Below are 57,671 nucleotides of genomic sequence, written 5' to 3' on the forward strand. Positions count from 1 at the left end.
ATCGACGCCGGCGATGCCACCGCGGCACTGGCAATGGCGCGCGAGGCGCTGCCGTTGATGCAACGCCAGGGCAATGTCGGCCGCGTGGCCGCCTGCCATGCGGTGTTGTTGCGGGCATTGACCGCGCTCAAGGCCGGCAGCCTCGGCATGGAGATCATCGCGGCCAGGGCAGCGGACGACCCCAATCTGCCGTTGGTGCGGCGCGCGCGACTGCTCGATGCCATCGCCCAGGCACTGGCAGCGGAGGGGCGGCATGCTGAGGCCTACCAGGAACTGCAGCGCGCCAACACGCTGCGCGCGCAGAGCCTGGATCGCCAGCGCGACACCGTGATGCTGCGCCTGCAGGCGCGTTATGAAGATGCGCGCCGCGGCGCGGAAACCGCCGAGCTGCGCCGCCGCAGCGAGACCGCGCAACTGGCATTGCAGGCCCGCGAAGCCGGTCAACGCGCCTTGTGGATTGCGTTATGCGCGGCATGCCTGCTATTGCTGGGCGCGCTGGTGGTGCTGGCCTTCGGTGCGCGCCACCGGCGACAACTCTCGCGGCTGGCGATGCGCGACGAACTCACCGGCCTGCCCAATCGCCGCGCCATTCGTGCCGAGGCGCAGCAGCAGGTCGAGCAATCGGTGCGCTCGCAGGTCCCGTGCATGCTGGCATTGATCGATCTGGACCACTTCAAGCTGATCAACGACATGCATGGCCACGCCGCCGGCGATGCCGTGCTCAAGGCGCTTGCCAGCGCCTCCAGGCTGGCGCTGCGCACGCAGGATCGGCTGGGCCGGCTGGGTGGCGAAGAGTTCCTGCTGGTGCTGCCGGGCTGCAGTGCAGAGGAGATTCCGGCGGTGTTCGCACGGCTGCGCAACGCGGTGGCCGCGATCGAGATCGCCGGCCTGCCCGCCGACCAGCCGGTGCGCTTCTGCATGGGCGCAGTGAGCGTCACTGCGGGGAGCGGCCTGGATGTGCTGCTGGGGCAGGCCGATCTTGCGCTGTACGCCGCCAAGACCGCCGGGCGCGATCAATGGGCGGTGGTTTGACTGCCGCATGCGCGGCTGCGCGGCGCCGGCTGCGACATCTGCGCGGGGCTGCGGCACAATCGTGCGGTGGCGCCGCCACGTTGCCTTCCGTCGATTGAGCGAACCGAGACCGCGTGCGAACCGATAGCCGCCTTTCCCGCATGCTGCATGTGCTGTTGCACATGGCCAGAAGCCAGCAGCCGATGACCTCCGAGCAGATCGCCGGCATGCTGTCGACCAATGCGGTGGTGGTGCGTCGGACCATGGCCGGCTTGCGTGCTGCCGGCTACGTGCAGTCGAGCAAGGGCCACAAGGGTGGCTGGCATATCGCATGCGACCTGACCCAGGTGACATTGCTGGACGTGCACCGTGCAGTGGGCGGCCCGCATCTGTTTGCGATCGGCGCCGATCACCCCAACCCGCAATGTGGCGTGGAGCGTGTGGTCAACGCAGCCATCGCCGACGCGCTGGCCGAGGCACAAACCGTGTTGCTGCAGCGCCTGGGCACGGTGACGCTGGCAACGCTGGCGGACGAGTTCGATGCGCTGTGCACGGCAGCCTCGCTGCCTGCCGGTCTGCCGACAGGCAAACGCAGGCGCTGACGCACACCAGCTGTTGCATACGCCGTTGTACATGGCGTGCAGCCGGGATGGCAGGCACGCGGTGTGCCCGCGCTTGCAGTCCCATGCGGCGCGTATGCATGCGCTTTGCGGCAGATGGTCGGCATCGATCGCAGACGGGGCGCGCTTAGCCTGGCGCAGTTGCCAGGACGCTGTCGTTCCCGACATTGCGTGTATGTTCGCACCCGCGCAGCACCGCCACGCCGCATTGTCCATTGCTTTCAGGCGATGACGCGAACCGAAGCCGATCACGGCAAGCGCGACAGCAGTCGGCGCATTAGCGCTGGGTCGCACACGCAATCCGTCAGCCATCGAGCAGGTAACCACGTCAGCACAGCGCGGTTGAATCGCCGGCCTTTTAATGTAACATCGAAAAGTACATAAAGCGGATTTCAACCGGGAGCGGACATGCAGCACGACGTGATCATCATTGGAGGCAGCTATGCCGGACTGTCGGCCGGGCTGCAGCTGGCGCGTGCCCGGCGCGCGGTCCTGGTGATCGATAGCGGCCAGCGCCGCAATCGCTTTGCCACCACCTCGCACGGGTTTCTCAGCCGCGACGGTGCATCACCTGCGCAGATTGCCGAGGCGGGACGCGCGCAGCTGCTGGCCTATCCGAGCGTGCAATGGTCCGACGGCCAGGTGACACGGCTACGCGGCGAGGCGGAAGCCTTCGAGGTGACGCTGGCCGATGGCTCCACGCATACCGCGCGTCGCCTTGTCCTGGCGATGGGGGTGGTCGATCGTCTGCCGGCACTGGCCGGCCTGGTAGAGCGCTGGGGCACGCAGGTGTTCGCCTGCCCGTATTGCCACGGCTATGAGCTGGGCCAGGGCCGCATCGGCGTGCTCGCCACCTCCGCCTTTGCGATGCATCAGGCGGCCATGCTGCCGGACTGGGGCACAACACAGCTGTTCTTGAACGACGCGGTGGTGCTGGACGAGGCGCAGCACGCGCAATTGCAGGCACGTGGCGTGCACGTGGTGGGCGGCGCAGTGGCGGCGCTGCAAGGCGATGGCGACGTGCTGGAGCTGGTGTTACGCGATGGGCAGGTCTGCGCGCTGGATGGCCTGTTCATCACCACCCAGACAGAGCTCAGTGCCTTGGTCGCACCGCTGGGCTGCAGCACCAGCGATGGGCCGCTGGGCCGTCATATCGCGGTGGATGCCATGCAGGCCACCTCGGTGCCGGGCATCGCTGCCTGCGGTGATGTGGCCAACCCGGCGGCATCGATCGCCTTTGCGGTTGCCAGCGGCGCAATGGCCGGCGTGGCAACGCATCGCTCGTTGATGTTCGGTCTGAGCAACTGAGCGGCGTGTTGCGATCGCCCCTGCAGACCATGTCGGCCTGCAGGGTTGATCGCGGCTGCGCTGCTTACTGGCTGACTTCCTGCATCGCAATCTTGTGCTGCTTGGAGTACGCGCGCTGCGCGGTATTCAGCGCTTCCATATCGGTGTTGAGCTGGGCGGACACGGTTTCCAGATCCTTGGCCAACGGCGCCAGCTCGGCGTTGCCGTAGCCGTTGGGCAGGGCGGCCACGCGTTCGAGCGCGGCCATCATCGCGTCGGCACTCTTGAGGTAGGCCGACAGCTTGCCGTCCAGGTCCTTGGCGTTGTCGGGCACGCCCGAGGCCACGGCGGTATTGGCCTGCGCGTTGGCGGCCAGTGCCTTGCGCTGGCTGCCCAGTGCGGTCTTGTAGCTGTCCAGCGGCTTGTGCGCGACGGCATCGGCCACCAGGCTCTGCCCGCGATCGCCCGACACCCACGGGTCGATGATGGTGACCGCGCCATTCCAGACCGAGATGTTGTGCAGCAGGTAGTCGCTGGAGGAGAGCTTTGAGGCGCCGGTGGTGGTACCGCCACCGCAGGAAGCCAGCAGCAGACTGAAAGAGACAAGCAGGAAGGTGGTGAACGTCTTCAAAGCGAAAGATCCTTGGTACGAGGCCGTTGTTGCCACTGCATGGCGAAGACGGCAAAAACCCCAAGGAAGCGCCCGGACAATCCATGTTGCATTGTTGCTGGCCATCTTCCCTGAGACGAATGCAGCGTGGAGCATTCCATTCACTCTGAGCGAGTGCGCTGCGCCATCAGTATAGCGGCCGCGCTCAGCCGGCAGGTGAGTGTCATGCGCTCGTTGCGCGACCACCAGGTGCTGCATGCGTGCGATGGATGGCCTCGGCCGGTTGCGCTGCGCGTACACTGCGCCGCCACCATCGAACCGATGCCTGCGTGAAAAAGAAGCGGCCCAAATCACCGCCACCTGCGCCAGCTCCCGCAGCGTCCCGGATCCACGAATGGATCATCGGCGGGGGAGCCGTTGTGGTGGCGATCGCCTGTTGCATGCGGCTGTGGCTGGTGCTGGAGGCGATCGTCACGGGGCGCTATATCAGCGTCATCCGCGGCCGGCCGACCAGGATCTTCTACGCGGATGCAGACCCGCAGCGGTTCTGGATCGCCGTCTGCTGGGATGCGTTGCTGACCAGTGTGCCGTTGGCGCTCATCGCCTGGTTCACCTACGTTGCCTGGACCACGTACCGACGCGGCAGGCGATGACCTGCGCGGTGGTTGCACAGCATGCGCAACTGCGGTGCCGCGCTGTCGACGACGACGCGGCTGCGCAGGCGTGCGGCAAGCCGCTGTTTGGTACTCAGCCGTCGGGTCACAAGGCCGTGGCAACCGTTTGCGCCGATCGACGCCTGCGCCTCATGCGGCCATCAGGGCTGTGTCTGCTTTTGCTTTTGCTTGCGTGATGGCGGCTGCGTCTCGCGCTTGGGCCAGGTGTCATAGCTGTAGACGAACTGCTTCTGATCGCCTCCCATGGTCGGGTCGCAGTGCCAGGAAGTGGCGACGCTGCCGGGTTCCAGCACGCCATCGACTTCGCGCACGGCCTGCGCTTCGAACGCGCAGATCGCCCCGTACAGCTTGATATCCCAGTCCGGCGCAGAGGTGGGGTGGGCATGTTGCACCAGCACGATGTCGCTGCCGTGGAAGTGGTGCACCTGGGCGCCGTGTTCGCGATTGATGCTGAAGTAGCACGGTGCGCCGATGCCCAGCGGGAGCACTTCGTCATCGCGCAGGATTGCGCACTTGCCGGCGTGTTCGCCCAGGTGAATCGTACGCCCGGCAAGGACCGCGGTGGTCACCGGATGGCGGGTGGTGACTTCGGACATGGGCTGCGGCGGCGACGACGTCTGCGGCGCGGTCTGCGCGTGTGCGCCGGTCATCACCAACAGCGCGGCGAGCAACCAGGTCGGAAAGCGGATGCGCATGCAACGTCCTTGTCGTGGGCGCTGCAGTATCGCAGATCCGTTTGCTGGTCAGGCGTGGCTGGCAAACCGGCTGCACTCCAGTCAGACGGAGGCGGCCAGCGCCCGGGTCGGCATCTGTCTGCTGCATTGCGGCTTCGCGTGCAGCGCCGACCTGCAGCTGGCCGCGACCGATCCGCGTGTTTTCAGTTGCCGCAAAAATCCTGCAATCAGCGCCGCGCCGGCAGCGTTGCCAGCACACCATCCAGCGCCAGTTGCGTGCTGAAGCCGGCCTTGCTCAGGCGTTTGCTCACTTCGTTGGGCACATCGCGCCCGCTGGTGAGCCGGTTGGGCGCGCCGGTGTAATGGAACAGGCGCCCGCCACGACGCAACACCCGCGCCAGCTGGTCGTAGAACAGCTGCGAATACAGCTCGCCGGCAATGCCGAAGCGCGGCGGGTCGTGCAGGATGGCATCGACCGAATCGTCTGCCAGCGTGGTGATGTGCTGCGAGATATCGGCGTGGGTCAGCTGCAGGCGTCCGCCGTAGGCGGCATCGTCCGGGTCCGGCGACCAGGGATTGAGCGTGCGCAACCACAGCACGTCGGCATTCTTTTCGAACGAGTGCAGCTGCGCCACCCCGGCCTCCAGGCAGCAGGCAGCAAAGTAGCCCAGCCCCCCGCAGGTATCCAGCACGATCTTGCCGCGCGGGTCGACCAGCGCCACCTTGCGGCGCGCATCGTCGAACGGCGACAGCTGCGCCGACGGCAGCATCTTGATGCCATCGATCTCGAAGGTGGGCGCACCCCATTCGGTGGGAACGAGCTTGATCAGCGCACCGCTGAAACGCGAGATCGGGGCGAAATCATCACCGTCCCAGAAGTACAGCGTGCGCTCCTTGAACTTGCCCGGATACGGGTAGCCCCTGCCGCGCCACTGCCAGGTCTGCGCATCCAGCTGCGCGGTGCCGGTACTGCGGCCCAGGTCCAGCGAGCCGGTCCATTGGGTCAGACCACTGCCGCGCGCGGCAAGCAGCGCCTGGGCATCGGAGGAAATGAGTAGTGGGCCGGAGTAGTGGGGCACGAGTCGCTGGTCTGGGTGGGCACGCGTCACGCGCGTTGCGGGTGCGAGGGATAGGCTGGCATCGTAACCGACCCCATCACGCATGCGCATCCAGCGCACCGCCGGCACGATGGCGCAGCCGCGCAGCGGCGCTTATCTGCAGCGACACGAGCCGCCGGGTCGTCTGCAACGGCGTGCTGGTGGCGATGCAGCAGCGTCGTACCCGGATGCATGCGCCGATTCCTCTGACGCACGCCGCACCGCATACTGCGCACTGCCCCCATCGACATGTTGTCCGATTGGCGCCAACCGAGGAGGATCGGCAATGCTGAAGGGTGTGTTGTTGGGGTTTGCCTGTTATGCGGCCTATTCGATCAGCGATGCGTTCGTGAAGCTGCTGGAAGGCACGCTGCCGGTCTATGAAGTGCTGTTTCTCGGTGCACTGCTGATGCTGGTGGCCGTGCCATTTTTGAAGAAGCCGGACGACCGGCTGCGCGAACTGGTAATGGCCAAGCAACCCAGCCTGTGGCTGTTGCGTGCGCTCACCGGTGCCATCGGCAACCTGACCTCGGTGATTGCGTTCACCACCTTGCCGATGGCCGAGGCGTTTGCGCTGATCTTCCTGATGCCGATCTTCGTCACCGTGCTGTCGGTGGTGTTTCTCAAGGAAGAGGTGCACTGGCGGCGCTGGTCGGCGGTGATCGTCGGCTTCATCGGCGTGTTAATCGTGCTGCGCCCGGGCTTTCGCCATCTCACCCACGGGCATGTTGCCGCGATCGTATGCGGCCTGGTCGGTGCGATTTCGGTCATCACGCTGCGCATGGCCGGGCATAGCGAAAAACGCCTGACCTTGTACGGCGCCGGGGTGATCGGCCCGTTGGTGATGGGCGGGATCATGATGTTGCCGACCTTTGTCTGGCCCACGCTGTATCAGTGGGGGCTGTTGGCCGGCTACGGCCTGCTTGCCGGCCTGGCGGCGATCTGTTTGATGTACGCCACGCGCATGGCGCCGGTGAGCGTGGTTGCGCCAACGCAATACAGCCAGATGCTGTGGGCGATCGCCTTCGGCTACCTGCTGTTCCATGACCACCTGGACTGGCCGATGGCGGTCGGCATCGCACTGATTCTGGGCGCGGGCCTGTTCACGCTGATCCGCGAGGAGCAGGTGTCGCGGTGGTGGCGGCGGACCAAGATTGTTTGAGGGCGGCGCTGTGCGCCGCGGGAATGGGGAGTCGGGAATGGGGAATCGGAACGGCGCTGCTTCGAACTGCTGCGCTGCGCTGGATGCTATTACGATTCCCGATTCCCGATTCCCGCTATGGCACAGTGGATTCCTTGCGCGGTGCGCGCCAGGTTTCAACGATGCGCGCATATTCGCCGCTGGCCTTGCTCAGGTGCAGCCACTGGTCGACGTACGCTTTCCAGGGCTGGTCGTTGCGCGGTAGCAGGAAGGCTTTTTCACCGTATTGCAGCGGCTGCTCCGGTGCGATTGCGCACAGGCCGGGCAGGCGTGCCTGCTGGTGGAGCGCTTCGGAGGCGTCGGTGATCATCACGTCCGCGCGCTGCTGCAGCAGCTCCTGGAAGATGGTGGTGTTGTCGGCGAACAGGCGCAGGTGCGCGCGCGGCAATTGTTGGCGCGCGAAGGCCTCGTTGGTGCCGCCGGGCGGTTCGATCACGCGCACCTCGGGGCGATTGAGTTGCGCGAGGCTGCGGTAACGCGCCTGGTCGGCGCAGCGCACCAGCGGAATCTTGCCGTCCACATCCAGCACCGCACTGAAATTGGCCTGGCGTTGCCGTTGCAAGGTGACCGAAATGCCGCCGACTGCGATATCGCAGCGATCGGCGAGCAGGTCGGGCATCAGTTGCGGCCAGCTGGTGCGGACGAACGCCAAGCGCGCGTCCAGGCTGCCGGCCAGCGACTGCGCCAGGGCGATATCACTGCCCTCGAACTGCCCGTCGGCACGCAGCAGCGAATAGGGGCGATAGTCGCCGGTGGTGCAGACCCGCAGCACGCCGGATTGCAGCACCGCATCCAGGCGTGAGGCAGGCTCGGGCGCGGCTGCGTGCGCAAGGCCGCAGCTGAGCAGGAACGCAAGGCAAATGCGATGGCGCATGGCGTGGCCTCGAAAAGATGCGGCCATGATAGTCGTGGCCGATGTGGTGCGGCCGACGTCAACGGCATGTCAGCACGATCCTGCCCGGGATCACGGTGCGGTAGCGCGGCGATGCGCACTGTCGATGCTTCATTCGAACCGATCGGAGTCACCCCATGCAGCTCAATCCACGCACTGCGCGTCCGATGACCACCGCCATTGCCGGGCTGTCGGCACACGGCACGCCCGATCCGGATACCAATGAAGACGAAATCCCGCTGGAAGAACAGACCCCGCAGCAAGGCGGTTTGCGCGAGGAGGTGGGCGATCTGGAAGAAGATGACGATCAGGCACTGCCCGGCCGCGTAGGCGGCGGGCTCGCGGGTGGTTGATGCGGGTGGGTAAACGCGGCTAACCGGGCAATTGGATTAGCCACCGGGTATGCGCGGCCGGCATTAAGATTCTTTCAGCACCGTCTGGAGGTTCCCAGGCCGGATGGTCGAGGGCGCGATGCCCTCGTCAAGGGAACTGCACATGCCCGGGTTCGAAGTACACCGGCTTGTTGCCGTCTTCCGGCAGCGCAGGAATCGTGTCCAGGATGGCCTTGCCACGGATATCGGTGATGCGAATGGACAAGGGCTGGTTGCCGAGCTGCTCGCCAAGGAAGTGGTTGTAATCCATCTTTTGCAGGCTCTTCCAGCTGCTGCCTTGTTTCACCTCAAACTTGACCACCGGGTAGGCGTGATTGCGCACCTGGATCGCCGCCCACCAGCGCGAGCTGCCTTCCTTGATGCGGTATTGCACGTTGCCGGTGGTGGGTGCGCGCACGATCTTCCAGCTGATCGGGATGCGCCCCTGCACGGTGTCGCCGATCGCAGCGAACGCGTTGGGCGATAGATCCACGCCGCCCGATGCGCCCTCCGGATACAGGTCGGTGACGTAGACCACGGTCTTGCCCTTGGACCCGGTCACTTCCAGGTAGGCGCCAGCCAATGCGGCCCTGACCCCGCCGAAGTTCATCTGGGTGGGGTTGAGCGCGGTGATGAAGGCATTGCTCGGAATCGGATCCAGCAAGACCGCACCGCCGGAATAGCCGGAGCTGGTGTAGGTCGCGGTGCCGGTGAAGGTACTGTTCCAGCCGGTGGCCTTGCTGGCATCCGCGGCAGCGGCGGTTTTTGCCGACGGCATGGCGGCGCTGGCGCTCGTCAGCCCCCAGGCCTGCTGCAGGACCTGCAGCTTGTCGGCGCGCGGGCTGCCATCACTGGCGAGCAGGCCACCGTTGTTGGCATTGCCCACCTCCCAGCTGCCGAGCACGGCACTGTGCATGCCGGTGTTGCTCAGATACCCGCTCAGTGCGTGTTGCCATGCCCGGTCGCGTGGATCGCCATCGCCCAGGCCGCCGCCCAGGCTGACCGGCAGCACCGCGTGATCGGCCGAGAATTGTCCGAAATCGCGCTGCCAGCTCGCCGGCAGGCTGCGCGGAAAGTCGGCCGCTGCAAACGCGTCCGCCGCGTCGCGATCCGGCCCGGCCAGCTTCGGCATCAGCAGCAGATGTGCGGGCGGAATGCGCAGCGGCACGCAGGCGAGCGGCTGCAGATTGCTGCCGGCGGCCTTGCGTGCGGAATCGCTGCAGAGCGCGTCGTTGCCCACGCCTTCCACGCCGATCACCCAGGCCGGCGCCTGCTTCAGCACTGCGGCCGCTGCTCGCGCGGCGATGCGGCTCCAGTCGGCGTCTGCCGCATTGCCCGCCCAGTTGGCGTTGCGGTAGCCGCTGCTGCCCAGGTCGATCCCGAGCATGCCAGCGGTGTTGCCGTAGCGGCGCGCAAGCAGGCCCAGGCCATCCATCCAGGCGTCGTGCTGCGTGCCCAGCTGTGGCGCCGCGTCATCGCAAGCGCCATCGGCGAAGGCGAGCAGCACCTGCATGCCGCGTTGGGTGCTGGCGCGCACCACGGCGTCCAGCAGTTGCAGGGAAGTGAGGCCAGCCAGCGCGGGGTCGCCGGCCACCTCGGCGGCGGCCACCGGTCTGGCTTGCAGGGTCGCTGCGCAGATCGGCACGCGCACGGTATTGATGTCCGATGCCTGCATCTGATCCAGCAGTTGCTGCAGCGTATTGCTGCGCAGTCCGGTGGCCACAAGCGCTGCGCGATCGAAGCCGGGCCAGGTCACGCCGCGTACCTGCAGCGCCTGGCCGCGCGCATCGGTGAGGTGTCCGCGTGTGTCGACCTGCACGGCCAGTACGGTCACGGGGGTCAGCAAGGCCAGGCCAAGCAGCAGATGAGCATGAGAGCGCATGGGAGTGTCCTGAGGGATGGCCCGCGCAGGAGACCAGCGATCGTCATCTGCGGTCCGTGCGCCGGGTCAAGGAAGCGGGCAGGAGTGTGGGAGCTGCGGCAGGCAAGCGGCCGCACTGGAATGGGGATCGCGGTTTGTGCGGGATGACGCGCCGCCGTTGTCGGCGGTGTGTGCTGATGCATCGCCGGCCAGCGGCGACCATGCTGCGTTGCGCTGGTGTACGACGTAACGGCAGGCATGGCGCGGACGTGGTCGAAAGGCTGTGCTCGTGCGCTGGCATTACATGTGCGTGCGCTGTGCGAGTAGACAGCGTTGCAACGCACCAGTGCCAGGCAGGGCGATGACTGCTCCGGCGATGCGTTGCGCGCATCCCCGGCGGCTACGGTTCCCGATGAACGCAGCGGCAGACGCACGGATATGCAGCGCACCACGATGGGGCAAGCCAATCACCCTTCGCCGGCGCACGCTGCGGCCTACCCGGCGCCGCAGCGCAAACCGCTGGTGCGCGCTGCCGCGATCTCGTATTTTTGACGGCTTGTTCACTTGCCGGTGCCGTGCCCCATGTCTGATCCGTCCGCGCCCGATCATCTGCAACGCAGTCTCTCCAATCGCCACCTGCAGCTGATCGCCATCGGTGGCGCGATCGGCACCGGGCTGTTCATGGGCTCGGGCAAGACGATCAGCCTGGCTGGCCCGTCGATCCTGTTCGTCTATCTGATCATCGGCGCGATGCTGTTCTTCGTGATGCGCGCGATGGGTGAGCTGCTGCTGTCCAACCTGGAGTACAAGTCCTTCATCGACTTCTCCACCGACCTGCTCGGGCCGTGGGCCGGGTTCTTCTGCGGGTGGACGTACTGGTTCTGCTGGATCATCACCGCCATCGCCGACGTCATCGCGATTGCCGCCTATGCGCAGTTCTGGTTTCCCGGCTTGGCGCCGTGGATCCCGGCCATCCTGTGCGTGCTGTTGCTGCTGAGCCTGAACCTGGTGACGGTCAGGTTGTTCGGCGAGATGGAGTTCTGGTTCGCGCTGATCAAGATCATCGCCATCTGCGCCTTGATCCTCACCGGCGCCGGGCTGGTGGCCTGGGGCTTCCGCTCGCCGTCGGGCAATGTGGCCTCGTTGTCGAACCTGTGGAACGACGGCGGCATGTTCCCGATGGGCATTGGCGGCTTCTTTGCCGGGTTCCAGATCGCGGTGTTCGCCTTCGTGGGCATCGAGCTGGTCGGCACCACCGCCGCAGAAACTGCCGATCCACGCCGCAACCTGCCCAAGGCGATCAACTCGATCCCGGTGCGCATTTTGATTTTCTATGTGCTGGCGCTGATCGCGATCATGGCGGTGACGCCTTGGCGGCAGGTGGTGGCCGACAAAAGCCCGTTCGTGGAGCTGTTCGTGCTGGCCGGCGTGCCGGCGGCCGCGAGCCTGATCAACTTCGTGGTGCTGACCTCGGCCACCTCGTCGGCCAACAGCGGCATCTTCTCCACCAGCCGCATGCTCTACGGCCTGGCCGAGGAGCAGCATGCGCCCAAGGGCTTTGCCAAGCTCTCGCGTGCAGCGGTGCCGGCACGTGGCCTGCTGTTCTCCTGCCTGTGCCTGTTGCTGGGCGCGATGCTGGTGTACCTGATCCCCAACCTGGTCACTGCGTTCACGCTGGTGACCACCTTGTCGGCGGTGCTCTTCATGTTCGTGTGGTCGCTGATCCTGTGCGCCTACATCGCGTACCGGCGCAAGCGGCCCGAGCAGCACGCGGCATCGGCGTTCAAGATGCCCGGTGGCGTGTTGATGTGCTACGTGTGCCTGGCATTCTTCGCCTTCGTCATCGTGCTGCTGACCTTGCAGGCCGACACGCGCCAGGCCTTGCTGGCCAGCCCGGTGTGGTTCCTGATCCTGGCGATCGGCTATGCGGTGAAGCGGCAGCAGACGCGCAGCGGCTGAGCGCGCGTACCAGCCAAGACATCCACCGAAGACCTCATCAAGGCCCCGCACCGCGGGGCCTTGGCGTTTGTGGCTGCACGGCGCTGCGATAAAGGCCACTGGCAGCTAAGCGCGTTTTGCGCGCGACGTTGACGCGGATCGGACGGAACGGGATGCTCGCCGCCATCCATCGCCACGGCCCATCGCATGATCACGACGCACCCGATTGCCGGAACGCAGCACACGCAAGGTTGCTGGGTCGACCTGTGCCAGGCCAGCGCGCAGGAACTGGCGCAGGCCGCAGACAAGGTGGGCTTTGCGCTGCCGGATCGCGCGGCCATCGGCGAGATCGAATTCTCCAGCCGGGTGCGGCGCCAGGGCGAGGTGCTGTTTCTCAACGTGCCGCGCTTTCAGGACGACGATGGCCCGACTGCGCCGCTGGGCTTTGCGTTGTCGCCGACCATGCTGGTGACCCTGCGCGAGCAGCACATGGGCTCGCTGGATGCGGTGGCCGCGCGTCTTGCGCATGAGCCCTGCCATAGCGCCGACGATCTGCTGCTGCGCATCTTCGACCAGTTGGTGGGGCGCCTGGCAGACCGGCTCGAATCGCTGGAAGCCGAGGTCACCGACACCACCCGGCAGGTGTTCGACAACCCGCACAAAACCAAGGGCCTGGAGCGCATGCTGCATCAGGTCGGGGGCATGGGCCGGCGTCTGGGTGGGCTGCACAATGCCGGGCAAGGCCTGCTGCGCCTGGTCACCTATCTGGATGGCGCCGCGCCGGACTGGTTTGGTGCCGATGCGGCCAAACGCATCGGCTTGCTGCACAAGGACCTGACCACCTTGAGCGAGTTCCAGCAGCACATGGACGACCGCATCGAGTTCCTGCTCGACAGCGTGCTGGGCATGATCAACATGGACCAGAACAACGTGATGAAGGTGATGGCGGTGGCCTCGGTGGTCGGCATTCCGCCCACCGTGCTGGTCGGCATCTGGGGCATGAACTTCGCCTACATGCCCGAGCTCAAGTGGCACGACGCGTATTACTGGGCGCTGGGCGTGATCGTGCTGAGCATGCTGGTGCCGCTGGCCTGGTTCCGCAAGCGCGGCTGGGTGTAATACATCAGAGCCGGAAACCGTAGGAGCGCACCTGGGCGCGATATGGCGTTACAGGGAAGGCCCTCGCGCCCAGGGGCGCTCCTACAGGGTGCCGTCAGCGCAATCATCTGTTGCCCACAGTTGCGTGACTACGCAATGCCAAGCTAGGGCAGCCCGGTAGCTGTGCAGCGCGCGGCAGACTGCAGGAAACCCGTAGGAGCGCACCAGGGCGCGATGCGGCGTTACCGGGACGACGCGGCGTTGCCGGGAAGGCCCTCGCGCCCAGGGGCGCTCCTACGGGGGTGCCGTCAACGCAATCATCCGTTGCCTACGGTTGCGTGACTACGCAATGCCAAGCTATGGCAGTGCGGTAGCTGTGCAGCGCGCGGCAGACTGCAGGAAACCCGTAGGAGCGCACCAGGGCGCGATGCGGCGTTACCGGGAAGGCCCTCGCGCCCAGGTGCGCTCCTACAGGGTGCCGTCAGCGCAATCATCTGTTGCCTACGGTGGCGTGACTACGTAATGCCAAGCTAGGGCAGCCCGGTAGCTGCGCAGCGCGCGGCAGACTGCAGGAAACCCGTAGGAGCGCACCAGGGCGCGATGCGGCGTTACCGGGAAGGCCCTCGCGCCCAGGGGCGCTCTTACAGGGGTGGGCTGGGATGCGCAGCTGTCACTGCGCACTGCGCCGTGACTGGAAAACTGCCCCGCTGCGTAGCGCGCAACCAGGCGATGCGCATTGTTGATTGCTGCCGGGGGCCCGGATCAGCCCTTGGCCTGGAAGCTGGCTTCTTCGTACGGCTGCACCACCACCCAGCCTTCGCCGGCAAAGCGCATCTGCAGGCTTTCGCCCGAGCCACGGCCGAACAGCGTGCCGATCGACACGTCAGTGACCAACTCGGGGGACAGCGTGCCCGACCAGGCCACGGTGGCATTGGGGTCGGTGAACACCGGGCCGCTGGCGGCGGTGACCGGCAGGGTCAGCGGCTCGTAGTGCGAGGTGATCGCCACGATGCCGTGGCCGCTCAGGCGCACGTTGAACAGGCCGCCGGACAGCATGCCGGCTACCTTGCGCATCATCGTGATCTTGTGCTCGACGCCGGATTCGAAGGCCAGCACGTCGTTGCCGTTGACGAAGATCGCCTCGCCATTCAAACGCAGCAAGGTCACCAGCTTGCCGAGGTCGGCCAGATACACCCGGCCCTGGCCTTCGGCCTTCATCAGCTGCATGCCTTCGCCGCTGACCGCCTTCTTCAGCAGGTTGCCCAGCCCCTGCTCTAGCAGCCCCTCGCGGGTGAACTTGACGTTGCCGGTGCGCGCGACCATGGCGCCGGCCTTGGACCACACCATGCCGTCGAGGCGCACTTCCAGCAGGTGCGGGTTTTCCAGTTCGAACGGATCGGGGCTGACGTCCTTTTCCTTGGAATGGGCGAGAAATTCGTTGAGCGTGCGTACGGCCATGGGTCCGTCCTGGAGGGTGAAAGAGTGCGCATGATACGCGGCAGGCTTGTATCTTCGAAGCGTACTGGTGTGCGCGTCGATGTTGCGGCGCACATGGCGCTCAGTCAGCGCGTCGCGCGCCATGACAGCTACAACCAGGCGACCCTCCATCAGGATCTATGCGTGGTGGCGAAGTGGTGCTGCAGCTTTTTGCAGCGTCATGGATGCGGGTTGGCATCGACGCACTGCACTGCGATGAAGAGATGACGCCGATACGCCACTGGTGCAGTGACTCTGTGCGCGCCACGTTCCGACGTATGCAATCCCAGCTGCGTTACACAGTTCGGCACGAAGGCACGTCGCAAATAAAACAACCGCTCGGCCTGCACCGTGCTTCTGAGATCGGCGTCGAATTCGCGGCATTGCTGCCGGGCTAGATTGCTCCTACAGAAAACGTCTTTACGTTGTTCAAGGAGTGGGGCGATGCACGTTGTTGGTGGCAATCGAGTAGAAGGGGGCTGGTCTGGAATGTCGCTGCGTGGTGGCGCGATCGCGTCGTTGTTGACGCTGGCCGCTGCTGCCACTGGCTTGTATAGCGCACCCGCGCAAGCGGCAGTGGGGCCGGGTGTGGTGAGCGGCGACACCATCGTGCACGATCCGTCGATGCTCAAGCTGAGCGATGGGCGTTACTACATCTATGCCACCACCGGCGTGGTCACCAGTACCGACCGCACCAAGTTCAGCAATGCGGGCGCGATCTTCAGCAGCATGCCGAGCTGGGTGCGCAGCTACAACCCGGACAACCAGCTATGGGCGCCGGATGTGTCCTTCCACGGTGGCAAGTATCTGATGTATTACACCGCCTCCAAGTTCGCCACCAACACCTCGGCGATTGCGCTTGCCAGCAGCAGCACCGGCAAGCCTGGCTCGTGGAAGGATCAAGGTATCGTCTACACCTCCAAGAGCAGCGACGACTACAACGCCATCGACGGCAATCTGGTGGTGGATGGCAATGGCAAATGGTGGTTGGCGTTTGGCTCGTTCTGGTCGGGGATCAAGCTGATCCAGCTCGATCCCGGCACCGGCAAGCAGCTGTCCGGCAACACGACGCGCTACAGCCTGGCGAGCCGGCCGTCCCCGGGCGCGGTGGAGGCGCCTTTCATCCAGCAGGCCAATGGCTGGTACTACCTGTTCGTGTCGTTCGATGCGTGCTGCAAGGGCGCCAGCAGCACCTACAAGATTGCGGTGGGACGTGCGCGCTCGGTGACCGGGCCGTACCTGGATCGCGCCGGGGTGGACATGCGCAACGGTGGCGGCACGGTGATCCAGTCCGGGTTGGGCAGCATGCATGGGCCAGGCGGGCAATCGGTGTTCCGCGATGGCGACGGCGACATCCTGGTCTACCACTACTACGACGACCGCGGCGACGCGCGCCTGGGCATCAACCGGCTGGGTTATGACGGCAGCGCATGGCCGGTGGTGCAGTAGCAGCAATCAATCGAACACGCAGTTGCGCTATGTAATGGCGCAGCGATCAGGCGATGCCTGATGCAGCGATCCGCCAGCGTTGCCGACTGCCAGAACCGCTAGACCGCCAGCCGCTGCCGAGCAGTGCCCGGCAGCCGCCGTCGCACACTTAGCGCGTGGTGGCTTCGGGCTTGCGCACGCGTTTGGCCGGCGCCGGCTTGCTCGCGGTGTCCGGATACAGGTTCAACAGCATCAAGGTGACGCCGTTGGTCCAGCCGAAGCCGTCCTGCAGCGCGTATTCGCCACCGCCACCGCCGGCGGCATCGGCTTCCAGGCCGTATTTTTCGACCAGCTTGTGCTCGCGCGCGAACAGCGCCTGCACCTGGGTGAGGAAGCGCTCGCCGATGGTGCGCGCCAGCGCGTCTTCGCCGTAACGGCGCAGGCCGTCCACCGCCACCCATTGCAGCGGTGCCCAGCCATTGGGCTCGTCCCATTGCTGGCCGGTCTTCACTGCGGTGGTGGCCAGGCCACCGGGGCGCAGCAGGCGCGCGCGCACGGTGCTGGCGGTGCGTTTGGCATGCGCGTCGGTCGCCAGGCCGGTGAACAGCGGATACAGCGCCGCGGCGGTGACCTGGTCGCTGAGCTTGCGGGTCTGCCAGTCGTAGTCGGCGTAGTAACCGGCCGCGTTCCACAGGTGCGCATCGATGGCCTGCTTCCGGCGCAGTGCCAGCGCCGCATAGTCCTGCGTGCATTCGGCGCCCGGCTGCGCGCAGGCCTGGGCCAGGGTGCGCTCCAGGTGATACAGCAGGCTGTTCAGGTCGATCGGCACGATGGCGGTGGTGCGGATGGTGCGCAGGTTCTGCCCATCGGCCAGCCAGCGGCTGGTGTAGTCCCAGCCGCTCTCGGCACCGGCGCGCAGGTCGCGGTAGACCTCGGCGGCCGGGCGGTCGCCGGCCTCGGCGGCGGTGCGGGTGTCGTGCAGCCAGGCTTCCGGGCGCGGGGTATCGCGCTCGTCCCAGTAGCGGTTGAGCAGGCTGCCGTCGGCCAGACGCACCACATGGCGCGCGGCCTGGCCGGGCTGCAGGTCTTCGCTGCCCTGCATCCAGTAGGCGTATTCCTTCTGCAGCTGCGGCAGATAGCGCTGGTAGACCGCTTCGCCTTCCACGCCAGCCTGCAGTTCCACCATGTAGGAGAAGAACGGCGGCTGCGAGCGGCTCAGGTAGTAGCTGCGGTTGCCGTTGGGGATATGCCCGTAGGTGTCGATCAGGTAGGCGAAGTTGTCCAGCATCTGGCGGCTGAGCGTGGTCTCGCCGCTCTTCACCAGGCCCAGCATGGTGAAGTAGGAATCCCAGTAATACACCTCGCGGAAGCGTCCGCCCGGCACCACGTACGGATGCGGCAGCGCCAGCAGGCTGCTGTAAGGCGGCACGTGGGTCTGGCTGCGCACCAGCTTGGGCCACAGCTCGTCGATGTGTTCGCGCAGCACGGTGTCCTGGCGGATCGCGTCGGTCTGCACCGGCGGCGACTCTTCGAAATTGGCGTCCACGAACTTGCGCAGGTCAAAGCCGGGGTGATCGTGCTGCGCCAGATAGTCGGCGTTGATCAGCGCCGGGTCGCGCAGCGGCAGGAAGTCGACGAAGTGCTTCTGGTCGTCGAACAGCTCGCCGCTCTGCACCGCCTGGAACAGCTCCGGGTAGGCCAGGTCGGGCGTGGGCGGTGTGGCCGCCGGTGCGTTGACGACCGGAGTGTCCATGGGCGCGGCGGTCAGCGTGCAGGGCGCCACGAACATGCTCAGCGACAGGCCAAGCAGCGACGTGCAGCACGGGGGCGCGGCAGAACTCATGGCATCTCCAGAACGGGCAGTGACGTGCGGCATGGTAAACGACCGAAGTGGCGGGCGGGGCCGGACGACGGTGTCGGCAGGCCGACAGGCTTCGCACGGAGACGACTGGATTCAGCAAGGTGATCCGACGCGGTGCTGCAGGTGGTTGCGCGGGTTGCGTTGCCGATTCAGGCCTATCGGCCCGGATTGAGGCAGCTTGAGCCGCGTGCGGACCGCGTCGGATTGCCGACATCGCTGCAAGATGCGCGCCACAGCGCGCGGCGGGCGGGCGGCACTGCCAGTGCACGGCAGCCGGCGCGCGTGGGGACTGGCCGGCGACAGCTCGGCCTTGCTCGCCTGACCGATTGCAGCGGCGTGGACGCACCGGTGGCACGCCGAACAAAGTCAGGCGGCTTGCTGTCCTTATGCGTCAGCCTCGGCGCGGGCGACCGGTCTGCAACAAACGCTGCAGCTGCAGCGCGTTGGGCACCGCCAGCCCGGCGGCAGTGTTGTCGAAGATCACCCAGCGCTCTGCCTGCGGATGCGTCGCGTCCTGCGCTGCGTTGCGCACCGCGTCGGCCAGTGTCTGCAGCGCACTGGCGTCGTAGCTGCTGTAGTAGATGCGCGGTGCGCCATGCCAGCGCCAGTACTGCGGGCCGGCTGTCGCACCCGGTGTGGCGGCGTCCGGCACCGGCGCCGGATCGACGGCGCAGCGTGCGATGCGGTGGCGCGCCAGCAGCGCCTGTGCCTGCGGGAGAAACCAGCTGGCATGACGCGGTTCGCAGACCACGCCGCCGTCCCAGCGCCGCCGCAGCATGGCGAAAAACCTGGCCGCCACCGGCGCATCGAACACAGCGCTGGGCGGCAGTTGCAGCAGCAGGCAGCCCAGTCGCTTGCCCAGCGCACCGGCCTGGGCGAGGAAGGCATCCAGCAACGGACCCACACCCTGCAGGCGTGCATCGTGGCTGATGCTGCGCGGCAGCTTGACCGAAAAGCGGAAATTCTCCGGCACGCTGTCGGCCCAGCGTGCGTAGGTACTGGCACGGTGCGGACGATGAAACGAGGAGTTGATCTCCACTGCATTAAAACGTGTGGCATAGCGTTGCAAGACGCTGGCACCATCGCCGAATGCGGCGCGGTCGGCGGCCGGGATCGACCAGCCTGCGCAGCCACAGCGCACGCGCGGCACGGCGATGGATGAACGAGCCTGCATGAGGTGTACGCAAGACGGGTGGGCAGCACTCTATGCATGCGCGCATGTCAGCGTTGCGTGTGCACTGCGCTCACGGCCGACTCACCGACGACTTCGATACTGGGCGCATGCCAGAAGGTCCTTCCCTTGTCATCCTGCGCGAACAGACCGAAGCATTTGTCGGCCGCAAGATCCTGCGCGTGTCCGGCAACAGCAAGCAGGACATCGCGCGGCTGGAGCAGCAAAAGGTGCTGGCGTTACGCAGCTGGGGCAAGCACTTCCTGATCGAGTGCGCGCAGTTCAGCGTGCGCATCCACTTTCTGTTGTTCGGCAGTTATCGCATCGACGAAGACAAGCCGAATGCGGTGCCGCGTCTGCGCCTGGAGTTTTCCAAAGGCCAGCGGTTGAATTTTTACGCCTGCTCGGTGCAGTTCATCGAGCGCCCGCTGGATGAGGTCTACGACTGGACGGCGGATGTCATGAACCCGCTCTGGGATGGCGCGCAGGCACGGCGCAAGTTGCGCGCCGCACCCTCCATGCTTGCCGCCGATGCATTGCTGGACCAGACCATCTTTGCCGGCGTCGGCAACATCATCAAGAACGAAGTGCTGCATCGCATCCGTGTGCATCCTGAAAGCACGGTGGGCGCATTGCCGGCGCGCAAGCTCGGCGAGCTGGTCACCCAGGCGCGCGATTACAGCTTCGACTTCTACACCTGGAAAAAGGCCTTCGTGCTGAAGAAGCATTACCAGGTGCATACCAAAACCAGCTGCCCGCGCGACGGCGCGCCGCTGCAGTATCGAAAGCACCTGGGCAAGGCCGGGCGGCGGGCGTTTTTCTGCGAGGTCTGCCAGCGGCTGTACCTCCCGGAGGATGGCTGAGCATGTGCGGCCCTCACCCTGGCCAGTCGGCATCGACCGGATGTAGGGCGAACGACCGCCGCACAGCCTGCAGGATCCATACCGCCGGGGCAGGGCAGTGCCCGTCGGCAAGCAGGGAGAGTCGACCGCCACGCTCGCTAATGTGAATGGCGGCTGGCGCCTGCGGCCCAGACAACGAATTTCAAACGCGCGCAAACGCCACGCCCGCTAGATTTGCGCGTCCTGCACCGGGTTCACGGTGCGGCGTGCGCATCTCTCATCTCATCGGTCTCCCGCATTGTGATTACCCGCAGGAAGGAAACGCTTGTCCCGCATGTCGCCGCTGTCGCATGCACGGGCGCCATCCTGTTCTTTCTTGCCTGTCTGTTGCTGTATATGCCGCCACCACGCGACATGGTGCGACACGACGACAGTTTGCAGGTGTATTTCGTGCCGCGCCCGGAGTTGACGCTGCCGGCGCCGGTGACACCGCCGCAGCAACGCGACCCCATACCGCGCGCTGCGCCGGCCGCGGCCTCATCCGCGCGCAGTGCGCCACCGCCGACACGTACCCCACCGCCGCAGCGGCAGGTGGCCGCCGCCAACGCGCCCGCTGGCGAATCGATGGCGGCCCAGCTCTACACCCGCGAAGGACGCTTGCGCATGCCGCGCGATGCGCAGGTCGACCCGATGGCGCAGGCCGGCGCCGCGGTGCCGCCGGGCATGGCCGACGAACGCGCGCAGGCCAAGGCGCGCAACGTGATGGAACGGGTCAATCCGGTGCAGTACCAGGACACGCGCTTTGCCAAGGACTGGAAGAGCGACGGCACGCTGGGCGATGTGGCGATGCAGGAAATGAATCGCGGCATGAAGAAATTCAACGACATGCTCAACGGGCCGCAGACGCAGGTGGCCAAGGCGCGACCACCGCCGGATGTGCGCTTCAACCCCGCCCTGGCGGGCAATCAGGCCGAGATGGGCAGCGAGGCGACCGGCGATGCCTACAAGGCCGCGCCGATCGCGCACGAGACACCGCCCGATCTCAAGGGCGAAGCCAGCCGCCGCATCCGCGAGGCGCTGGCCGCGCTGGAGCAGCGCAGCGCGCGTTGCGATGCGTCCAAACGCAAATCCCTGTTGTCGCCGGTACGCACGCACCTGGGTGATCTGGAGCGTGCCGAGCACGCCTTGAACAACGGCGCCGATCCGGTGATGGCCGCACAAATGCTGCCGCGCCAGGCCGACAGCGCCTACGATCTGGCCCGCCGCGCGCTGTGGTACGCCGACCGCCAGTTGAAGCAGTGTGCGATCGGATGAGTGGGGCAGTGAATGCGGTTGGGTGCAGCTGACCGGGAGTAGCGAGCAAACCTCTCTAAGGCTTTACCGATGGCGGCAACGTATCGGCCACATTCGCAGCGTTGACGCGTAATGGCGAGTGAGCCGAATGCACGGTGCCCTCACCGCTCGCTGGACCCGCAGTGAATCCGCCCATGGAGGCTCCTTGGCGGCATGCATGCCGCCAAGGGTCCCGCAACCGGCAAGGACACCGCATTAGAAAGTTGGTCGGTGGTCAGGTGATTGTTGCTCGGCTTGCGATGGGAAGATTTTTGGCCACACGACGATCCGAACAACGCGGATCAGGCACTGCTCTTACCGTGCACACCGACCATCCCGACAGGTCCTTGCCTGCTCACCGTCGCGGGACCTTACGCGGCATGGATGCCGCGTAAGAGCCTACACGGACGTACTTGCGGCGTGTCCTGCGATGGTGGGCGGGCAAGGGCCCTGCAGCCAAACCTGGCGTTGGCAACTGATTGGTTGAAGAAGTAAGGCAGTCTTCGTCAGATATCGGGAATAGAACCCCCCCCCCCGCCGGGGCGAGAAGGTACGGCTTTCGCGGCAAGCGCGCGTGCGCCTTGGAGCGCCCGCGACGCAGGCGCGGTTGGAGGCGCGCAGCGGGAGTTGTGAGGGCACGTCTATGAAACGGCCCATCCAGCCGGCAGCCGGACTGTCGCCCCGCGCTACATCAGGCGCTGGGCCCGTCCTGCGCCAGACTCTGGCGGTAACGGTCTTTCTCGACACTCAGCGCGACTTCCGCGCGCAGGAATACCTGCCCGATCGGCTCGTCGCCACGGGTTGCCTGTGCCTGGCCGATCAGCACCGTCAGCCCGTGCGCATGCTGCTGCTGGGCAATGTCGCGCAGGCGCTGCAGCTTCTGTTCGGCATTGGGATCGCGCAGTACCGCGATGAATTCGGCGCTGTCGGTCACGCGGTCCACGCTGTCGCCGTTGGCTTGCGCCTGCGCGGCCAGGGCCTGGTCGAGTTGTTGCAAGGCGCGACCCAGGAGCCGCTCGCTCTGTTTTTCAGCCAGCGCGGCCAGTTCCTGCACTTCCAGGATCACCAGGTAATAGCCGGTGTCGGCGGCGGCCGGAGCGGCAACCGGTGCCACCGGCTGCAGGATCGCCTCGCGCTCAAGCTGCAACTCGCGCTTGCGCTCGTCCAGCAGGCGCATGGTGACGCGTGCCAATGCCTGCAGCCCGGTGCGTTGAATGTCGGTGAGCGTGCGCGGCTCGGTGTCGAGCACACAGACGGTGCCCAATGCCACACCGTCGGAGGTAACCAGCGGCATGCCGGCATAGAAGCGCGCGCCGGTCTCGCCGGTGACCACAGAGACATCGGCAAAACGGCTGTCCTGGGTGAGGTCGCGCACTTCCATCAATTGCTCGGGGCTGCGGATGGCGTGATCGCACACGGCCTGGCTGCGGTCGGTCTGCTGCATGCCCAGGCCGAGCTGGGCCTTGAACCATTGGCGGTCGCGATCGACCAGCGACATCAGTGCGATCGGCGTGTTGCACAGCGAGGCCGCCACCTGCACCACGTCCTGGTAGGTGTCCTCGGGCAGGCTGTCGACGATGCGATAGCCGTCCAGGACCTGTTGGCGGGAGGCTTCGTCAGCCAGGGGCATTTGCTTCATCGAATAAGCCAGGCAAGCGCGAGCGAGAAAGATGTAACGATACCGGCACCGCCGATAACGCGGCGTGGATTTGCCATGCGCCCGAGCACGGCCTGCAGGGCGGATTCAGATCCGCATCCCCGCCGCGCTGCGCAGGCTAGGGGACATGCAACCGGCGGACTGAAGCGCCGGCGCGAGATTTCAAACCCGAGTGCGATGCCTGCGCATTGCACGCAGGCACCGGGGACTCATACGCACACGCACCATTGCGTACCGCGCATGTGGAAACGGCGCGGCTCGAAAGCCGCGCCGTCGGTGTGCGACTTTCCAGCCTCAGCGCTTGACCGGCTTGCCGTCCACGTCCAGCACCTGCACCTCACCGAGCTTGAGCGCACGCACCGGGGCTTCGATCTTCTTCAGGTCGCCCACGATCACCCAGGTCATCGCGTTGGGCGCGATGATTTCCTTGATGGCCTTCTGCGCGGCCGGCTGGTCGATCGCTTCCAGGCGCGGCTTGAGCGTCTGCACGTAATCGTCGGGGCGGTCGAACTGCACGATGCCTTCGATCGCACCCAGCACCGCGCCGGTGGTTTCGAAGCTGCCGGGCAGGGCGCGGATGCGCTGGTTCTTGATCTTCTCGATCTCGTCGGTGGTCAGCGGCTTGTCGCCGATGATCGCGGTGGCTTCCTTGAGGATCTCGTTGGCCGACTCGGCGGTCTTGTCGGTCTGCACCGGCGCGGAGAACATGTACGGCCGCTGGCCCTGCGCATCCAGCATGCGGGTCCCGGCACCGTAGGCCCAGCGCTTGTTCTCGCGCAGGTTCATGTTCAGGCGCGAGGTGAAGGTGCCGCCGAAGGCGCCATTGGCCACGCCGATCGCCAGGTTGTCCGGCGCCTTGGTGGACGGTGCGAGCAGGCCAGCCAGAATCACCGACTGCGGCGCATCCGGGCGGTTGATCAGGTACACGCGCGGCTTGGGCTGCGCGGCGACCTGGACCAGGTTCTTCTTCGGCAACGGCGTGGCAGGTGCCTTCCAGTCACCGAAGGCGGCATCCAGCTGCGGGATGATCTGCGCCAGCGTGGTGTCGCCGGCCACCAGGATGCGCAGGTTGTCCGGACGCAGCCACTGGCGGTGGAAGGCCTGCAGGTCCTGGGCGTTGAGGCTCTTGATCGCCGTCTCGGTGCCGCTGCCGGTGAGCGGGATGCCGTAGGGGTGGTTCTGGCCGAACAGCAAGGGCGGCAGCGCACGCAGCGCCAGGCTGTTGGGCTGGGTCTTTTCCTGCGCAATGCCGGCCAGCCACTGGCCGCGGATACGCTCGATGTCGGCGGCCTTGAAGGCCGGGTTGCGCACGATGTCGGAGAACAGCTGCAGCGACGGCTGCAGCTGGTCGTTGAGCGCATCCAGCGAGGCGCTGCAGCTGTCCAGATCGCAGCCGACCGCCGTGATGGCGCCCAGGCGCTGGCGACGCTGCGCCACTTCCACCGAATCCAGCGCGGCGGTGCTCTCGTTCATCAGCGCGGCGCTGAAGCTGGCGGTCCCGAGCTTGTTGCCCTGGTCGGCCGCATACCCGGCATCGAACAGCAGTTCCACCTGGGTGACCGGGATGGTGTGGCGCTCGGCCAGGATCACCTCGACGCCGTTCTTCAACTTGCCGCGCTGCAGCTGCGGGAAGCTCAGGTCGGGGAACTGGCTGGTCTGCGGCACGCCCTTGCTGCGGTCCAGCGAGGAGGCGGTGGTTTTGTACTTGCCGGCGGCCGGCAGCTTGGGCGCCGGCTTGCCGGGTTCTTCGCCACGCGCGACCACCGCCTTGTCTTCGGCGGCGGGGTCGAAGTCCTTGCCGGCCGGCAGCACGGTGAGCAGATAGTCGCCCTTGCCGAACCAGGTGGCCGCGGTCTGCTTGACGCTGTCCACGGTGGCGGCCTGGCCGCGCTGCAGATCCTGCTTGTAGGCGCCCGGGTCGCCGCGGTAGACCTGGCCCTCGGCCAGGATCACCGCCTTGCCACCGAAGCCGCCGACCTTTTCCAGCCCGCGCACGAAGCCGGCGCGGTAGGCCACCTGCGCGCGCTGCAGCTCGTCGGCAGTCGGGCCCTGGGCGATGAACTTCTTGAGCTCCTCGTCGATGATTGCCTCGACCTTGGCCGGGTCCACGCCGTCCTTCACGTCGGCCTGGATTTGCACCTGGCTGGACAGCGCGAACGGCTGGATCGCCGCCGACACGTCATCGACCAGATTGTCCTGGTAGACCAGGCGCTGATACAGCCGCGAGGTCTTGCCGCCGCCGAGCACGGTGGTGGCCAGGTCCAGCTGGATCGCCGCATCGCTGCCCAACTGCGGTGCGGCCCAGGTGCGGTAGATGCGCGGCTGCGAGACGTGGTCGTGCTGCACGCCACGCTTCTGCGCGGCCAGCGGGGTTACCCATGGCTGCTGGCGCGCCACCGGCTTGCCGGACGGGATGTCGCCGAAATACTGCAGCGCCTTGGCACGCGCCTGCGCCACGGTGATGTCGCCGGCCAGCACCAGGGTGGTGTTGGCGGCGCCGTAATTGTCGTTGAACCATTGTTTGACGTCGGCCAGCGAGGCCGCGTCCAGATCTTCCATCGAGCCGATGGTGTCGTGCTGGTACGGGTGGTTGGCCGGGAACAGGTTGGACAGGATGTTCTGGTCCACGCGGCCGTAGGGGCGGTTCTCACCCTGGCGCTTCTCGTTCTGCACCACACCGCGCTGGGTGTCGAGTTCTTCCTGGCCGATCGCGCCGAGCAGGTGGCCCATGCGGTCCGATTCCAGCCACAGCGCGGTGTCCAGCGCGGTGGTCGGCACGGTCTCGAAATAGTTGGTGCGGTCGAACCAGGTGGTGCCGTTCATGTCGGTGGTGCCGACCTTTTCCAGCGGCGCGAAGAAGCTGCCCTTGTTGTTCTCCGAGCCGGAGAACATCAGGTGCTCGAACAGGTGCGCAAAGCCGGTCTTGCCGGCCGGCTCGTCGCCGGAGCCGATGTGGTACCAGATGCTCACCGCCACCACCGGCGCCTTGTGGTCTTCGTGCACCACCACGGTCAGGCCGTTGGGCAGGGTGAAGCGGGTGTAGCCGATCTCGGGAATGGCACTGCTGGCCGCGGGCTTGGACAGGCTGGCCGGGGCGGCAGCGACGGCGGGAGCAACGGTACCGGCAGCGACGCCGAGCACACCGGCGATCAACAGGGACAGCGGACGCAGCATGTGACACTCCAGAGCAGGACAATCGGCCGAGGGTAGTGGCTGCCTGTCGGCGTCGCAAATGCTGTCCGGCAGGGGGGGCAGGTGCGGCTGCCGGCAGGACGGTGCGCGATGGGACGCCCGGGCCGGCGCTGGCCGGGGGGGCGTAGCAACCGCAACATGCCCCCGAGCGCGCCGCAGGTGGTTCCCATCCGGCACGGGCGTGATGGCGTGGCGGGTGCAGATGGCCGGTGTGCGCCACGCCCGGTGGGGCGACCGATTGCGCAGGCCCGGCACGTGCCCGGTCGTGTGTGGAGCCTTCCAACATCCCCATGCCGGCAGATCTGCGGGCGGGCTCGGCACCGGCACGCTGACCATCAGCAAGCAGGCCCGGCCGCACGCGCTCAAGTTGATCATCGCCTCGCCGTTACCTGGGGCGACCTACCTTGCCCAGACGTTGCCCGCCGATCACGCTATGACCCTTCTGTTGCCGCCCGTGCCGATTCCTGCCGACGACGCCCTGCGTGTGGAGGCGGTGCGTCGGTTGGGGGTGTTGGACACCGAGCCGGAAGCCGAATTCGACGATATCGCCTGGCTGGCCGCCCACATCACCGGCGCCCCGATGGCGCTGGTGTCGCTGCTGGACGCCGACCGCCAGTGGTTCAAGGCGCGTTGCGGCACCGATCTGGAAGGCACCCCGCGCAGCGCGTCGTTCTGCTCGTATGCGGTGATGGGGACCGAGCTGCTGGAGATCCCCGACGCCGAGGCCGACCCGCGCTTTGCGCTCAATCCGCTGGTCACTGCCGCACCGGGCATCCGCTCGTATGTGGGCGTGCCGCTGGTCGGCCGCGAAGGCTATGCCTACGGCACCTTGTGCACGCTCAGCACCCGCTCGCGCGTGCTCGACGAGAACCAGAAGCAAGGCCTGATCCGTCTGGCGCGCCAGGCCGTCAGTCAACTGGAGGCGCGTCGCGACCGGCTGGCCGCGCAAGCGCAGCGGCAGACCCTGAGCCGCTTGCTGGAGGCCATGCCCGACGGCGTGGTGTCCTGCGACAGCGACGGGCTGCTGCATGAATTCAACCACGCCGCCCGGCAATGGCACGGCACCGATCCGCGCCTGTTACCGCCGACGCAATGGGCGCAGCACTTCGATCTCTACAACGCCGACGGCAGTGCGCTGCTGCCCACCGAGGCCATCCCGCTGGTGCGCGCCTGGGCCGGCGAACACGTGCGCAATGCCGAGATGGTGATCCGCGCCACCGGCCAGCCGGCACGCAGCGTGCTGTGCAATGCAGACCCGGTGGTCAGCGATCAGGGCGCGGCATTGGGTGCGGTCTGCGTGATGCACGACATCACCCAGCTGCGCGATGCCTCGGCTGCGCTGGCGGGCGAGCGCGCACGCCTGCAGTCGCTGGTGGACGCCTCGCAGGATGTGGCGATCATCGCGTTCGATCCGAACGGGCGCATCAAATTGTTCAATCCCGGCGCCGAGCGCCTGCTCGGCTACACGGCGGACGAGGTGCTGGGCAGCTGCCCGGCGCAGTTCCATCTGCCGGCCGAGCTGGAGCGGCACATGGCCACGCTGGCGTTGTCGCCGCCGTCGTATCTCAAGCTGGCCGCCGCTGCCGCAGGCGACCTGCTCGAAGAAGAACTCTGGACCCTGGTGCGCAAGGACGGCGGGCTGCGGCGCGTACGGCTGTGCTTCAACATCATCCACGACGCGCAGCAGGGGGTGTCCGGCTATCTGGCAATGGCCATCGACGTCACCGCCGAGCTGCAGGCGCAGGCCGCCGCGCAGCTGGCGGCCGAGCACTTCCGCGGTGCGTTCGAAACTGCCCCGCAGGGCATGGCGATCGTCTCGCTGGATGGCGACTGGCGCGACGTCAACCCGTCGCTGTGCAGCATCCTGGGATACCCGCGCGAGCAGCTGTTGCGCACCACTTTCCAGACCATCACCCATCCGGACGATCTGGACATGGACCTGCGCCTGGTGCAGGAACTGATCGACGGCAAACGCGACAGTTACAGCCTGGCCAAGCGCTACATCAGCCAGCAGGGCGCGGTGATCTGGGCGCAGCTGTCGGTATCGCTGGTGCGCGACAGCAGCGGCGCGCCGGTGCATTTCGTCTCGCAGATCCAGGACGTCACCGAACGCCATGTCGCCGCCGAACGCCTGGCCGAAAGCGAAGCGCGGCTGCGCGCGATCAGCGACGCCACCCCCACCCTGGTGGGACATTACGATGCTGCGCAGCGTTGCCTGTTCGCCAACCAGGCGCATCGCGACTGGCTCGGCGTGGAGCCGGCCAGTCTGGTCGGCTGCGCGATCACCCAGGTACTGGGCGAGGACCTCGGTGCGGAGGCGCGCGCTGCGCTGGCGCAGGTGAGCGCCGGGCAGCGGGCCCACTTCGAACACGTTCTGCGTGGTGGCGCGACACCGCGCGATGTGGAAATCACCCTGGTGCCGGAAACGCAGGGCACAGCGGCGCAGGCGCAGGGTTTCTTCCTGATGGCGCAGGATGTCACCGCGCACAAGACCCTGCATCGGCTGATGCATGAGCGCGCGACCCGCGACGCTTTGACCGGCCTGCCCAATCGCCACGCCTGGTCCGAGGCGCTGCAGGTTGCGGTGACCCAGGCGCAACAGCAGCAGTGTGCGGTCGCGGTGATGTTCCTGGATCTGGACGGCTTCAAACGCATCAACGACGTCCACGGCCACCGCGCCGGCGACGCAGTACTGGTCGCCTTCGGCCGCTGCCTTCAGCAGGCGGCCGAAGGCCGCTATCTGGTGGCGCGCCTGGCCGGCGACGAATTCGTGGTGTTGCTGGACAACCTGCAGGATCCGCAGACCGAATGCGCCGCCGTGGCAGACCGGATCCGCGCCGCATCGGCAGCGGGTGCCATGTTCGGTGAGCAGCATCTGCCAATCCGGTCCAGCATCGGCGTCGCCTGGCAACACGGCCAGCAGGCCGACGCCGCCAGCCTGATGCACGCGGCAGACGAAGCGATGTACGCCGTCAAACGCGCCCGCCACGGCAGTGCCACCACCGGACGCGACGCCGCGCGCTGACGCAGCGCATGCAGCAACACGCCTTTCTCCCAACAGGAGAAGGCACCCGCAGGGCAAGCGAGGCTACGACTTACCCATAACCCCGCGTCAATCGCATCGATGATGTTCACCACCCGCGATGTTGAGACCCATTATCTCGGTCGTCTGGAGAGGTGATGCAGGGAATGGATGCATCGATTGCAGAGCGATGATCTGCGGCTCGGCTGCAAGGCCCTTGCCCACCCACCCTCGCAGGACACGCCGCAAGTACGTCCTTGTAGGCTCTTACGCGGCATCCATGCCGCGTAAGGTCCCGCGACGGTGGGCGGACAAGGACCCATCGAGATGGTCGGTGCGCATGACGCAAGCGATGTGCTGCAAGCGCTGTTCGGATAATTGCGCGTCCGGTCATTTTCCAAACGTAAGCCGGCGAGCTTTTCAAGAAAGCAGCCGACCAACTCTCTGGCGCGGTGTCCTTGCCGATTGCGGGACCCTTGGCGGCATGGATGCCGCCAAGGAGCCTCCATGGACGGATTCACGGCGTGTCCCGCGAGCGGTGAGGGCGCCGCGCGCTCGACGCACCGAGCGTTTGACTTAAGTATCTAATCACGCCTCAACGCCGCCGCGATTCGAAGCCTTGGTTGCTCTACGCATTGCGCTTCGACTGGCGTGGACAATACGGATAGTTCAGTTGCAGAGCGATGATCTGCGGCTTGGCTGCAAGGCCCTTGCCCGCGCACCCTCGCAGGACACGCCGCAAGTACATCCGTGTAGGCTCTTACGCGGCATCCATGCCGCGTAAGGTCCCGCGACGGTGGGTGGGCAAGGACCCATCGGGATAGTCGGTATGCATGGTTGTGAGCCGTGCACGTTGTGCGGCTGTCTGCTGATCTGCGGTCTGGTCAGCTTTTTTGGATTCGATGACGCGCTTGTTCTGTGCAGATGCGGCTTTCGGGGGCACCCTTACCCCAATCCCCGCTCCGCGCCCCAGCCTGCGGTTGCGTCACGCGCGCCAGTGGCGCGCATGCCGTGCTTTCGCGCTCGAAGGGGGAGGCGCTCTATATCCATCCATCAAGCCGCCTGCACCACCGAACGCCGTTGCGTCAGCGCAGCCTGCTGCGGCACCAACCGGAACACCGCCACTGCGCGGGTCAGATCCGCCGCCTGGTCTTCCATGCTGCGTGCCGCAGCGGTGGCTTCTTCCACCAGCGCTGCGTTCTGCTGGGTCATTTCATCCAGCTGCATCACCGTGGTACTGACCTGCTCGATACCGGCGCTTTGCTCGGTGCTGGCGGCGGTGATCTCGGCCATGATGTCGGTCACCCGCTGCACCGAGCTGACCACCTCGGTCATCGTGCTGCCGGCCTGTTGCACCAGGTCCGAGCCCTGCGCCACCTTTTCCACCGAATCGGAGATCAGCTGCTTGATCTCCTTGGCGGCGCCGGCCGAACGCTGCGCGAGTGCGCGCACTTCTGTGGCCACCACCGCAAATCCGCGGCCCTGTTCGCCGGCGCGTGCCGCTTCCACCGCCGCGTTCAAGGCCAGGATATTGGTCTGGAACGCGATGCCGTCGATCACCCCGATGATGTCGGAAATCCGTGCCGACGATTGCGTGATCGCCTGCATGGTGCTGACCACTTCCTGCACCACGCGGCCGCCGCTTTCGGCCACTTCGCCGGTGCCCTTGACCAGCTGATTGGCCTGGCGCGCGTTGTCGGCGTTCTGGCGCACGGTGGAGGTGAGTTCTTCCATCGACGCGGCGGTTTCTTCCAGGTTCGCCGCCTGGTGCTCGGTGCGCGTGGACAGGTCGGCATTGCCGCTGGCGATCTCGCCGGCGGCGGTGTTGATCATCTCGGCCGAGTGCTGGATGCCCTGCACGATGGTGGTCAGCTGGATCGCCGTGCGGTTGGCCGCATTGGCCAGACGGCCAAATGCGCCCTCGTAATGCGATTCCACCCGCTGCGACAGATCGCCATCGGCAATCGCGGCCATGATGCGGCCGACGTCGTCCAGGCCTGCATCGGCCTGCTGCATCAGGCGGTTCAGTGCCTGCACCATTTCGGCAAATGCGAACTGATAGCGCGACTGCTCGCCGCGTGCGGAGAAGTCGCCGCGTGCGGCCGCGTCGGCCAGGCGTGCGATATCGCTGTTGATCGCCGACAGATTGCTCTTCACCGTGTCCAGCGCTTCGTGCAGCGCCGCGCGCTGGCCGGGCAGGCGACGCATGTCGCGGCGCAGATCGCCGCGGCCGTACTCGCCCATCAGGTCCATCGCCTCGTTGATGGCATCCAGATGCTCGAACACCACCGTGTTCACGCCGTGCGCCAGGGTGCCGTAATCGCCGGGGAAATCCTCCGGAATGCGGTGCGCGATGTTCTCGCCCTGCTGCAGGCGGATCATGGTCTGCATTTCGCCGTTGAAGCGCTGCAACTGGGTCTGCATCTGCTGCATGCTGTGCATCAGCTGGCCGGTTTCGTCGCGCGACTCAACCCGGATATCGTTGTCGAAGCGGCCCGAGGCGATCGCCTCCGCGGTACGCGATGCTGCCCGCAGCGGTGCGGCCATCGCCGAGGCGATCAACCAGCACAGGCCGATCACCATCGCCACCAAGGCGCCGCCGATCAGGGTCAGGGTGCGGGTGAAGCCCCAGGCCTGCACCTGGATGTCTTCGGCGTACACGCCCATCACCAACACCCAGTTCCAGGCCGGAAAGGTCTTGGCATAGCTGATCTTGGGCAGCTGCTCCTGCTTGCCCGGCTTGGGCGCGTTGTAATAACTGAAGCCGTTGCCGCGCTCGATCGCCGTCTTGATGTCGCGATAGACGTACTGCCCGGCATCGCTCTTGTAGTCGCTCATGTCGGTGCCGACGGCGCGCTTGGGATGCATCAGGATGCGCATCTGCGGGTCGACGATGAAGAAGTAATCCACCCCGTCGTTGGTGCGCATGTCGGCCAGCGTGGTGCGTGCAGCTTCCTTGGCCTGCTCGACCGTCAGTTCGCCGGCCTTGGCCTTGTCTGCGTAGTGCTGCATCACGGTCAGGCCCATCTCCACCTCGGTCTTGACGCTGAGCTTGCGCGCCTCGATCAGGTCCAGATATTGCAGGCGGGCCGCGGCCACTGCCAGCAGGATCACGCCCACCGTCAGCAAGCTGCACAACAGAACGAACTTGCGGGTGAGCGGGAGATTGGCAACGTGACGACGCAACAGGGAGACAACAGGCATGGGACGGCATCCAGAACGCGCGCAGGGCGCTATGTCATGAATAGCGGCTGATTCACATGCGGGTTGAATGCTAATTGCGGCAGCGTTCGCTTGCGGCGGATGCAATGTAGGAGCGCCCCCGGGCGCGATGGGGCGTTATCGATAACGCTTCATCGCGCCCGGGGGCGCTCCTACGAGGTCATGGGCATCGATCCAGCGATCGATGGGTGACGCGACATTGGTGACTTGCAGACTGTCGGCAGCTTGCAAGGTAATGGCGGACACGCACTGCGTGCCCGCCGTATTGCATCAGCCGGCCGCGCAGAAGCCGAATTCGGCCGTCGCACCGGCGGCCAGGGTGCGGTTGAAGTCCACACCGCTGGCCTTGAGCGTGCTGCCGCTCTGCGACCAGGTGACGTTCCAGGCGTTGTTGACGGTGCCGGTGACCAGCAGCGAGATCGCCCAGGTGCCGCTGGCGGTGCCGGTGTTGGTGACCTGCACGCGATTGCAGTAGCCACCGTTCCACTGGCTGTCCACGCTCACCTTGGTGCTGAAGCTGCCGCTGGGTGTCGGTGTCGGTGTCGGAGTTGGAGTCGGAGTCGGAGTAGGTGAGGGCGTCGGCGTGGTGCTGCTCACCGTGCCCCACAGCGTCCGCAGCAGCGCCATCTTGTCTTCGCGCACGCTGGTCCAGTCGTCGCGCAGGATGCCGCCAGTGTCGCCACTGTTGGGATTCCACGACCAGTAGAAGCCCTCGTTGATGCCCTTGCTGCGCAGGTACTTCACCAGCGCGTCCTGCCAGACCTTGTCGCGTGCGTCGCCTTCGCCGTACTTGCCGCCGAATTCGCCCAGCAGCAGTGCATACGTGCCAGCGAACTGGCCGAAGTGACGGTCCCAGATCGCCGGCATGTTGTTGGGGAAGTTGCTGTCGTTGAAGTACGCCTGCGCGTACACGTCCGGCCCGTACACATGCGGTGCCAGCAGCAGCCGGTTGGCCGGAATGTTCAGTGGCGTGCAGGCCAGCGGCTGCAGGTTGCCGCCCCAGAAGATGCCGCCATTGGTCGAGCAGACCGGATTGTCGGTAATGCCTTCCACCGCGATGATCCACTTCGGCGCCACCGCCAGCACTGCGGCCGAGCCGCGCTCGGCGGCCTTGTTCCAGTCGGTGGCCGCGTTGCCGGTGCCCCAGGTGGCGGCACCGTGCGGTTCGTTCTTCAGGTCCAGGCCGATCACGCTGGGCACGTTCTTGTAGCGGTTGGCGACAAAGCGCAGATCGTCCAGCCACTGCGCTTCGGAATACGAGCCGGTGTACCAGAGCTCGGAGATGGCGGCGCAATCGGGGGTGTGGTGATCCAGCAACACATACATGCCGCGCGCGTTGAATTCGTTGATCACCTTGTCCAGGATCTGCAGCGAGCTCAGGCCCTGCAGATCGGCATTGAGGCTGTAATCGATGCTGGTCGGCATCGTGCTGCTGCGCAGGGTGGCCGGGCAGAACGGCAGACGCACGGCGTTGAAGCCCAGGCCCTGCATCTGGTTGATCATGTCCTTCCAGTTGCGTGCCCACAGACCGTGCATGACATGGTTGCCGGTCTCGAAGCCGAACACGTTGACGCCCTTGAGCTGCACCACCTTGCCGCTGTCGTCGACAATCTTGTTGTTGCTGATGGAGTAGCTGAAGGCCGGTGCGGCGGCGAGCGCCAGCGCGGTGGCCAGTGCGAGCGTACTGGCAGTCCTGAAAATGGACATGGTGATCTCCCTAGCGAACCCGGCTCGACACCCGAACCCGGTGAGGGGGGCATCTTGGTCCGCGGCCGCATCGTTTGGCGTGATCCGGACCACAGAAAGGCGCATTGCCGCACCGGTCACACGCTGGCTGCGGGCCGGGTCGCTTTCGCGCACACTATCGCCGCTGTCGCCTGTCCGCAGGCTGTCCTTTCTGTCCCCGGAGTGTCTTCCAATGTCCTTTCTGCGTGCCGAACTGGCGCAATGGCGCGCCTCGCCTGCGCGCGAACTGATGGCCGGTGCGGTCGCTACCTTTGCGCTGATTCCCGAAGTGATCGCCTTTGCGTTCGTGGCCGGCGTCGACCCGCAAGTGGGGTTGTTCGCGTCGTTCGTGATCGGGATTGTCATCGCGTTCTTCGGCGGCCGCCCGGCGATGATTTCCGCTGCGGCCGGGTCGGTGGCCCTGGTGGCCGCACCGCTGGTCGCTGCGCACGGCTTGCCTTATCTGCTGGCGGCCGGGCTGCTGGCCGGTGCGGTGCAGATCCTGTTCGGTCTGTTGCGGCTGGGCGTGCTGATGCGCTTTGTCAGCAGTTCGGTGCGCACCGGCTTCGTCAATGCACTGGCGGTGCTGATCTTCGCCGCGCAGCTGCCGCATCTGCAGCACGCCAACCTGGCCACCTGGGGCATGTTGGCGTTGGGCCTGCTCATCATCTACGGCCTGCCGCGGCTGCCGCTGCCGGGCGTGTCGGCAATCCCTTCGCCGCTGCTGTGCATCCTGGTGCTGACGGTGCTGGGCTCGGCGTTGCACCTGCCGCTGGAGACGGTGGCCGATCTGGGCAAGCTGCCCAACGCGCTGCCGGTCCTGCAATGGCCGGCGGTGCCGCTGACGCTGGAGACCTTGCGCATCATCGCCCTGCCGGCGCTGGCCATCGCGATGGTGGGGCTGCTCGAATCGCTGATGACCGCACGCGTGGTCGACGAACTCACCGACACCCCGAGCAACAAGAACCGCGAGTGCACCGGGCTGGGTCTGGCCAACACCGCTGCCAGCCTGTTCGGCGGCATCGCCGGCTGCGGCATGATCGGGCAGACCGTGGGCAACGTGAAATACGGCGGGCGGGGCCGTCTCTCCACCCTGTTCGCCGGGGTGTTCCTGCTGATCCTGATGGTGCTGCTCAAGCCGTGGGTCTCGCAGGTGCCGGTGATCGCGTTGGTGGCGATCATGGTGATGGTCTCGGCCGAGACCTTCGACTGGCGTTCGCTGCGCACCGTGGTCACCCATCCGCGCACCTCCAGCGTGGTGATGCTGGCCACCGTGGCGGTGACCCTGGTCACCCGCAACCTGGCCGCCGGGGTGGCGGTGGGGGTGGTGCTGAGTGGGGTGTTCTTCACCTTCAAGGTGGCCGGGCTGCTGCAGATCACGCACAGCGACGGCGACGATGGCGTGCGTACCTACCACGTGCGCGGGCAGGTGTTTTTCGCCTCGGCCGACGTGTTCATCGACGCCTTCGACGCGCGCCAGGTGCCCGGCCGCGCGGTGGTGATCGACGTCGGCCGCGCGCATTTCTGGGACATCACCGCGGTGGCGGCGCTGGACAAGGTGGTGCAGCGGCTGCGCCATCATGGGCTGGACGTCCAGGTCAAGGGCCTGAATGCCGGCAGCCGGCGCCTGATGCAGGCACACGCGCTGGGCGACGATGCGCTGGAGTCCGCACTGCCGTAAGCGCGCCGGTGCGCCGGCCGGTCGCGCGCCTGCACATCCGTGTACGCCGGCTGGCCGTGCGCTGCGCCAGCAGGCGGGCGGACTCAAGTTCGCGCGTGCAGCGCCGATGAACCGGCATCGAGATTGCCGGTAACCCGTCGTGATGCCAGTGCGTTCCAGCCCGAGAGGTGTGCCCGCGTGCCGTGACCGGCGCTGCGGGCCTGCGTCTGCCCGCGGGATGGTGCGGCAATGACCACGGCACCGTTGCTGGAACGCATGGTGGACCTGACCGCCATCCGCGATGCCGATCTACTCGACCTCAGCCTGCTGCGCACCATGCGCGAGGTCTGCGCGTCCGAGGAACTGTCGTTGCTGCGCATCGCGCCGGACGGCCGCACCATGGCCGAAACGCGGCTGCGCGAGGATGGCCGGCTGTCGCTGACGGTGGCCGACATCCACGACGCGCAGATGCGCGCGCAACTGGCCGATCTGCACGGGCCGGGCGATGTGGTGCAGTTGCAGCAGGACGGCCGCGCGCTGCTGGTGTACCCGATGATGGAAGCACGCGGCATCCGCACCTGCCTGCGCGTGGGCGGCTCGCGCGCGCCCGGCGCCGCCGAGCAGGTGATGCTGCAGGGCTTTGCGCGCTTCTTCCAGAATTACCGCAGCCTGCTCGATGACGCCCAGCGCGATGCGTTGACCGGCCTGCGCAACCGCAAGACCTTCGATGATGTGATCCTGCGCCTGTTTGCCGGTGGTGCGGATGCAGCGGCCAGCGAAGGCGTGTGGCTGGGGATCGTGGACATCGATCACTTCAAGCGCGTCAACGACAGCTTCGGCCACCTGTACGGCGACGAGGTGCTGTTGCTGGTTGCGCAGTTGATGCAGCGCTGCTTCCGCCAGGACGATCTGCTGTTCCGCTTCGGCGGCGAGGAGTTCGTGATCGTGTTGCGCGGCGTGGACCGCGACATCGCGGTGAGCCTGTTCGAGCGCTTCCGTGTAGCGGTGGCCGAGCAGGTGTTTCCGCAGGTCGGCAAGGTCACGCTCAGCACCGGCATCGTCGAGCTCACCGATGGCCAGTTGATCAGCCAGTTGCTCGACGAGGCCGACAAGGCGCTGTACTGGGCAAAGCAGCACGGCCGCAATCGCACCGAGGTGTACGCCGAACTGGTGGCCAGCGGAAGGATGCAGCAGGTCACCCAGCAGGTCGGCAGCGTCGACCTGTTCTGAGCGACAGTGGCGTTCGGCGGCGGCGCTGCGGCATAGACCGCCGCAGCCTTTAGCTGTTTGACGGCATCCAGCGCCGTGAGGCGCAAAGTGGATGCCGTGCCAGGTGGCAGCGCCATGTGCTGCGCCGCGCCGCATCGCTAGCTGGCCCTATCGATCAATGCTGCGTCGCTGCCGATGCATGTCGTCAGCGCGACGGCATGCATCGCTCGCCGCCGTGCACACCCGATCGAACGCCGCAGTAGCTACACTCCAGGGCTGTTCGGACACTACCTGGGTGCTGCAGTGAAGCGAGTTGTTACCAAACGCATTGCAATGGGAATGCTGGCGATGGCGGTCTCGACCGCACTGATGGCGGCGACGCCGAGCTTCGATGGCGCGCGCATCTCGCGCGACGTCAAGGAGCTGTCCTCCGATGCCTATGAAGGCCGTGGCCCGGCCACCGCCGGCGAGGAAAAGACCATTGCCTACCTGAGTAAGCAGTTCGCCGACGCCGGCCTGCAGCCGGGCGGCGACCTGACCGACGGCAAGCGCGCCTGGACCCAGGCGGTGCCGCTGCGCCGCGCCGATATCGTCGGCACGCCGACCATCGCCCTGCAGCACGCCGGCAAGCCGCAGGCGCTGACCCAGGGCAAGCAGATCGCCATCCGCGCCGCGCTGGACGGCTCGTCCAAGGTCGACATCGCCAATGCGCCACTGGTGTTCGTCGGCTACGGCGTCAAGGCGCCGGAGCGCGACTGGGACAACTTCAAGGGCGTGGACCTGAAGGGCAAGATCGCGGTGGTGCTGATCAACGACCCGGATTTCGAAACCGGCAAGGGCGCTTTTGACGGCGCCGGCATGACCTACTACGGCCGCTGGACCTACAAGTACGAAGAAGGCGCCCGTCAGGGCGCGCTCGGCGTGCTGGTGGTGCACGAAACCGCGCCCGCCTCCTACGGCTGGGACACCGTGGCCAGCTCCAACACCAACACCATGTTCGACGTGGTGCGCGACAACCCGCGTGCCGCGCATCCCACCCTGGAAGGCTGGATCCAGCGCGATCTGGCCGCCGACTTGTTCAAGCAGGCCGGGCTGGATTTCGACGCCTTGAAGAAGCAGGCGCAGACGCGTGGCTTCAAGCCGGTGGAACTCAAGGGCCAGGGGCTGAGCGCCAGCTACCAGGTCAAATCCGACGTGATCACCTCGCACAACGTGGTCGCACGCCTGCAAGGCAGCACGCATCCGGATGAAACGCTGATCTACAGCGCGCATTGGGACCACATCGGCGTCGGCAAGCCGGACGCACGCGGCGACACCATCTTCAACGGCGCGCTGGACAACGCCAGCGGCACCGCTGCCCTGCTGGAGCTGGCGCGCGGCTTTGCCGCCGGCCCCAAGCCGCAGCGCTCGGTGGTGTTCCTGGCGGTCACCGCCGAGGAAAAAGGCCTACTGGGCTCGGAGTTCTACGCCTCCAAGCCGCTGTATCCGCTGGACACGACCGTGGCGGTGATCAACATGGATGGCATGAGCCCGTTCGTGCCATCGCGCGATTTCGGCATCTACGGCACCGCAAAACTCGAATTGCTCGATCAGCTCAAGACCGTCGCCGGCCAGTGGAAGCTGCGCTACACGCCCGATCCCAAGCCGCAGGCGGGGTACTTCTTCCGCTCGGACCATTTCTCCTTCGCCAAGCGTGGCGTGCCGGCGCTGTCGTATGCGGCCGGGCAGGATTGGGAAGTGGGCGGCGTGGCCGCGGGCAAGGCCGCCTCCGACGACTACACCGCCAAGCGCTATCACCAGCAGGGCGATGAGTGGAAGCCGGACTGGACCTTCGCCGGTGCGGCGCGCGATCTGGGCGTGCTGTACGCGCTGGGTCAGCAGCTGGCCGATTCGCGCCAGTGGCCGAACTGGAGCTCCGATTCGGAGTTCCGCGCCACCCGCGACGCCAGCGAGGCTGCGCGCAAGTAACACCGGCCGCTATGGCGGCAGCGCTTCCGTCAGGCGGCGCTGCTGCTGTTCGATGCGGCATGTGCGATGTGCGCATGTGCCGCCTCCGGACAGGGAGGGCGCCAGAGCGGCTGATCTGGCGCCTGGCTGCAGGGCCCTTGCCGCCCACCATCGCGGGACACGCCGCAAGTACGTCCGTGTAGGCTCTTACGCGGCATCCATGCCGCGTAAGGTCCCGCGACGGTGGGCGGGCAAGGACCACCTGAGATGGTCGGTGGGCATGGTGCAAGCAAGGCACGATGCATTTAACGATGCGGCTCAACGTCCGATGTCCATCGCTCGACCAACTGCTTTTCACTTGGCCACCGACCACTCCCTGGTGCGGTGTCCTTGCCGGCGATTACAGGCGCAACGCAGCCTTCGTGCACTGCGCCGACGTGGGCCAAGCCCGACATCGCTTATTCCGATACACCATGACGCGCGGCAGAATGCCTCAGATCCGCTCAGCCCCACCGCCGTGATCGCGCGCGCCGGGAGGCTGGCGCTGCAACCGATTGCAGGTCCTGGCACATCACTTGCATTTGTCTGACATGACAGTGCGGTTTGCCGCCCGTGACAGCACGCGCGCCAGACTGCAATCTGTTGGGGTAGCGTTCGGTCGCTGCGGCGTAGTCTGCCGCGCGGTCCTCGTCGGGTGGGGCGAAGACTGCAGCGCGGCCTTCGTTTCCTTTAACGGTCGATTCTTTAAGATGAGCCGCGACGTCATCGTCGCAGCCAGGAGAGCTTGTGCATCGGAGTGGTCTTAGAGCTGCTGATTCTGCGACGTGGTCCCGCACTGCCGGGCTCGCCCGGACTGCGGTGCATGCGGCGACGTCGCCACGCGTAGCGGGGAGGGATCTCCCGCTTCAGCCCACACTGCCGCGATCGTGCGGCGGGCAGCCTTGATGGACGGCACTGTGACTCTTTCCCCCGCACCAACCGATCTTCCCCCCGTTTCCGCCCTCGACGCCGGTCAGCCTACGCTGCCACCGGAAGCGCCGCTGGCCATGCCTGAGCAATCCCTGCGCGAAGGCCGTCTGCAGGTGCCGCATCAGCGCACCGCGCCGGTCGGCATCGGCGTGCGGCGCTTCTATCTGATCGGCGGCACCGTCGCCACCACCGCCGTGGCGGTGTGGGTGATGCTCAGCGTGCTGTGGCCGGATGGCCTCAGCGTGCTGGAAGGCTGCCTGCTCGGCCTGTTCGTGCTGCTGTTCGCCTGGATCGCGATGTCCTTCGCCAGCGCGGTGGCTGGTTTCGTCACCGTGGTGGCGCGCGCCGGACGCAAGCTCGGCATCGACCCGGAAGCGCCGCTGCCGACCCTGCACACGCGCACCGCGTTGCTGATGCCCACCTATAACGAAGATCCGCGCCGGCTGCTGGCCGGCCTGCAGGCGATCTACGAATCGGTGGCCGAAACCGGCCAGCTGGAGCATTTCGACTTCTTCGTGCTCAGCGATACCACCCGCGAACACATCGGCCGTGCCGAAGAACTGGTGTACAACGAGCTGTGCGATCGCGTCGACGGGCACGGGCGCATCTTCTACCGCCGCCGCGCCGACAATGCCGCGCGCAAGGCCGGCAATGTCGCCGACTGGGTGCGCCGTTTCGGCGGCAATTACCCGCAGATGCTGATCCTGGACGCCGACAGCGTGATGACCGGCGACACCATCGTGCGGCTGGTCGCCGGCATGGAAAACAACCCGGACGTGGGCCTGATCCAGACCCTGCCGGCGGTGGTCAACGGGCAGACCCTGTTCGCCCGCATGCAGCAGTTCGGCGGGCGCGTGTACGGGCCGATCATCGCCTTCGGCGTGGCCTGGTGGCATGGCGCCGAGAGCAACTACTGGGGCCATAACGCCATCATCCGCACCCAGGCCTTCGCCGACCACGCCGGCCTGCCGTCGCTGCGCGGGCGCAAGCCGTTCGGCGGGCATGTGCTCAGCCACGACTTCGTCGAGGCGGCGCTGATGCGGCGTGGCGGCTGGGCCATGCACATGGTGCCCTACCTGCAGGGCAGCTATGAGGAAGGTCCGCCCACGCTGACCGACCTGCTGATCCGCGACCGCCGCTGGTGCCAGGGCAACCTGCAGCACGCCAAGGTGGTCGGCGCCAAGGGCCTGCACTGGATCAGCCGCATGCACATGCTGATCGGCATCGGGCATTACTTCACCGCGCCGATGTGGGGCCTGCTGATGCTGATCGGCATCGGCATTCCGCTGGCCGGCGGCGGGATCGATCTGGCCGGCGACCTGCCGTTCTCGCCCGCCCGTTACTGGCATGGCAGCAGCCAGGGCAACGCGATCTGGATCTTCGTCTGCACCATGTTCGTGCTGCTGGCGCCCAAGCTGCTGGGCTACATCGCGCTGCTGCTCAACCCGCGCGAGTTGCGTGCCTGCGGTGGTGCCATCCGCGCGCTGCTGAGCATCCTGCTGGAAACCGTGCTGGCGGCGCTGATGGCGCCGGTGGTGATGTACCTGCAATCGCGCGGCGTGTTCGAGGTACTGGCCGGCAAGGATTCGGGCTGGGATGCGCAGGTGCGCGACGACGGCAAGCTGTCGTGGCCGGCGCTGTTGCGCAGCTACGGCGGGCTGACCGTGTTCGGCCTGTTCATGGGCGCGGTGGCCTATACGGTGTCGCCGTCGCTGGCGGCCTGGATGGCGCCGGTGATCGTGGGCATGGCGGTGTCGATCCCGGTGGTGGCATTGACCTCGTTGCGCCGCACTGGCCTCGGGCTGCGCCGCGCCGGCATCTTCTGCATTCCCGAAGAGCTCGATCCTCCCAAGGTGCTGGTGCGTGCAGCTGAGCTGCGCCGCGCCGCCGCGCTGGAGCCGTCGCTGATCTGAGCGTGTGAGCGGCGCATGGCGGGATCGGTGCGCGTTGCGATCTCCGCGTCTGTCACGCCAAGCAAAGCGCCCACGACGGGCGCCGAGACCGGTCGACGCATCTGGCTCGACCGGTCCGTGATCGGCCCGGCCGATGGCGACATGCATAATGCCCAGCCCGCAAGCGGAGCTGGATGATGCTGGAAGTGATCGAACGCGAGACCGGAGCGAACCCGCAATGGACCGTGCTGTGGCTGCACGGCCTGGGCGCCGATGGCAGCGATTTCGCCCCGATGGTGCCGGAACTGGTGCGCCCGGACTGGCCGGCGCTGCGCTTCGTGTTTCCGCATGCGCCGATCCGCCCGATCACCATCAACAACGGCGTGCGCATGCGCGGCTGGTACGACATCGTCGGCATGGATTTCGCCACGCGTGCCGACAAGGCTGGCATCGCCGAATCGGTGGCCCAGGTCGAGGCATTGATCGCCCATGAGCAATCCCGCGGCATCGCCCCCGAGCGCATGCTGCTGGCCGGCTTTTCGCAAGGCGGCGCGGTGACCCTGGCGGTCGGGCTGCAGCGCAGCGTACCGCTGGCCGGGTTGATCGCCCTGTCCACCTACCTGCCCGAGCCGGCGGCGGCCGCCAGCCAGCTGCAGCCGGCCGCTGCCCGCCAACCTGTGTTCATGGCCCACGGCACGGCCGACCCGGTGGTGCCGTTCGGTGCCGGCCAGGCCAGCATGCAGACCCTGCGCACGCTCGGTTTCGAACTGGACTGGCACACCTACCCGATGGGCCATCAGGTCTGCCTGGAAGAGGTCGAGGCCTTGCGCACCTGGATGCAGGCGCGCTTCACCGCCGCCTGAGGCCATGGCCCAGCACGCGCCCCAGACCGCCTGGATGCCGGACCTGTGCCGGCTGCCACGGTTGGGCGCCATGCTGGGACTGGCCGAACTGGTGGTGCTGGTAGTGACCCTGGTGCCCGACGCCGGCGCCGCGCGCAGCATCACCTTGTCGCGCTTTGTCTCTGCCAGCGGCCTGGCGCTATGGCTGGCGCTGGCGGTCAGCGTGCTGCTATGCGTGCTGCGGCCGGCGTTGTCGCGGCTGCCGCCACGGGTGGGCGGGCTGGCCGCGCTGTCGATCGCCGCGGTGGTGGCGATGCTCGGCGCCGGAATCGTGCACGCCCTGTATGCGGCGCTCGACCAGGCCCCGCTCGGTCCCCTGGTCGGCTTCTGGCGCTTCACCCTGGGCAGCGCGGCGACGGTGGTGCTGATCACCGCGCTGGCATTGCGCTACTTCTACGTCAGCGACCGCTGGGAAGCGCAGGTGCAGGCCAATGCGCGTGCCCAGGCCGATGCCTTGCAGGCACGCATCCGTCCGCATTTCCTGTTCAACAGCATGAATCTCATCGCCAGCCTGCTGCGCCGCGACCCTGTCGTGGCCGAGCAGGCGGTGCTGGACCTGTCGGATCTGTTCCGCGCCGCGCTCGGTGCCGGCGAAGGCATGTCCAGCCTGCGTGCCGAATGCGAACTGGCCGAACGCTACCTGGCGATCGAATCGCTGCGCCTGGGCGAGCGCCTGCAGGTGCGCTGGCACCGGCAGGAGCCGTTGCCGTGGGAGCTGCCGATGCCGCGCCTGGTGCTGCAGCCGCTGGTGGAAAACGCCGTGCTGCACGGCGTCTCGCGCATGCCCGAGGGCGGCACGCTGTACCTGTCGCTACGCCAGCGCGGCAACCAGTTGCAGATCCGTATCGTCAATCCAGCCCCGCAGCCGGGAACCCAGTTGCCGCTGGTGGCCGGGGCCGGGCATGCCCAGGCCAGCATCTCGCACCGGCTGGCGTTCCAGTTCGGGGCCGGTGCACGGATGGCGGCCAGCTGGGCCGAGGGCTACTATGCTTGTGAGATCACATTGCCGCTGGCGTGACGGGGGAGTCGCTGCAGCGAAGGGGGATGTCCATGACGGCCACGCAAGTGCGGGTGCTGATCGCCGATGACGAGCCGCTGGCGCGCGAGCGCCTGCGCCTGCTGCTGGGCGAACATCCGCATGTCGAAGTGATCGGCGAGGCCGAAAACGGCCAGCAGGTGCTGCAGCAGTGCCATCACCTGCATCCGGACCTGGTGTTGCTGGACATCGCCATGCCCGGCGTCGACGGCCTGGAAACCGCGCGCCTGCTGCGCCAGAGCCAGCCGCAGCCGGCGGTGGTGTTCTGCACCGCCTACGACCAGCACGCATTGTCGGCCTTCGATGCCGCCGCGCTGGACTACCTGATGAAACCGGTGCGCCCCGAACGCCTGACCGCCGCACTGGAAAAGGTGGCCACCTTCCTGGCCGGGCGCGCTCCCAGCGCCACGCCGCCGCCGCTGCGCACGCATCTGTGCGCACGCCTGCGCGGCAGCCTGCGGCTGATCGCCATCGGCGACATCCGCTACCTGCAGGCCGAGGAAAAGTACGTCATCGTCCACCACGCCCGCGGCGAGGACCTGATCGAAGAGTCGCTCAAATCGCTGGAAGACGAATTCGCCGACCGCCTGGTGCGCATCCACCGCAATTGCCTGGTCGCGCGCGCCGAGCTGGTGGAACTGCGCCGCAGCGGCGATGGCCAGGTGCACGCGGTGCTGCGCAACGTGCCGCACCCGCTGGAAGTGAGCCGCCGCTGCGTGGCCAGCCTGCGCGAGCAATTGCGTTAGGGCGTGACATGTCACGTGTGGTGAGGTGCGTTGCTCGGTCGCGGCAATGTGCTGCGGGCGCCGGCGTGCGCTCCAGGTAGGAGTTACGCGCCCGGTCCGTGATAATGGCCAGATGACCACGCTCCGCATCGCTACCCGTAAGAGCCCGCTCGCCCTCTGGCAGAGCGAACACGTCGCCGCCGCGCTGCGCCAGCACCACCCCGGGCTGGAGGTCGCGCTGGTGCCGATGAGCACCCGCGGCGACGAGGTGCTGGACCGTTCGCTGGCCGCGATCGGCGGCAAGGGTCTGTTCCTGAAGGAGCTGGAGCTGGCGATGCTGCGCGGCGAGGCCGATTGCGCTGTGCATTCGCTCAAGGATGTGCCGATGGAGCTGGACGCGCCCTTCGTGCTGCCGGCGATCATGGAGCGCGGCGATGCCGCCGATGCCTTGGTGTCCAATCTCTATGCCAGCCTGCAGGCGCTGCCGCTGGGCGCCCGCGTGGGTACCTCCTCCTTGCGGCGTCAGGCGCAGCTGCGCGCGGCCCGCCCGGATCTGGAATTGATCGACCTGCGCGGCAACGTCAACACCCGCCTGGCCAAGCTCGACAACGGTGGTTACGACGCCATTGTGCTGGCCTGCGCCGGCCTGCAGCGGCTGGGCCTGGATGCGCGCATTACCTCGCGTCTGGACGTCCCGGACTGGTTGCCGGCACCGGCCCAGGGCGCGGTGGCGGTGGAATGCCGTGGCGACGATGCGCGTATCCACGGCCTGCTGGCAGTGCTGGACGCCGGCCGCACGCGCGCCTGCGCGGAAGCGGAGCGGGCGATGAATCGCGCGTTGCACGGCAGCTGCCATGTGCCGGTGGCGGCGTTCGCGCGTTGGGAAGGGCAGGGGCTGTTCCTGCAGGGCATGGTCGGCAGCGCCAGCGATGGACGCCTGATCCACGCCGAGGCGCACGGCAGCGCCGACGACACCGAGGCCCTCGGCCGCCTGGTCGCGCAAGGCCTGTTCGACAAGGGCGCCGCGCAACTGCTGGCCGAGCTGTAATGCGCCGCTGCGTCAGCCGGTAACACGACCGGTATCGACGCCGAGCCAGGTGCAACTCAGACCTCGCCGCCAAGCCCGCAATGCCCGCCCTCACGCAGCGCCGCTCTTCGTAGGAGCGGCCCTGGCCGCGAGAGGCGTTATCGGGAAAGCCCCTCGCGGCCAGGTCCGCTCCTACAGATTGCGGTTGCGTAGTCGAATGTCTGGGCCCATTGACCACCGCGTCGCGCAGGGCCTGTCCAACCAAGATGCGCTCTTCGTAGGAGCGGCACTGGCCGCGAGAGGGGTTACCGGGAAAGCCCCTCGCGGCCAGGTCCGCTCCTACAGATCGCGGTTGCGTATTCGAACGTATGGGCCCGATTGACCACCGCGTCGCGGAGGGCCTGCCCAACCAAGATGCGCTCTGCGTAGGAGCGGCCCTGGCCGCGAGGGGCGTTACCGGGAAAGCCCTTCGCGGCCAGGTCCGCTCCTACCGCTCGCGGGTGTTTACTTGAACGTATAGACCAGGTTGACCGTGGTCAGGGTGTCGGTCTTCTTGTCGCCGTCGCTGACCTCGCTGTTGTGGCGCATCTGCCAGGCGGCCTTGAGCGCGAAGTGCGAGTTCATGCTGACCTGCACACCGAAATCGTTCTGCGCGTAGGTGTTGTATTCGCCCGATTCCACCAGCAGCGTGTTGATCAGGTCGGTGTTGTCGGTGACGGTGTACTTGAGGTCGAACAGCCCGCGCCCGATCAGCCCGGTCTCGTTGCGGTCTTCGTCGCTGTTGTGCGCGCGCCGGATACCCGGGCCGATCTGCGCATCCAGGTAGAAGCGCTCGGCATCGATCAGGCGCGTGCCGTAACCGATACCGAAGGTGGCCAGGCGGTCGTAGGTGGCAAAGTCGTCGTGTTCGTAACGGCCGGTGGCGGTGAGCTGGCGGTGCTCGCCCAACTGCAGCGCGCTGCCGGCGCTGCCGGTGTAACGCTCGGCAGTGGTCTGGCGCTCGCGCGAGGTGCTGCCGTCGTCGTTGGTGTTGGTGTATTCGGAGCTGGAGCGCAGCGCGGTGGCGTCCAGGCTGTGGATCCAGTCGCCGTCGGTATAGCGCAGGCGGATCCGGCCGTTGAGGCTGTCGGTGGTGCTGTTGCCATGGGCGGCGGCATAGCCGAGCTCGCCACTGCTCCCGCCCCACGGCGACGGCATCACGGCGGCGGCAGGGTCCACCGGGGCCGGTGCGACTGCCTGGGCCCAGACGGTGGGCGTGATCAACAACAGCGGCAGCAGGGCAGACAACGGGGCACGGCGGGACATGGGCGGCTCGCTTTGGAGGACAGGGGCGAAAGAGGGTGGAAGCGATTTCATGATAACGGACTGAGCGGCTGCGTCATGAGCAAGTGAATGCTGCGCTTCAGAAGGGGTTCGGGCGTCGGCTTGCGCAACACCAGCGACTGGCGCATCGCAAGCAGGCCCGGCCCGCGCGCGTTGCAGGCCAGCAGCCAGGCAGAACGCGCACAGTCGCGGCGCCGACCCAGGCATGATTGCCGGTGTACAGCGACGCTCACCCTGCCACGCAAAGACTCGGACATAATCGACGCATGGACCGCTACGAACGCATCAACTCCCTGCATCGCTTGCTCAAATCGGCACGCTACCCGGTCACGGTGGCGCGGCTGCAGGATGAGCTGAGCTGTTCCCGCGCAACCGTGTACCGCGACCTGGCGTTTCTGCGCGATGCGCTGATGGCACCGGTGGAAGGCGACGGCGAATCGGGGTTCCGTTATCTCTCCGGCGAAAGCGACCGCTTCGAACTACCCGGCCTGTGGCTGAGTTCGGAAGAACTGCACGCGCTGCTGGCCTCCCAGCAACTGCTGGCGCGCACCGGTGGCGGGGTGTTGTCCTCGGTGCTGGCGCCGCTGCAGCAACGCATCGAAGGGCTACTGGCCGCTCAGGCCGGCGTGTCGCAATGGCCGGTGGACCGGGTGCGGGTGATTCCGCACCGCGGCCGCAAGCTGGACGAAGCCAGTTTCCGCACCGTGGCCTCCGGCGTGCTGGAGCGCAAGCAGCTGAGCTTCGACTACCGCGCCCGTTCCACCGACGAATCGACCAAGCGCACGGTGTCTCCGCAGCGCATCACCCACTACCGCGACAACTGGTACCTGGATGCCTGGGACCACGGCCGCGATGGCGTGCGCAGCTTTGCGGTGGACCGCATCAATCACGCACGCCTGCTCGAGAGCGTGCCGCGCGATGTGCCCGACAGCGAGCTGGATGAGCAGCTGGCGGCCAGTTACGGCATTTTTTCCGGTGCACCCAAGGGCTGGGCCACCATCGTGTTCAGTGCCAAGGCCGCGCGCTGGGTCGCCGACGAGCACTGGCATTCCAAGCAGCAGGGCCGCTTTCTGGCCGATGGCCGCTACGAGCTCAAGGTGCCGTACAGCAACTCGCGCGAACTGCTGATGGACGTGCTGCATTACGGCTCGGACGCGGAGATCGTCGAGCCGGTCTCGCTGCGCGAGCAGGCCAAGGCGCTGCTGTCGCTGGCGTTGAGCAATTACGACTGAGCGTGGCGGGGGCGTGATGCCTGGAGCAAGCTGTCGTGCGACAGCTGCGTGCGCGTATCCGAAGTAGCCGCTAATGCAGCGTAGCGCGCGTCAATGCCGCCAATGGTGGTAACGCGCGTTGCAGCGCAGTTCCTGCTGCAACCGCGGCGGGAGCGTGCAGTTAAAGTTGAAGCGACAAGGTCGCCAGCGACGCATTGCGCCGAATCTTCTCGGCCGGCGCATCCAGTCAGCTGGCACCCGTAACAACTGAATCCGGCCGGGAAAAACCGATCGGAGCGCCAATTTCAGCGCTTGTTGGGCACTTCAAACCCCAAACGATCCACCTGCTCGCGCAGCTGCGGCACGCGCTTAAGCTTGTCGGTATAGATGGAATAGTCATCGCGCATCTTGTCGACCAGCTTGCGGTACTGGTCGCGGCTCATGTCCGGCTTGCGCGCGAAGATCCAGGCCAGGTCGCGGCCGGGGTAGGAAATCAGCATCCACGAACCGTCCGGTGCGATTTCTAGGATGCGCTGCTTGGCCGGGATGACCTTGTAGAACCATACCCGCCAGTCGCGGTTGCCGCTCTCGGCATCCACCGAGGCGCGCGCGTTGACCTCTTTCTCCGGCTCGCCGAAGCCCTCGCGGTACAGATAGCGCACCGCCACCTTGCCGTCTTCGACCAGGGTGTACTCATCGCGGCTGGTGACATGGCCGCGCTCGACCGGGTTGGGCATGCGTGCGATCACATACCAGGTGCCCATGATCTTGGACAGATCAACCGCCGGCTCGCTGGCAGGCGCGTCCTTGGCGGATGCCACGGGCAGGCCGAGGACGAACAGAAAAGCGAGGGCGATCGTAACGGTCAGGCGCATCGCAACATCACAAAGGGGCAGTTGGAGCAGCACACTACCGCATGCAGGGGGCAAGTTCGCGTCAACGGTCGGGTCTGGCGCACGTGGCTGCCTCAAACGTGGCAACCGGGCGCCCGGGACCGGGTGCGGAAGAGGGCGCCGTTGGTGGCCTGGCGGTGGTTAACGCGCTGCGGCGCCGGCACCCGGCAAGGCGGTCTCTCCGGTTTTCGCCGCCAGGTCGCAGTCGGTGAGATGGGCGCAGGCAATCCTGCCGGCCTGTCCTGATCCTTCCTGCCACGGAGTGCCGCCATGTCGATTCGTCCTTCCCGTCGTTCCGAACGTCCCGACCCGCGCGTGCTGCGCCCGGTCCGGCAGATCGCCCTGGCCGGCCTGGCCCTGGTGCTGGTCTGGCCGGCCGCGCGCGGCCACAGCGAGTGGATCGGCTGGCTGCCGCTGTGGCTGGTCGGCATGCCGATGCTGGCCTGGTGGAGCCTGCACCGGTTCGCATTGCCGGCCCCGGTGCGGCCAGGTGCGCGGCGCGGCGCACCACGTCGGCGCGGGCCGCAGGCACAACGCCGACGCAGCACTTCGCGTGCGGCGACACAGGCGCGCGCGGCCTGACCTTCGGCAGGGTCGGGCGGCGGAGGGCTATGCTACGTTCCCGGCGTTCGTTCTCCCGGAAACATTCATGTCCAAATTCGCCTCGATCTGCCTGGTTGCCGGTCTGATCACCGCTGGCGCCGTCTCTGCAGAGGAAACCGCCGTGTCCAACGATCCCTACGCCTGGCTGGAAGATGTTTCCGGCGCCAAGTCGCTGGACTGGGTCAAGGCCCAGAACGCCAAGACCGAGGCGCGCCTGGCCGCCACGCCGGCCTTCAAGCAGATGGAGACCAGCATCCGCGAAGTGCTGGATTCGGACGCGAAGATTCCCGGCGTGCAGAAGATCGGCGAGTACTACTACAACTTCTGGAAGGACAAGCAGCACGAGCGCGGCCTGTGGCGGCGTACCACGCTGGACGAATACCGCAAGCCGGCGCCCAAGTGGGAAACGGTGCTGGACCTGGATGCGCTCAACAAGGCCGAAGGCGAGAACTGGGTCTGGCACGGCGCCGACTGCCTGCGCCCGGATTACCAGCGCTGCCTGATCGCGCTGTCGCGCGGCGGCGCCGATGCCGATGTCACCCGCGAGTTCGACCTGGCCGGCAAGCAGTGGGTCAAGGACGGCTTCTTCCGCCCCGAATCCAAGGGCGGGCTGGGCTGGATCGACCAGGACACCGTCTACGTGTTCACCGATTTCGGTGCCGGCACGATGACCAGCTCCGGCTATCCGCGCATCGCCAAGCAGTGGAAGCGCGGCACTCCGCTCAGCGCCGCCACGGTGGTGTACGAGGGCAAGCCGACCGACATGTACATCGCCGCGATGCACGACGACACGCCCGGATTCGAGCGCGATTTCGTCAGCCGCACGCTGGCCTTCTACAACGAGGAGCTGTATCTCAAGGGCGCCGACGGCAAGCTGGTCAAGGTGGATGCACCCAACTCGGCCAGCAAGTCGGTCAAGCGGCAATGGCTGACCCTGGAACTGCGCGAACCCTGGACCGTGGCCGGCAAGACCTACAAGGCCGGCTCGCTGCTGGCGACGCGCTTTGACGACTTCATGGCCGGCAAGCGCAACTTCGATGTGCTGTTCGAGCCCACCGACAGCACCTCGCTGGCAGGTATCGCCTGGACGCGTTCGCACCTGGTGTTGAACGTGCTGGAAGACGTCAAGAACCGCCTGAGCGTGATCACGCCTGGGCAGGATGGCTGGAAGAAGAGCGCCTTCGTCGGTGCGCCGGCGTTCGGCACCGTCGACGTCAGCGCGGTGGACAGCGACGACAGCGACGCGCTGTGGTTGACCGTTACCGACTACCTGACCCCGACCACCTTGTCGTGGGTGGAGGTGGGCACCGCGCCGCAGCCGCTCAAGGCCATGCCGGCGTTCTTCGATGCCGGCAAGGACAGCATCGAGCAGCACTTTGCCACCAGCAAGGACGGTACCCGCGTACCGTATTTCCTGGTGCGCCCCAAAGCGTTGAAGCTCGATGGCAGCGCGCCGACCCTGCTGTACGGCTACGGCGGTTTCGAGATTTCGATGACGCCCAATTATTCCGGCGGACTGGGCCGCGCCTGGCTGGAGAAGGGTGGCGTCTACGTGGTGGCCAACATCCGCGGCGGTGGCGAATACGGCCCGCGCTGGCACCAGGCCGCGCTCAAGCAGAACCGCCACAAGGCTTATGAAGACATGGCTGCGGTGGCCAAGGACCTGGTCGCGCGCAAGATCACCTCGACCAGGCATCTGGGCGTGCAGGGCGGCAGCAATGGCGGGCTGATGACCGGCAACATGCTGACCCAGTATCCGGAGCTGTTCGGCGCGGTGGTGGTGCAGGTACCGCTGCTGGACATGAAGCGCTACAGCCATCTGCTGGCCGGTGCCTCGTGGATGGCCGAGTACGGCAACCCGGACACCGACGACTGGAAGTTCATCCAGACCTTCTCGCCGTATCACCTGTTCGACCCGGGCAAGACCTATCCGCCGGTGATCTTCCTGACCTCCACGCGCGACGACCGCGTGCATCCGGGCCACGCGCGCAAGATGGCCGCCAAGATGATCGAGGCCGGCAAGGACGTGACCTACTACGAAAACATCGAAGGCGGCCACGGCGGTGCGGCCAACAACGCACAGGCCGCGCACATGGCGGCGCTGGCCTACAGCTTCCTGTGGGAGCGGCTGGCGGATTGAGTTGTCGACTCAAGGCAACTCCGTAGTTCGAGTTGTCTTGATCATGTGCTGCGTTGAAAAAAGCCCTGGGCCGAATGTCCAGGGCTTTTTTTGTTACTTCCTTCTCCCATCGGCAGAAGGTGCCCGAAGGGCGGATGAGGGTACGCGCGCGCCACGGGCTACGCCCAGCAGGGTGCCCTTGCGGCCACGCGCGGCTGCGGCGCTGGTCTCGCTTCAGGTCGAGGCAAGCCACAAACAGCAGTGCAAAAGCAGCGGCAAACAGCAGTCACGGTTTTTTACATCGATGCAGTGAACCTGCGGCCACGTCCAGGCGCTGCTCAAAGAGATGCGCCGTGCGCACTGGCGCTGGTTCGATCAAAGACGTTGCAAGCCACGCGCGATCCGCTCTACCGCCTGCTCGAGGCGCGGCAGGCTCTGGGTGTAGGCGATGCGGACGTGCTGATTGGCGCGATGGAAGCCGAAGTCGATGCCGGGAGTAAAGGCGACATGCTCGGTCTCCAGGAAGTGCGCGCAGAAGGCCTGGGCATTGTCCGAGAATGTGCTGATATCCGCGTACAGATAGAACGCACCCTGCGGTTCGACGGCGATGTTCAAGCCCAGTGCACGCAGCGCGGGCAGCAGGTAATCGCGGCGCTGCTGGAACTCGGCACGGCGTGCTTCGAAGATGGCGATGCTTTCTGGCGTAAAACAGGCCAGTGCGGCGTGCTGGGCGATCGTGGATGCGCTGATGTAAAGATTCTGCGCGAGTTTCTCCAGTTCCGGCACCGCCTCGAGCGGGGCGACCAGCCAGCCCAGGCGCCAGCCGGTCATGCCGAAGTACTTGGAAAAACTGTTCAGCACGAAGGCGCTGTCGTCCACTTCCAGCACGCTGTGCGCATCCATGCCGTAGGTCAGGCCGTGGTAGATCTCGTCCACCACCAGGTGGCCGCCGCGCGCATGCAGCGCCTGCGACAAGCCGGCCAGTTGCGCGCGCGACAGCACGCTGCCGGTGGGGTTTGCCGGCGAGGCGACCAGCGCGCCGACGCTGTCGGCGTTCCAGCAGGCATCGACCAGGCCTGGCGTCAGCTGGTAATCGGTGTCTGCGCCGACCGGCACCAGCTGCGCGGCGCTCTCGACCAGGCGCAGGAAATGCCGGTTGCACGGATAGCCGGGGTCGGCGAGCAGCCAGTGTTTGTCCGGGTCGACCAACAGGCTGCTGGCCAGCAGCAATGCGCCGGAGCCGCCCGGGGTGACCAGGATGCGTTCCGGATCGATAGCGCAGCCGTACCGCTGCGCGTAAAACCCGGCGATGGCGGCGCGTAGCGCGGGCAGGCCGCGGGCGGCCGTGTAGCGGGTGTGTCCGGCCGCCAGTGCGGCCTGTCCGGCCGCGACGATCGGTGCGGCGGTGGTGAAATCCGGTTCGCCGATCTCCAGGTGGATCACATCGTGGCCGGCCTGCTCCAGCGCATTGGCGCGCGCCAATAGCGCCATCACGTGAAACGGGGCGATGTCCTGGCTGCGGCGGCTGTAGCGGGGAGCGTGCGAATGTAGGGAGTCCATGCCGAAGAGGATAGAGCAGCATGACCTCGGGCACATGACGCTCCCGGCCGGCCTCTTCCACACTCGGGCGCTGGGATGGCATTGCGTTCATCCAACGGACCCCAATCTGATGAAGCCTGTCCTCACTCTTCTGATCGCCAGCCTGATGACCACATCTGTTCCTTCCGCCTTCGCAGCTCTCCCGTCGCCGCCGGACGTGGCCAAGCGTCCGCATGTGGTCAAGGCCCCGTTCGGCGCTACCCGCAACGACGACTACTACTGGCTGCGCGACGACAAGCGCGAGGACAAGGCGATGCTGGCCTATCTCAACGCCGAAAACGCCTACACCGACACGGTGATGGCGCCGCTCAAGCCGCTGGAAGACACGCTGTATACCGAGATCGTCGGGCGCATCAAGCAGGATGACGCCAGCGTGCCGTACCGCGAGCGCGGCTACTGGTATTACACGCGCTTCGAGGCCGGCAAGGACTACCCGATCCAGGCGCGCCGCAAGGGCAGCATGGATGCGCCGGAGCAGATCCTGCTGGACGTCAATCAGATGGCCGAAGGCAAGGGCTACTTCAGCGTCGGCGATGCGGAAGTGAGCCAGGACAATCGCATCCTGGCCTGGGCCGACGATGCGGTGGGACGTCGCCAGTACACGATCCGCTTCAAGAACCTGGACACCGGCGAGATCTACCCCGATACGGTGGAAGGCGTGTCGGCCAACGTGGTCTGGGCCGACGACAACAAGACCCTGTTCTATGTCGAGAACGATCCGGAAACACTGCTCACCGTGCGGGTGAAGAAACACGTGCTGGGCACGCCCTCCAAGGACGACGTGCTGGTGTACGAGGAGAAGGACGACAGCTTCTACATGGGCATCGGCCGTACCCGCGACGACAAGTACATCACCATCGGCGTGGAAAGCACGGTGTCGTCGGAGACGCGTTATGCGCCGGCCGACAATCCCGAGCGCTTCACCTTGCTGGCCAAGCGCGAGCGCGATGTCGAATATCACCCCGAGCATTTCGATGGCCGTTGGGTGATCCGCACCAATGCCGATGGCGCCAAGAATTTCAAGCTGGTGACCGCACCCACCGATGCGACCACGCGCAAGCAGTGGACCGACTGGGTGGCGCACGATGACAAGGTCTATATCGAAAACTTCGAGCTGTTCGACGGGTTTACTGCGATCGAAGAGCGCTCCGGCGGGCTGGAGCGCGTACGCCTGCTCAAGGGTGATGGCAGTCATGAGTACGTCAAGGCCGACGAGCCTGCGTATTCGATGGGCCTGGCAGTCAACTCCGAGCCGGACACCGAGTGGTTGCGCTACAGCTACACCTCGTTGACCACGCCGGCCACCACCTATGAGCTCAACACGCGGACCGGCGAGCGCAAGCTGCTCAAGCAGCAGCCGGTGATCGGTTACGACGCCGGCAAGTACGTCACCGAGCGCGTCTGGGTAACTGCGCGCGACGGCGTCAAGGTACCGGTGTCGCTGGTCTACAAGCGCGGCTTCAAGAAGGACGGCACTGCGGCGTTGTTCCAGTACGCCTACGGCAGCTACGGCATGTCGATGGACCCGGCGTTCAATCTGCCGGCGATCAGCCTGCTGGACCGTGGCGTGGTGTATGCCATCGCACACATCCGCGGCGGCCAGGAAATGGGCCGCCAGTGGTACGACGACGGCAAGCTGCTGCACAAGAAGAACACCTTCACCGACTTCATCGACGTCACCCGCGGCCTGGTGGAACAGGGCTATGCCGCCAAGGACCGCGTCGCCGCTTCCGGCGGCAGCGCCGGTGGGTTGCTGATGGGTGCGGTGGCCAATATGGCGCCGCAGGACTACCGCGTGATGGTGGCGCAGGTGCCGTTCGTCGACGTGGTCACCACCATGCTCGATGCCAGCATCCCGCTCACCACCAACGAATACGACGAGTGGGGCAACCCGGAAAAGAAGGCCTATTACGACTACATGCTGTCCTATTCCCCGTACGACAACGTGACCAGGCAGGCCTACCCGGCCCTGTTCGTCGGCACCGGCCTGTGGGATTCGCAGGTGCAGTACTGGGAGCCGGCCAAGTGGGTGGCCAAGCTGCGCGACGACAACACCGGCACCCAGCCGATCGTGTTCCGCACCAACATGGAAGCCGGCCACGGCGGCAAGTCCGGCCGCTTCCGCCGTTACCGCGAACTCGCCGAGTCGTATGCGTTTGTGCTGGATCAGCTCGGGGTCAAATAATTGAGGGGCGGGGATTGGGGAGTCGGGATTGGGGATTGGTAAGCAGGACCCGCCCATCCCCGCGTGCAAACGTCCCCTCATCCGCCCTTCGGGCCCCTTCTTCCGGTGGGAGAAGAGGATGCCCGGACCATCTCGGCGCCCGCTGGCCGTATCATTTACCCATGACGCGACCGACTCGATTCCGCTGGGCCTGGTGGTTGCTGGCCTACGCCAGCCTGGCGACCGGCATTGTCGGCATCTTCGTGCCCGGCCTGCCGACGACCGTGTTCATCCTCATTTCCGCCTGGGCCGCCTCGCACGGCTCCGAGCGCCTGCACAACTGGCTGCTCTCGCACCCGCGCTTCGGCCCGGCGATCGTCGAGTGGCAGACCTATCGCGCGGTCAGCCGCAAGGCCAAGTGGATGGCCACGCTCACCATGACCGTCTGCGCCGGCATCATGCTGTGGTGCGTGCCGGTGTTCTGGGTCAAATGCCTGTCGATCGGCAGCATGGCGGTGGTGGCGATCTGGCTATGGCTGCGCCCCGAGCCGCCACCGCGCGCGCTGCCCAGCGCGCACTGAGCGCACGGCAGTCAGGGTGTTCTGGCTATACTTCGGCCATGAGCATCATGTCCCGACCGTCTGTTCGTCTCGCACTGGTTGGTGCGACCTTTGTCCTGCTTGCCGCCTGCGGCAACAAGGGCCCGCTGGTAATGCCGCAGAAGCCGGTGCCGGTGGAAGCCCAGCCCGTGCTGCAGCCGCCGGACGCACCGCAACCGCTGGATGAGTCCTCGCCTGCGCCTGCGCCGGTGAACACCGATACGCAGCCCGCACCCACCACCGACCAGCCCGCTAGCAGCGGCAATGAGCGCTGACGGCCGCAGCGGGCGTCTGCGTTTCACCAAAATGCATGGCGCCGGCAACGATTTCGTGGTGCTGGACCTGCGCGACGGCACGCCGCCGCCGGATGCCGCGCTGGCCGCACGCCTGGCCGACCGCCATTTCGGGGTGGGCTGCGACCAGATCCTGACCATCGAACCCCCGCGCAGCAGCGAGGCGGTGGCCGCGTACGGCATCTGGAATTCCGACGGCTCGGCCGCGCGCCAGTGCGGCAACGGCGCGCGCTGTGTGGCGGCCTGGCTGGTGCGCGACGGCACCGCGCAGGGCGATGATTTCGTCATCGATAGCCCGTTCACCTCCCACCGCGTGCAGCGTCTTGATGCCGGCACCTATGCGGTGGCGATGGGCGTGCCGCAGTTCGAGCCCACGCAGATCCCGCTGGCCGGCTTTGCGCGCGCGCGCGAGGAATATGCGCTGCCGGTGCATGGCGAAACCGTGCGCTTTGGCGCGGTGTCCATGGGCAACCCGCATGCCGTGGTGGAAGTGGGGCGGGTGGACGCGGCGCCGGTAGAGCGCGTCGGCGGCCTGTTGCAGCAGAACGCCGCGTTCCCCGATTCGGTCAACGTCGGCTTTGTGCAGGTGGTCGACCCGACGCATGTGCGCCTGCGCGTGTTCGAGCGCGGCGTCGGCGAAACCCTGGCCTGCGGCAGCGGTGCATGCGCGGCGGCGGTGGTACTGATGCAGCGCGGCCGTGTCGAGCGCGATGTGCAGGTGTCCTTGCCCGGCGGCGAGCTGCGCATCCGTTGGGCCGGCGAACAACAGGAAGTCGTGATGTCAGGCCCGGCCGTGTTCGTCTTCGATGGAGAGTGGAACTGATGAGCGAGAACACGGACAAATTCAGCGCGCACGAAGTGGCAACCTGGTTGCGGCGCCACCCGACCTTCCTCAAGCAGTTCCCGGATCTGGCGGTGAGCCTGCTGGTGCCGCGCGACGACGGCCCCACCGCCTCGCTGGCCACCTATCAGCTGGAAGTGCTGCGCGACAAGAACCGCGAGCTGTCGCGGCGCCTGCACGAGCTTGGCCACAATGCGCAGGACAACGAGCGCCTGGCAGTACGCACGCATCAACTGACCCTGGCGCTGATGCGCCAGACCAGCGCGGCCGACACGCTCAAGGCGATGGCCGCCTCGCTGGCGGAAGATTTCAATGGCGAACTGGTGCGGCTGGTGTTGCTCAAGCCGGTCGCCGGCCTGGAGGCCGACTGGTTGCAGATCATCGCCGCCGACGATGC

44 protein-coding genes (2 of these 44 only partly in view) are annotated in these 57,671 nt (G+C 66.5%); 29 read left to right on the forward strand and 15 right to left on the reverse strand.

Annotation, left to right across the window (positions count from 1 at the left end):
* The 3 genes from ABQY74_RS03470 to ABQY74_RS03480 form a co-directional block, all read left to right on the forward strand.
* Positions 1-1,032: the 3' portion of a diguanylate cyclase gene (locus tag ABQY74_RS03470; protein WP_024937818.1), read on the forward strand. 843 nt of this gene lie to the left of the window's left edge; the window shows 1,032 of its 1,875 coding nt (coding positions 844-1,875); its start codon lies beyond the left edge, outside the window; the stop codon is at positions 1,030-1,032.
* Positions 1,033-1,172: 140 nt separating this feature from the next.
* Positions 1,173-1,613, forward strand: a complete 441-nt coding sequence (locus ABQY74_RS03475; RefSeq protein ID WP_349793490.1) for an Rrf2 family transcriptional regulator — start codon at positions 1,173-1,175, stop codon at positions 1,611-1,613.
* A 426-nt stretch (positions 1,614-2,039) separates the two neighbouring features.
* Positions 2,040-2,939: an NAD(P)/FAD-dependent oxidoreductase gene (locus ABQY74_RS03480; RefSeq protein ID WP_349793410.1), complete on the forward strand. Its 900-nt coding sequence runs from the start codon at positions 2,040-2,042 to the stop codon at positions 2,937-2,939.
* A 64-nt stretch (positions 2,940-3,003) separates the two neighbouring features.
* Here the strand turns inward: ABQY74_RS03480 and ABQY74_RS03485 are convergent, their stop codons facing one another.
* Entirely contained in the window at positions 3,004-3,549 is a 546-nt protein-coding gene (locus ABQY74_RS03485; protein WP_024937815.1) for a hypothetical protein, read from the reverse strand.
* Between the two features lie 308 nt (positions 3,550-3,857).
* On the opposite strand from ABQY74_RS03485, the gene ABQY74_RS03490 reads away from it, so the two are divergent.
* A complete protein-coding gene (locus ABQY74_RS03490) occupies positions 3,858-4,181 on the forward strand; it encodes a hypothetical protein (RefSeq protein ID WP_230584020.1) in 324 nt (107 codons plus the stop codon).
* A 161-nt stretch (positions 4,182-4,342) separates the two neighbouring features.
* On the opposite strand, the gene ABQY74_RS03495 is transcribed toward ABQY74_RS03490, so the two are convergent.
* Together ABQY74_RS03495 and ABQY74_RS03500 are read right to left on the reverse strand one after the other, a co-directional pair.
* Complete coding sequence (locus tag ABQY74_RS03495; protein ID WP_039531050.1) at positions 4,343-4,897, reverse strand: hypothetical protein; 555 nt, start codon at positions 4,895-4,897, stop codon at positions 4,343-4,345.
* A 206-nt stretch (positions 4,898-5,103) separates the two neighbouring features.
* Positions 5,104-5,955, reverse strand: a complete 852-nt coding sequence (locus ABQY74_RS03500) for an SAM-dependent methyltransferase (protein ID WP_039531047.1) — start codon at positions 5,953-5,955, stop codon at positions 5,104-5,106.
* A 304-nt stretch (positions 5,956-6,259) separates the two neighbouring features.
* Here ABQY74_RS03500 and ABQY74_RS03505 point away from each other — a divergent pair, with 304 nt between their 5' ends.
* Positions 6,260-7,135, forward strand: coding sequence for a DMT family transporter (locus ABQY74_RS03505; protein ID WP_016902964.1), 876 nt, complete (start codon positions 6,260-6,262; stop codon positions 7,133-7,135).
* A 115-nt stretch (positions 7,136-7,250) separates the two neighbouring features.
* On the opposite strand, the gene ABQY74_RS03510 is transcribed toward ABQY74_RS03505, so the two are convergent.
* Positions 7,251-8,048: a transporter substrate-binding domain-containing protein gene (locus tag ABQY74_RS03510; protein ID WP_349793413.1), complete on the reverse strand. Its 798-nt coding sequence runs from the start codon at positions 8,046-8,048 to the stop codon at positions 7,251-7,253.
* Positions 8,049-8,203: 155 nt separating this feature from the next.
* Here ABQY74_RS03510 and ABQY74_RS03515 point away from each other — a divergent pair, with 155 nt between their 5' ends.
* Positions 8,204-8,419, forward strand: coding sequence for a hypothetical protein (locus tag ABQY74_RS03515; RefSeq protein WP_024937810.1), 216 nt, complete (start codon positions 8,204-8,206; stop codon positions 8,417-8,419).
* A gap of 127 nt (positions 8,420-8,546) precedes the next feature.
* Here the strand turns inward: ABQY74_RS03515 and ABQY74_RS03520 are convergent, their stop codons facing one another.
* On the reverse strand, positions 8,547-10,319 hold the full coding sequence (locus ABQY74_RS03520) for an expansin EXLX1 family cellulose-binding protein (RefSeq protein ID WP_349793415.1): 1,773 nt from the start codon (positions 10,317-10,319) through the stop codon (positions 8,547-8,549).
* 561 nt (positions 10,320-10,880) lie between these two features.
* Between ABQY74_RS03520 and cycA the strand changes: the two genes are divergently transcribed.
* Both cycA and ABQY74_RS03530 read left to right on the forward strand, forming a co-directional pair.
* Positions 10,881-12,257: a D-serine/D-alanine/glycine transporter gene (gene cycA / locus ABQY74_RS03525; protein ID WP_039523314.1), complete on the forward strand. Its 1,377-nt coding sequence runs from the start codon at positions 10,881-10,883 to the stop codon at positions 12,255-12,257.
* A gap of 186 nt (positions 12,258-12,443) precedes the next feature.
* Entirely contained in the window at positions 12,444-13,355 is a 912-nt protein-coding gene (locus ABQY74_RS03530; protein WP_104575215.1) for a CorA family divalent cation transporter, read from the forward strand.
* Between the two features lie 741 nt (positions 13,356-14,096).
* Here ABQY74_RS03530 and ABQY74_RS03535 read toward each other — a convergent pair.
* A complete protein-coding gene (locus ABQY74_RS03535; RefSeq protein ID WP_039523320.1) occupies positions 14,097-14,792 on the reverse strand; it encodes an AIM24 family protein in 696 nt (231 codons plus the stop codon).
* A 158-nt stretch (positions 14,793-14,950) separates the two neighbouring features.
* Between ABQY74_RS03535 and ABQY74_RS03540 the strand changes: the two genes are divergently transcribed.
* Together ABQY74_RS03540 and ABQY74_RS03545 are read left to right on the forward strand one after the other, a co-directional pair.
* The gene (locus tag ABQY74_RS03540; protein WP_349793418.1) at positions 14,951-15,208 is read left to right on the forward strand and encodes a hypothetical protein; all 258 of its coding nucleotides are present in this window, start codon (positions 14,951-14,953) and stop codon (positions 15,206-15,208) included.
* Between the two features lie 91 nt (positions 15,209-15,299).
* Positions 15,300-16,259: an arabinan endo-1,5-alpha-L-arabinosidase gene (locus ABQY74_RS03545; RefSeq protein WP_349793420.1), complete on the forward strand. Its 960-nt coding sequence runs from the start codon at positions 15,300-15,302 to the stop codon at positions 16,257-16,259.
* 148 nt (positions 16,260-16,407) lie between these two features.
* Here ABQY74_RS03545 and treA read toward each other — a convergent pair whose 3' ends face one another.
* Positions 16,408-18,081, reverse strand: coding sequence for an alpha,alpha-trehalase TreA (gene treA, locus ABQY74_RS03550; protein WP_349793422.1), 1,674 nt, complete (start codon positions 18,079-18,081; stop codon positions 16,408-16,410).
* A gap of 409 nt (positions 18,082-18,490) precedes the next feature.
* The gene (locus ABQY74_RS03555) at positions 18,491-19,273 is read right to left on the reverse strand and encodes a DUF72 domain-containing protein (protein WP_349793424.1); all 783 of its coding nucleotides are present in this window, start codon (positions 19,271-19,273) and stop codon (positions 18,491-18,493) included.
* Positions 19,274-19,380: 107 nt separating this feature from the next.
* Here ABQY74_RS03555 and ABQY74_RS03560 point away from each other — a divergent pair, with 107 nt between their 5' ends.
* Both ABQY74_RS03560 and ABQY74_RS03565 read left to right on the forward strand, forming a co-directional pair.
* Entirely contained in the window at positions 19,381-20,133 is a 753-nt protein-coding gene (locus ABQY74_RS03560) for a DNA-formamidopyrimidine glycosylase family protein (RefSeq protein ID WP_167704810.1), read from the forward strand.
* A gap of 279 nt (positions 20,134-20,412) precedes the next feature.
* A complete protein-coding gene (locus ABQY74_RS03565) occupies positions 20,413-21,426 on the forward strand; it encodes a hypothetical protein (protein ID WP_349793426.1) in 1,014 nt (337 codons plus the stop codon).
* A 709-nt stretch (positions 21,427-22,135) separates the two neighbouring features.
* Here ABQY74_RS03565 and ABQY74_RS03570 read toward each other — a convergent pair.
* Together ABQY74_RS03570 and ABQY74_RS03575 are read right to left on the reverse strand one after the other, a co-directional pair.
* A complete protein-coding gene (locus ABQY74_RS03570) occupies positions 22,136-23,083 on the reverse strand; it encodes a GAF domain-containing protein (RefSeq protein ID WP_039565727.1) in 948 nt (315 codons plus the stop codon).
* Positions 23,084-23,395: 312 nt separating this feature from the next.
* Positions 23,396-26,275 carry a pitrilysin family protein gene (locus ABQY74_RS03575; RefSeq protein WP_126967303.1) on the reverse strand — a complete coding sequence of 960 codons (2,880 nt, stop codon included), beginning with the start codon at positions 26,273-26,275 and terminating at the stop codon, positions 23,396-23,398.
* Between the two features lie 346 nt (positions 26,276-26,621).
* Here ABQY74_RS03575 and ABQY74_RS03580 point away from each other — a divergent pair, with 346 nt between their 5' ends.
* Complete coding sequence (locus ABQY74_RS03580) at positions 26,622-29,318, forward strand: PAS domain S-box protein (protein ID WP_372470087.1); 2,697 nt, start codon at positions 26,622-26,624, stop codon at positions 29,316-29,318.
* 1,050 nt (positions 29,319-30,368) lie between these two features.
* Here the strand turns inward: ABQY74_RS03580 and ABQY74_RS03585 are convergent.
* Both ABQY74_RS03585 and ABQY74_RS03590 read right to left on the reverse strand, forming a co-directional pair.
* On the reverse strand, positions 30,369-32,501 hold the full coding sequence (locus tag ABQY74_RS03585) for a methyl-accepting chemotaxis protein (RefSeq protein ID WP_180969355.1): 2,133 nt from the start codon (positions 32,499-32,501) through the stop codon (positions 30,369-30,371).
* Positions 32,502-32,807: 306 nt separating this feature from the next.
* Positions 32,808-34,244, reverse strand: a complete 1,437-nt coding sequence (locus ABQY74_RS03590; protein WP_349793429.1) for a cellulase family glycosylhydrolase — start codon at positions 34,242-34,244, stop codon at positions 32,808-32,810.
* A gap of 211 nt (positions 34,245-34,455) precedes the next feature.
* On the opposite strand from ABQY74_RS03590, the gene ABQY74_RS03595 reads away from it, so the two are divergent.
* From ABQY74_RS03595 to hemC, 8 genes are all read left to right on the forward strand, one after another.
* A complete protein-coding gene (locus tag ABQY74_RS03595; protein WP_065032137.1) occupies positions 34,456-35,943 on the forward strand; it encodes a SulP family inorganic anion transporter in 1,488 nt (495 codons plus the stop codon).
* 228 nt (positions 35,944-36,171) lie between these two features.
* Positions 36,172-37,152, forward strand: a complete 981-nt coding sequence (locus tag ABQY74_RS03600; RefSeq protein ID WP_181098447.1) for a GGDEF domain-containing protein — start codon at positions 36,172-36,174, stop codon at positions 37,150-37,152.
* A 318-nt stretch (positions 37,153-37,470) separates the two neighbouring features.
* Complete coding sequence (locus tag ABQY74_RS03605) at positions 37,471-39,099, forward strand: M28 family metallopeptidase (RefSeq protein ID WP_184230821.1); 1,629 nt, start codon at positions 37,471-37,473, stop codon at positions 39,097-39,099.
* A 923-nt stretch (positions 39,100-40,022) separates the two neighbouring features.
* Positions 40,023-41,960, forward strand: a complete 1,938-nt coding sequence (gene mdoH, locus ABQY74_RS03610) for a glucans biosynthesis glucosyltransferase MdoH (RefSeq protein WP_102583374.1) — start codon at positions 40,023-40,025, stop codon at positions 41,958-41,960.
* A 173-nt stretch (positions 41,961-42,133) separates the two neighbouring features.
* Positions 42,134-42,802, forward strand: coding sequence for an alpha/beta hydrolase (locus tag ABQY74_RS03615; RefSeq protein ID WP_104556061.1), 669 nt, complete (start codon positions 42,134-42,136; stop codon positions 42,800-42,802).
* 4 nt (positions 42,803-42,806) lie between these two features.
* Positions 42,807-43,859 (forward strand): sensor histidine kinase, encoded by a 1,053-nt coding sequence (locus ABQY74_RS03620; protein WP_349793433.1) that lies wholly within the window; start codon positions 42,807-42,809, stop codon positions 43,857-43,859.
* 32 nt (positions 43,860-43,891) lie between these two features.
* Positions 43,892-44,623, forward strand: a complete 732-nt coding sequence (locus ABQY74_RS03625) for a LytTR family DNA-binding domain-containing protein (protein WP_065049621.1) — start codon at positions 43,892-43,894, stop codon at positions 44,621-44,623.
* Between the two features lie 112 nt (positions 44,624-44,735).
* The gene (hemC, locus tag ABQY74_RS03630) at positions 44,736-45,650 is read left to right on the forward strand and encodes a hydroxymethylbilane synthase (protein WP_349793435.1); all 915 of its coding nucleotides are present in this window, start codon (positions 44,736-44,738) and stop codon (positions 45,648-45,650) included.
* Between the two features lie 483 nt (positions 45,651-46,133).
* Here hemC and ABQY74_RS03635 read toward each other — a convergent pair whose 3' ends face one another.
* Positions 46,134-46,934, reverse strand: coding sequence for a YdiY family protein (locus tag ABQY74_RS03635; protein ID WP_016903804.1), 801 nt, complete (start codon positions 46,932-46,934; stop codon positions 46,134-46,136).
* A gap of 284 nt (positions 46,935-47,218) precedes the next feature.
* On the opposite strand from ABQY74_RS03635, the gene ABQY74_RS03640 reads away from it, so the two are divergent.
* The gene (locus ABQY74_RS03640) at positions 47,219-48,184 is read left to right on the forward strand and encodes a YafY family protein (protein WP_349793437.1); all 966 of its coding nucleotides are present in this window, start codon (positions 47,219-47,221) and stop codon (positions 48,182-48,184) included.
* Positions 48,185-48,468: 284 nt separating this feature from the next.
* Here the strand turns inward: ABQY74_RS03640 and ABQY74_RS03645 are convergent, their stop codons facing one another.
* Positions 48,469-49,038, reverse strand: a complete 570-nt coding sequence (locus ABQY74_RS03645; RefSeq protein ID WP_024940222.1) for a lipocalin family protein — start codon at positions 49,036-49,038, stop codon at positions 48,469-48,471.
* Between the two features lie 288 nt (positions 49,039-49,326).
* On the opposite strand from ABQY74_RS03645, the gene ABQY74_RS03650 reads away from it, so the two are divergent.
* Together ABQY74_RS03650 and ABQY74_RS03655 are read left to right on the forward strand one after the other, a co-directional pair.
* Positions 49,327-49,638: a hypothetical protein gene (locus ABQY74_RS03650; RefSeq protein WP_349793439.1), complete on the forward strand. Its 312-nt coding sequence runs from the start codon at positions 49,327-49,329 to the stop codon at positions 49,636-49,638.
* Positions 49,639-49,705: 67 nt separating this feature from the next.
* The gene (locus tag ABQY74_RS03655; RefSeq protein WP_349793441.1) at positions 49,706-51,799 is read left to right on the forward strand and encodes a prolyl oligopeptidase family serine peptidase; all 2,094 of its coding nucleotides are present in this window, start codon (positions 49,706-49,708) and stop codon (positions 51,797-51,799) included.
* 354 nt (positions 51,800-52,153) lie between these two features.
* On the opposite strand, the gene ABQY74_RS03660 is transcribed toward ABQY74_RS03655, so the two are convergent.
* Entirely contained in the window at positions 52,154-53,338 is a 1,185-nt protein-coding gene (locus ABQY74_RS03660; RefSeq protein WP_349793443.1) for a pyridoxal phosphate-dependent aminotransferase, read from the reverse strand.
* Positions 53,339-53,447: 109 nt separating this feature from the next.
* Between ABQY74_RS03660 and ABQY74_RS03665 the strand changes: the two genes are divergently transcribed.
* From ABQY74_RS03665 to ABQY74_RS03685, 5 genes are all read left to right on the forward strand, one after another.
* Positions 53,448-55,562: a S9 family peptidase gene (locus ABQY74_RS03665; RefSeq protein WP_166767880.1), complete on the forward strand. Its 2,115-nt coding sequence runs from the start codon at positions 53,448-53,450 to the stop codon at positions 55,560-55,562.
* Positions 55,563-55,723: 161 nt separating this feature from the next.
* Positions 55,724-56,122, forward strand: coding sequence for a YbaN family protein (locus ABQY74_RS03670; protein ID WP_026064608.1), 399 nt, complete (start codon positions 55,724-55,726; stop codon positions 56,120-56,122).
* A gap of 38 nt (positions 56,123-56,160) precedes the next feature.
* Positions 56,161-56,415, forward strand: a complete 255-nt coding sequence (locus ABQY74_RS03675) for a lipoprotein (RefSeq protein ID WP_016903632.1) — start codon at positions 56,161-56,163, stop codon at positions 56,413-56,415.
* Positions 56,405-57,256 carry a diaminopimelate epimerase gene (gene dapF / locus ABQY74_RS03680; protein WP_104595527.1) on the forward strand — a complete coding sequence of 284 codons (852 nt, stop codon included), beginning with the start codon at positions 56,405-56,407 and terminating at the stop codon, positions 57,254-57,256. The genes ABQY74_RS03675 and dapF overlap by 11 nt, the downstream gene beginning before the upstream one ends.
* Positions 57,256-57,671, forward strand: partial view of a DUF484 family protein gene (locus ABQY74_RS03685; RefSeq protein WP_181143290.1) — the 5' portion only. Its footprint extends 256 nt past the window's final position; only the first 416 of its 672 coding nucleotides appear in the window; the start codon lies at positions 57,256-57,258; the stop codon falls past the right edge of the window. Before dapF ends, ABQY74_RS03685 begins: the two co-directional genes overlap by 1 nt.

It is taken from the genome of Xanthomonas sp. WHRI 7064 (assembly GCF_040202355.2).
GTDB classification, from domain to species: domain Bacteria; phylum Pseudomonadota; class Gammaproteobacteria; order Xanthomonadales; family Xanthomonadaceae; genus Xanthomonas; species Xanthomonas arboricola.

Excerpts from the sequence above, each read along its gene's own strand:
- ABQY74_RS03475 (WP_349793490.1), top strand. The coding sequence starts at position 1,173 with ATGCTGCATGTGCTGTTGCACATGGCCAGAAGCCAGCAGCCGATGACC.
- ABQY74_RS03480 (WP_349793410.1), top strand. The coding sequence starts at position 2,040 with ATGCAGCACGACGTGATCATCATTGGAGGCAGCTATGCCGGACTGTCG.
- ABQY74_RS03495 (WP_039531050.1), bottom strand. The coding sequence starts at position 4,897 with ATGCGCATCCGCTTTCCGACCTGGTTGCTCGCCGCGCTGTTGGTGATG.
- ABQY74_RS03505 (WP_016902964.1), top strand. The coding sequence starts at position 6,260 with ATGCTGAAGGGTGTGTTGTTGGGGTTTGCCTGTTATGCGGCCTATTCG.
- ABQY74_RS03510 (WP_349793413.1), bottom strand. The coding sequence starts at position 8,048 with ATGCGCCATCGCATTTGCCTTGCGTTCCTGCTCAGCTGCGGCCTTGCG.
- ABQY74_RS03515 (WP_024937810.1), top strand. The coding sequence starts at position 8,204 with ATGCAGCTCAATCCACGCACTGCGCGTCCGATGACCACCGCCATTGCC.
- ABQY74_RS03520 (WP_349793415.1), bottom strand. The coding sequence starts at position 10,319 with ATGCGCTCTCATGCTCATCTGCTGCTTGGCCTGGCCTTGCTGACCCCC.
- cycA (WP_039523314.1), top strand. The coding sequence starts at position 10,881 with ATGTCTGATCCGTCCGCGCCCGATCATCTGCAACGCAGTCTCTCCAAT.
- ABQY74_RS03530 (WP_104575215.1), top strand. The coding sequence starts at position 12,444 with ATGATCACGACGCACCCGATTGCCGGAACGCAGCACACGCAAGGTTGC.
- ABQY74_RS03535 (WP_039523320.1), bottom strand. The coding sequence starts at position 14,792 with ATGGCCGTACGCACGCTCAACGAATTTCTCGCCCATTCCAAGGAAAAG.
- ABQY74_RS03540 (WP_349793418.1), top strand. The coding sequence starts at position 14,951 with ATGCGTGGTGGCGAAGTGGTGCTGCAGCTTTTTGCAGCGTCATGGATG.
- ABQY74_RS03545 (WP_349793420.1), top strand. The coding sequence starts at position 15,300 with ATGTCGCTGCGTGGTGGCGCGATCGCGTCGTTGTTGACGCTGGCCGCT.
- treA (WP_349793422.1), bottom strand. The coding sequence starts at position 18,081 with ATGAGTTCTGCCGCGCCCCCGTGCTGCACGTCGCTGCTTGGCCTGTCG.
- ABQY74_RS03555 (WP_349793424.1), bottom strand. The coding sequence starts at position 19,273 with ATGCAGGCTCGTTCATCCATCGCCGTGCCGCGCGTGCGCTGTGGCTGC.
- ABQY74_RS03560 (WP_167704810.1), top strand. The coding sequence starts at position 19,381 with ATGCCAGAAGGTCCTTCCCTTGTCATCCTGCGCGAACAGACCGAAGCA.
- ABQY74_RS03570 (WP_039565727.1), bottom strand. The coding sequence starts at position 23,083 with ATGAAGCAAATGCCCCTGGCTGACGAAGCCTCCCGCCAACAGGTCCTG.
- ABQY74_RS03575 (WP_126967303.1), bottom strand. The coding sequence starts at position 26,275 with ATGCTGCGTCCGCTGTCCCTGTTGATCGCCGGTGTGCTCGGCGTCGCT.
- ABQY74_RS03590 (WP_349793429.1), bottom strand. The coding sequence starts at position 34,244 with ATGTCCATTTTCAGGACTGCCAGTACGCTCGCACTGGCCACCGCGCTG.
- ABQY74_RS03595 (WP_065032137.1), top strand. The coding sequence starts at position 34,456 with ATGTCCTTTCTGCGTGCCGAACTGGCGCAATGGCGCGCCTCGCCTGCG.
- ABQY74_RS03600 (WP_181098447.1), top strand. The coding sequence starts at position 36,172 with ATGACCACGGCACCGTTGCTGGAACGCATGGTGGACCTGACCGCCATC.
- ABQY74_RS03605 (WP_184230821.1), top strand. The coding sequence starts at position 37,471 with ATGCTGGCGATGGCGGTCTCGACCGCACTGATGGCGGCGACGCCGAGC.
- mdoH (WP_102583374.1), top strand. The coding sequence starts at position 40,023 with ATGGACGGCACTGTGACTCTTTCCCCCGCACCAACCGATCTTCCCCCC.
- ABQY74_RS03615 (WP_104556061.1), top strand. The coding sequence starts at position 42,134 with ATGATGCTGGAAGTGATCGAACGCGAGACCGGAGCGAACCCGCAATGG.
- ABQY74_RS03620 (WP_349793433.1), top strand. The coding sequence starts at position 42,807 with ATGGCCCAGCACGCGCCCCAGACCGCCTGGATGCCGGACCTGTGCCGG.
- ABQY74_RS03625 (WP_065049621.1), top strand. The coding sequence starts at position 43,892 with ATGACGGCCACGCAAGTGCGGGTGCTGATCGCCGATGACGAGCCGCTG.
- hemC (WP_349793435.1), top strand. The coding sequence starts at position 44,736 with ATGACCACGCTCCGCATCGCTACCCGTAAGAGCCCGCTCGCCCTCTGG.
- ABQY74_RS03635 (WP_016903804.1), bottom strand. The coding sequence starts at position 46,934 with ATGTCCCGCCGTGCCCCGTTGTCTGCCCTGCTGCCGCTGTTGTTGATC.
- ABQY74_RS03640 (WP_349793437.1), top strand. The coding sequence starts at position 47,219 with ATGGACCGCTACGAACGCATCAACTCCCTGCATCGCTTGCTCAAATCG.
- ABQY74_RS03645 (WP_024940222.1), bottom strand. The coding sequence starts at position 49,038 with ATGCGCCTGACCGTTACGATCGCCCTCGCTTTTCTGTTCGTCCTCGGC.
- ABQY74_RS03650 (WP_349793439.1), top strand. The coding sequence starts at position 49,327 with ATGTCGATTCGTCCTTCCCGTCGTTCCGAACGTCCCGACCCGCGCGTG.
- ABQY74_RS03655 (WP_349793441.1), top strand. The coding sequence starts at position 49,706 with ATGTCCAAATTCGCCTCGATCTGCCTGGTTGCCGGTCTGATCACCGCT.
- ABQY74_RS03660 (WP_349793443.1), bottom strand. The coding sequence starts at position 53,338 with ATGGACTCCCTACATTCGCACGCTCCCCGCTACAGCCGCCGCAGCCAG.
- ABQY74_RS03665 (WP_166767880.1), top strand. The coding sequence starts at position 53,448 with ATGAAGCCTGTCCTCACTCTTCTGATCGCCAGCCTGATGACCACATCT.
- ABQY74_RS03670 (WP_026064608.1), top strand. The coding sequence starts at position 55,724 with ATGACGCGACCGACTCGATTCCGCTGGGCCTGGTGGTTGCTGGCCTAC.
- ABQY74_RS03675 (WP_016903632.1), top strand. The coding sequence starts at position 56,161 with ATGAGCATCATGTCCCGACCGTCTGTTCGTCTCGCACTGGTTGGTGCG.
- dapF (WP_104595527.1), top strand. The coding sequence starts at position 56,405 with ATGAGCGCTGACGGCCGCAGCGGGCGTCTGCGTTTCACCAAAATGCAT.